Genomic DNA, 49,842 nt, shown 5'->3' with positions numbered 1-49,842 from the left:
AAAAGTTTGCCGACCGACACAACCATATCAACGGCATTGAGAATTTTTGGAATCAGGCGAAACGTGTCTTGCGCAAATACAACGGAATCGACCGAAAATCTTTTCCTCTGTTCTTGAAAGAATGTGAATTTCGTTTTAACTTCGGGACACCAAAGCAGCAGTTAAAAACTTTGCGGCTTTGGTGTGGTGTTTAGGGCTAATCTACTTCAGCCCCTAATATTAAGTTGATTAACTATACAATGCCTGAACCTGTTGAAACCTCCCGAAATGGAGCCGCTATGCCCCGCATCAGTATTCCCCACCCTGAAAAAACCCTTTTCGGCACATCGGTTGCGGTACACATCGGCGACATCAATTACGGCAACCATCTTGCCAACGATGCGGTGCTGCGTATCTGCCACGAATGCCGTATCCGCTGGCTGGCGCAACACGGTTTTACCGAGCTGGACGCAGGCGGAACGGGATTGATTATGACGGATGCCGCCGTGCGCTATCTTGCTCAGGCACGGCACGGCGACATGTTGGATATCGTTATGGACATCTCCGACATAAGCCGAAGCGGTTTTACTTTGCTATATAACATTTCCCGCACGTCCGACCGGCAGGCGGTCGCCGCGGTACAAACAGGCATGGTATGTTTCGATTATGCCACGCAAAAAATAAGCCGCCTGCCGGAAAGCCTGCGGGCGGCGTGCGAGGCCGTCTGAAAACATTCAGACGGCCTCTGACAGATATGGCCCCGCCGACAGGAATCGAACCTGTATTTTACGCTTAGGAGGCATACGTTCTATCCGTTGAACTACGGCGAGCTTTTATCAAAACAATCAAGATACCCTTGCCAATGACTGTTCGGCCAGCGCTCTCATTGCTCGGGTAACTTCATTGTCGGGCAACACATCCAAACATGCTACGGCACTTTTTACCGCCTTCTCAGCCTCACCGGCAGCATAAGGCAACGCTTGGGAATCCATTACATGACGGTAAATTTTATCGAAAGAACCCCTGTCGGCATGTTGCAAAGCCTCTCTCACATCCTGCGCCACTTGCTCGCTGCCCTGCCTCATCAGATAAATTAACGGCAACGTCGGCTTGCCCTCCGCCAAATCATCGCCTACATTCTTACCGATCTCATCGGCGTTACCCGAATAATCCAACACATCATCAATGATTTGAAATGCCGTGCCGACATACATACCGTAATCTTTGAGTGCCTTTTCCTGCTCAGGAGTAGCACCGGCCAATATCGCCCCCACTTGGGCCGCCGCTTCAAACAGTTTGGCCGTTTTATATTGGATAACTTGAACATATTCGGCTTCGGTGATATCGGTGTTGCCGATATTCATCAGCTGCATGACTTCACCTTCTGCGATGATGTTGGTTGCATCCGCCATCACTTCTAAAATTCTCATACTGCCCGAACCGACCATCAGCTGAAATGCACGGGTATAAAGAAAGTCGCCAACCAAAACAGCCGCCGCGTTGCCGAACAGATTATTGGCCGTTTCCCGACCTCTGCGCAATTCGCTTTCATCCACAACGTCATCATGCAGCAATGTCGACGTATGGATAAACTCAACCATCGCAGCCAACGAATACAGCTTGGGGTCGTCATATCCCAACGCCTTCCCTGCCAAAATGGTAATAATCGGTCTCAAACGCTTTCCGCCCGCGCTGATAATATAAGTACCTATTTGCGAAATTAACGCAACTTCAGACTGCACAGCCCGGTTAACAACTACGTTTACCTTCTCAAGATCGTCGTTCAGATGGCGTTGGAAATACGGCAGATTATTTAACATGATGAAATGGCTTCAGTATAAAACTTGGAAACAAGCTGAGAAATATTTACGACGCGCGATTATAGCAGCAAAGCAAGCCCGCTGCACCGACATTCGGCTCCGCTTACTTTTTCCAAACAAATAAACTTTGACAAAACAGCAAAATATCATTAACATGGCGAATTTCGCGCATGGTGCGCGGAAGTTTAATAAACCCTTATGGAGTTGAGTATGTACGCGGTCGTAAAAACCGGCGGTAAACAATACAAAGTTACCGTTGGCCAAAAATTGAAAGTAGAACAGATACCTGCCGAACTCGACAGCCAAATCGAACTGAACGAAGTTTTGATGATTGCTGACGGCGAATCTGTAAAAGTGGGCGCACCCTTCATCGAAGGTGCAAAAGTGACAGCCAAAGTGGTTGCTCACGGTCGTGGCGAAAAAGTGCGTATTTTCAAAATGCGCCGTCGCAAACACTACCAAAAACGCCAAGGTCATCGCCAAAATTTCACCCAAATCGAAATCGTGGCAATTGCTTAATTAATCAGGAGTAAAGAAAATGGCAACCAAAAAAGCTGGTGGTAGCTCTAAAAACGGTCGCGATTCAGAAGCCAAACGCCTGGGTGTAAAAGCTTACGGCAATGAACTGATTCCTGCCGGTTCTATCATTGTGCGTCAACGCGGCACCAAATTCCACGCCGGAGAAAACGTAGGCATGGGTAAAGACCATACCTTGTTCGCCAAAGTCGATGGTTATGTGGAATTCAAAACCAAAGGCGCGTTGAACCGCAAAACCGTTAGCGTTCGCCCTTACACCGGTGCTGACGAATAAGCTGGCGCAACTTAATTGATTAAGTTAAACCGCACAAAGAGAATTTGTTTTTCTCGGTGTGCGGTTTTTCATTTCCGGATATATAGTCTATCAACTTGTTTTTAATACAAGGCAGCAAGCCGCCGGCAATACAGCATTACGGAAGCGATTCTATTACCCTTCAGCGGCTTACACATCGCTCTTTGAGCTAAGGCACAGCAATGCCGTAGTATAAAGTTAAGTTGACTGACTATACATATTCCTTTCACACAACAAATTCTCATGCGTGCCGCCAAAAGGCTTGCGAAGCGGTTTTAGCCTCATAAGCCTTCTTCACGGCACACCCTAAAAGGTGATGGATCAAGAACAGATTTTGAATCGAAAACGTAGCTCCCACGCCATCCGACACTATGCTTTAACCCGACCGGCCTGAATACTGCAATCAGATTCGGTTTATCCGTTATAATTCGTCTAAGGCCGTCTGAAAACAACTATAGCCAATCAACTTAACTTTATACTACGGCATTGCTGCAACTTGTATTAACAATATGCTGATTGACTGTATACAGCATCCTTACAACCGGCAAACATACGTTTTCGATATCTGCTGCAACGGCTTATACCGACCGCTTTGCATTTTTCAACCACCCTTAGCTCCGTTTTATTGACTGCTTTAATGCCAAAGGAACAGCCATGACCACCAACTGCGATATTATCATTGTCGGCGCCGGGCCTGCCGGACTGAGTTTCGCCCGTGCGCTTGCCGATAGCGGATTGAGTATTACCCTTATCGAAAAAAGCACGCTCGAAACCCTGCAAAACCCGCCTTATGACGGCCGTGAAATCGCGCTGACCCATTTATCAAGAGAAATCATGCAGCGTTTGGGCACATGGCAGCGTATTCCTGAGAACGAAATCTACCCTTTACGCGATGCCAAAGTATTGAACGGGCATTCAGAATACCAACTTCACTTCCCCCAACCGTCACACGCCAGAGGCGAACCTACCGATCGTCTCGGTTATCTGATTTCCAATCACAACATCCGCAAAGCATCTTATGAAGCCGTGGCGGAAGCGGATAATGTTGAATTTATCTGCGGCATGGGCGTAAAGGAAGTGAGAACGTCAACAGAGCAGGCAGAAGTTACTTTAGAGAACGGTAGCGTGTTAACCGCCAAACTGCTGATTGCCGCCGACAGCCGGTTTTCGCAAACCCGCCGACAGTTGGGTATTGCATCCGATATGCACGATTACGGCCGCACCATGTTTTTATGCCGTATGAAACATACTCTTTCCAACCGGCATACAGCCTTTGAGTGCTTCCACTACGGCCGAACCATCGCCCTGCTTCCGCTGGAAGAACACCTGACCAACACTGTGATTACCGTAGATAGCGACCGCGTTTCCTCGATTCAAAATCTGTCTCCCGAAGCATTGGCTGCCAGCATCAAACAACAGCTTGGCGGTCGTTTGGGCGACATGGAATTGGTGAGCTCCATTCATTCTTACCCGCTGGTAGGTATGTTGGCAGAACGTTTTTACGGCACACGCAGTGCATTGATAGGCGATGCGGCGGTCGGTATGCACCCTGTTACGGCGCACGGCTTTAACTTGGGTTTATCCAGTGCCGATATTTTGTCCGCCTTAATCAACGAGGCCGTGCAACAAGGGCGCGATTTTGCCTCTTCTTCGCTGCTTGCCCGCTACGACAGCAAACATTCTCTGCACGCCCGCCCGCTCTATTACGGCACCAATATGCTGCTGAAACTGTTTACCAACGAAACTCCGCCTGCCAAACTGTTACGCGGATTGGTGCTTCGAGTCAGCAACAATCTGCCGCCGCTTAAAAAACTGATTACCCAGCAGCTTACCGGATAAATCGGGCATCAATACCTCAGAGGCCGGAGCCTTTGCGCCCCGAACGCGGATGCAGTTCAAAGCGTAGCAGCGCAACCGATACAGACATAATCATAGATGTCAGGCGGCGCGAGCGAGCTGCGCCCAACGCAGAAATGCACCGCAGATAGGGATTTGCAGAGGTCTCTATTTAATATTTTCCTGTCCCTCCGCATCTTGGCTCACTTCATCCCCTTTTTGCGGCCATGATTCTTGAGCTAAGGCCGGGGGATCAATAACGGGAATGTCGCTGACAGGGGTCTGTTCTTCCAAAGCAATATCGGCATCGTTATTTTTGCCTGCCCCCTCTATTTCGCCCATCACCGAAGGGGGAGGAACGGCAAAATCCGGCGTATCGCCTTCTTGATGATCCGAGTGGCTGAGATAGGCTAAAGTTACGGCTGCACCGCTGCGTTTGTTTAACTGTTCTTGCAGGGTTTTCTTATCCATCAGGCTGTGCGCGCTTTTGCTGAAATGCTGAATCACTTTTTGATAACTCCGGTTTAAATCATCAACGGCAGCAGCAGTTTCAATGAAATGCTCGTCTACTTTTTGGCGGTATTGTCCGAATTCTTGCATCAGCGTTTCTCTGTCTTGCCTGTTTTGGTTCACTTTAGACCGAAGAATCAGCCACATAATGAGCAAACCGCAAACAAGCCCTGCCAAAGCAGCCAATACCAGTTGGGCTTCCCAAGGTAGCGTAGTATTCATGTTTTTTCCTCTTAAATGGATGGATAAGGCGCAGCAACGGCGTGGCAGAAATAAGTTTATGTGCCATACATTAATCTTATCAATGAAATCGCTTTGTAAACAATGGAATTTTCCGTACATGCAAAAAGATTGGCGCACGGCACCTACATGCAGACACCATTGGCATTAAGAATATATTGAACGTTGCGCTCAGCGGCACCAACCAACTCAATTCACATACTCAGGATCAGGCATGGTTGTTAAAAAAACGGTTGAAGTTGCTTGGCGGTTAGGCATATCGGCCGCATTGTTGGCTTATACTTTGAGCGGCTGTGCGCTAAAACGGCATTTTGAAAAAAGTGACGCCTGCAATCCACCCCAATTGGCGTGGTCGGAACTGAAACAGGCATGTGTGATTCCTGCGGCCGCGGCAGACATTACAATCAACCGCTTGGGTGGTCATGCGCCTGCATATGCGGTTTTCTCTCAAGACCGTTCACATGTGGAAATGTTTGCCGACGATATGCCCGCAGGCACGATTCTTGAAGCAGTAAAAGGCGGTTATGTTTCACCCGATGGTAAAATCCGATTGCTTCGGAGAGATACTCAATGGAAGCTTGTGCGATAATGTGAAACTGTGTTTTCAGACGGCCTACACAGTATTAGGCCGTCTGAAAACGCGGTTTGGTAAGACTTTTTCCGTTTTAACCACAACTGGAATACGCCGCTCTCAGGTAAAATAAGCGCTTTATTTGCCGCCAACCGCAGCAACCAACAGCGGAGCAGCATCGGCCATAGTGTTACAGGCAGCTGTGCCATTACCTTAACCGATCAGGTAATGCGGATTTTTATATCAACAAACCCAGTGTAAAGAACAAATCATGCTAACCGTTTACAACACCCTCACCCGCCAAAAAGAAGAATTTATCCCCATCGACCCTAAAAACGTGCGCATGTACGTCTGCGGCATGACTGTTTACGACTACTGCCACTTGGGGCACGCCCGCGTGATGGTGGTGTTCGACATGATTGCTCGTTGGTTGCGCGCACAGGGCTATCCGTTGACTTATGTGCGTAACATCACCGACATCGACGATAAAATCATTGCCCGCGCCGCGGAAAACGGCGAAACCATCGGCGAGCTGACCGAACGTTTTATCCGAGCCATGAATGAAGATGCGGCGGCTTTAGGCGTGATCCGCCCCGATGTGGAGCCGAAAGCTACCGAGCATGTGCAACAGATGTTGGGCATGATTCAACGCCTGATCGACAACGGCAAGGCTTATGCCGCCGATAACGGCGACGTATACTACGCCGTGCGCGAATTTGCCGCATACGGCCAGCTTTCCGGCAAGTCGCTGGACGATTTGCGCGCGGGTGAGCGCGTGGAAGTGGACGGTTTCAAACGCGACCCGTTGGACTTCGTTTTGTGGAAAGCCGCCAAGCCCGGCGAACCGGCGTGGGAAAGCCCGTGGGGGCAGGGCCGCCCGGGTTGGCATATCGAATGCTCGGCCATGAGCGAAGAGTTGTTCGGCGACACTTTCGATATTCACGGCGGCGGTGCAGACTTGCAATTCCCGCATCATGAAAACGAAATCGCCCAAAGCTGCGGCGCGCACGGCGGTAGTTGCGGCCACAACCGTTCGGGCGGCAAAGCGATTGAAAGTCATGTGAAATATTGGCTGCACAATGGTTTTATCCGCGTCGATAACGAAAAAATGTCCAAATCGCTGGGCAACTTCTTTACCATCCGCGAAGTGTTGGAAAAATACGATGCCGAAGTGGTGCGCTTCTTTATTTTGCGTGCGCACTACCGCAGCCCGCTGAACTATTCCGATGCCCATTTGGACGATGCCAAAGGCGCGCTCACCCGTTTGTACACTGCTTTGAAAAACACGCCGCCTGCTGAGTTTGCAGTCAGCGAAAACGCCAACGACTACACCCGCCGTTTCTTCGCCGCCATGAACGACGATTTCGGCACCGTAGAAGCGATGGCCGTATTGTTTGAATTGGTCAGTGAAATTAACAAAACCAGCAGCAGCGAACTGGCGGGTTGCCTGAAAGCGCTTGGCGGCATCATCGGTTTGCTGCAACGTGATCCGTTGGAGTTTTTACAGAATAGAATAATTACTCTTAAGTTTACCGATCGCTATGATATTAATCATGATCTCTCCAACGAAGAAATCGAAAGCCTGATTGCACAGCGCAAACAAGCGCGTGCGGAGAAAAACTGGGCGGAATCAGACCGCATCCGCGATTTGCTCAATGCCGAAAACATCATTCTTGAAGACGGCGCGGGCGGCACGACTTGGCGGCGTGGTTGATTGAAACACAGAGTTTGCTGAATCATTAACTGATTGAAGCTGAAAGGCCGTCTGAAATGTTCAGACGGCCTGATTTTTATCTGCTCCATTGAATAAATTGATTGTGATTATCATTTGTTTCTTTGTGTGCGATAATGCGCTTATTGTTTCCGAAGTAAGCACGTCAGCAAAGGAGAAAAGTGATGACTACCCGTACCGAACACGACACTATGGGCAATGTGGAAGTGCCTGCCGAGGCCTATTGGGGCGCGCAGACCCAACGCAGCCGCGACAATTTCAAAATAGGTGGCGAAACCTTGCCCGAGCCTTTAATCAACGCGATGGCGCTCGTGAAAAAAGCAGCGGCTTACACCAACGCCTCACTCGGCCGCATTCAGCAGGAGCAGGCCGATTTGATTGTGAAGGCGGCGGATGATGTGTTGGCAGGCAAGCTGGCAGGGCAGTTTCCTTTGGTGGTGTGGCAAACCGGTTCGGGCACGCAGTCCAATATGAACATGAACGAAGTGCTGGCCAACCGCGCCAATGAAATCGCCGGCACGGGATTGGCGGCGTATCAGCCCGTGCATCCCAACGATCATGTGAACCATGCACAATCGACCAACGATTCATTTCCCACGGCGATTCACGTTGCGGCGGCGATTGAAATCAACCGCTTGCTGATTCCGGCGGTTAAAGCGCTGCGCGACACTTTGGACGCGAAAGCCAAGGCGTTTGCATCTATCGTTAAGATTGGCCGAACCCATTTGCAGGATGCGACACCGTTGACGCTGGGGCAGGAGTTTTCCGGCTACGTCAGTCAGTTGGATCACGGTTTAGGCCGTCTGAATGATGCTTTGAAAGGTTTGTACGAACTGCCTTTGGGCGGTACGGCGGTGGGCACGGGTTTGAACAGCCACCCCGATTATACGGTGAAGGCGGCGGAAAAGCTGGCCGAACTTTCCGGCTTGCCGTTTGTGACTGCGCCGAACAAGTTTGAAGCGCTGGCCGGGCGCGATGCTTGTGTGTATGCTTCCGGCGCGTTGAAAACGTTGGCGGCGAGCCTGAACAAAATCGCCAACGACATCCGCTGGCTGGCAAGCGGCCCGCGCTGCGGTTTGGGCGAGATTAAGATTCCCGAAAACGAGCCGGGTTCGTCCATTATGCCGGGCAAGGTCAATCCCACTCAGTGCGAGGCGATGACGATGGTGTGCTGCCAAGTGTTCGGCAACGATGTGGCGGTCGGCATGGCGGGCGCGTCGGGTAATTTTGAATTAAACGTTTACATGCCGGTGATCGGTTACAACCTGCTGCAATCGGTGCGCCTGCTCGGCGATGCCTGCAACAGTTTCAACGAACATTGTGCCGTCGGCATCGAACCCGTGCCGGAAAAAATCGATTATTTCCTGCATCACTCTTTGATGCTGGTAACGGCGCTGAACCGCAAAATAGGCTATGAAAATGCGGCGAAAGTGGCGAAAACGGCTTATAAAAACGACAAGTCTTTGCGTGAAACCGCGATTGATTTGGGGTTGCTCAGCGGAGAAGAGTTTGACGAGCTGGTGAAACCGGAAGATATGGTGGCGCCGCGTTAAGTTTTAAAAGTGTGTGAAGCTGGCAAGATGTAGCCAATTCACTATTGAGGCCGTCTGAATTTTTCAGACGGCCTCATGGTTTTTAAAGCATCTTGATGATCAACCGTTTTTCTCGATAGGCGCGTTGTGTTCTTTCCACGCCGCAAAACCGCCGTCGATGTGCGAAACGTTGGTCATGCCCATATCTTGCAGGGTTTTGGTGGCTAAGGCGCTGCGCCAGCCGGCACCGCAAAATAAGATGAACTCGGTATCTTCGTTGGCAAAAATCGGTTTGTGGTAGGGCGATTCGGGGTCAGCCCAAAATTCGAGCATCCCGCGCGGCGCATGAAACGCATTGGGTACTCTGCCGCTGTGTTCGAGTTCGCGGATGTCGCGGATGTCGATTAAGGTGGCTTTTCCCGATTCGGCACGGCGGCGGGCTTCTTCAACGCTGTGCGTGGTGATTTGGCTCATGGCTTCGTTAACCAGCGCTTTGAATCCTTTTGTAATCGGCATGATTTTCTCCTGTGTAGTGTTTCCATCACATCAGGCCGTCTGAAACGGAATTTTGCCCGTTTACGATACGGACGGCGAACGGTGCGCGACGGCTTGATAAGCGCAGTCTAAGGGATATCGGCGCAACAGAAAACCGCAGCGTGTTTATCTTGGGACATTCCGTTTTTAGACGGCCTGAATGCGGCGAGGCTCAATGCGGTTTTTGAGTGACCGGCACGCAGCCCCAGCCGTCGTAGCAGCCGTTGTTTTTCTCAGCCAACACCATCAGCTCGTGCACATATTCGTCAATTTCGTCGGGCAGGGTGTTGTTGTAACGGCTGATGTTGAGTTGGTGGGGATATTCGCCGCCGTCTGAAACATGCTCGAGGGCAAGCATGGTGTAGCCGAGACCTTCAGCCTCGGAAGCAGCCGCTTTTGCATCGTCGGCGGTGGGGAAGTGGAGCCAATGGTCAACGGCGCGCTCGACTTCGTGGAGGTTGCCTTGCTGCTCGAGTTGCGTCCAGATTTTTCTGTTGACGATGAATTGGTATTCGTAGGCGTCGGGATAGAGAAAGCGCAAGTAGGCTTCCCATTCGGGGTCTGCCTCGCTGTGGTAGCTGTATTCGTAGCCGTTGTATGACTTCATTATGCCGTCGATAATTTTGTCGTAGTCTTGTGTGTCGGGAGAGTAGAAAATCAGGCTGAATTGGCCGTGGCCGGTTACGGAGCCGACCATAACTGCGCCCCGCGCTACCAAGGCGTCGGTGATATCGTCTTCGATTTTGCAGATCGCGGGGTATTCTTCCGGTGCGGTTAAGCCGTGTTCATTGGGCTGGCGGAGTTTGAGCGTGATCCAAGTGCGTTGATCCATTCCGGCCAGAGGAGCAAGGTCGTGCAAGGCTAAATTCAGGCGGTTGCTGGCGGGCAGATTGTCATCGGTTTGATAGAGGTAAGAACCCCAGTCTTCCGGCAGCTTGGGTGCGGAACGGGCGGGCGTGGAAGTGTCGGATAGTAATTGTTTAAACCATTTCATAATCATTGTGTTACTCCTTGTGTAGGGGGCGGCTGTTTTTAGGTATGCCGAGACCTTTGCAACCCCCCCGTCTGCGGCGCATTTCTGCGTTGTGCGCTGCCCGCCCGTTTGCCTATCGTGTGATGTGTCTGCACCCGCTGTGCTGCTAAGCCTTGAACTGCATCCACATCTGAGGGTTTTGCAAAGGTCTCATGCCGTTTTAATTGGAAAGTTTCTGAAGACTTCGTGTAATAAGAAAACAGGCCGTCTGAAAAGTTTCAGACGGCCTGTATTGTTAAGTTGGGCTGCGATTAGGCTTCAATCGGAATAATGCCGATTTTCGCCTGCCATTGCTTCGGCGCGATGGCGTGTACGGATTTGCCGCTGCTGTCCACCGCCACGGTTACGGGCATGTCTTTCACTTCAAACTCGTAAATCGCTTCCATACCCAAGTCTTCAAAGGCCACGACTTTGGCTTCTTTAATGGCTTTGGCCACCAAGTAGGCCGAACCGCCCACGGCCATCAGATAAACGGCTTGGTTGTCGGCAATGGCTTCACAGGCCGCTGCGCCGCGTTCGGATTTGCCGATCATGCCGAGCAGGCCGGTTTGTTCGAGCATTTGGCGGGTAAATTTATCCATGCGGGTGGCGGTGGTGGGGCCTGCGGGGCCGACTACTTCGTCGCGCACGGGGTCAACCGGGCCGACGTAGTAAATCAGTTTGTTGGTAAAGTCGACCGGCAGTTTTTCACCTTTGTTGAGCATATCGACCATGCGTTTGTGGGCGGCATCGCGACCGGTATAGATTTTACCGTTCAAAAGCAACACATCACCCATTTTCCAAGTGGCCACTTCTTCTTTGGTGATGTTGTTCACATCCACGCGCTTGCCGTTGTCGGGGCTGTATGTGATATCCGGCCAATCATCGAGCGAAGGCGGGGTCAGCACGGCGGGGCCGGAGCCGTCCAATTCAAATTCCACATGACGGGTGGCGGCGCAGTTGGGAATCATGGCTACGGGTTTGGACGCGGCGTGGGTGGGGTAATCCAAGATTTTTACGTCGAGAACAGTGGTCAGGCCGCCCAAGCCTTGTGCGCCGATGCCCAGCGCGTTCACTTTTTCAAACAACTCCAAACGCAGGGCTTCGGTGGTGGAAAGTTCCGCGCCCGAAGCGGCTTTTTCCTGTAATTCGTGAATATCGACGTGGCTCATCAGCGATTCTTTCGCCAACAAAGCCGCTTTTTCGGGCGTGCCGCCGATGCCGATGCCCAAGATGCCGGGCGGACACCAACCTGCCCCCATTGTGGGGATGGTTTTCAGCACCCAATCGACAATCGAATCGGAAGGGTTGAGCATGGCGAGCTTGGATTTGTTTTCCGAACCGCCGCCTTTGGCCGCGCAGGTTACTTCCACTTTATCGCCCGCTACGATTTCCATGTGGATCACCGCCGGCGTGTTGTCTTTGGTGTTTTGGCGTTTGCCCGCAGGGTCGGCCAAAACCGAAGCGCGCAAAGTGTTGTCGGGGTGGGTGTAGGCGCGGCGTACGCCTTCGTTGACCATTTCCTGCACGCTCATTTGTGCGTCCCATTGCACGTTCATGCCGATTTTCAGGAATACGGTGGCAATGCCGGTATCTTGGCAGATGGGGCGGTGGCCTTCGGCACACATGCGGCTGTTGACCAAAATCTGTGTCATTGCGTCTTTGGCGGCGGGGTTTTCTTCTTTCTGCCACGCTTTATATAAGGCTTGGATGTAATCGACGGGGTGGTAGTAGCTGATGAATTGGAAGGCATCGGCAATGCTTTGAATGAAATCTTCTTGTTTGATGATGGCCATGAAGAGTGTTCCTTTGGAGTGGTTTGATGGTTTGAAACACCGGCCGAACCATACCGGTGAAAGTTGATTTTCAGCTTTTAAAGGCTTGCGGCATCGTTACTTTCACACACAGATACGGCAAGGCCGCAGTATGACATCGAACGGCTTGCTGTATTGTTTGAGACGGCTTGGCGGGTTTCGGTTTGTGTTGTTGTACAGGCCTTTTCAGACGGCCTTTGGGTAAAGAATACAGGGTTATATTGTTAATTTGCGTTAATTTTAAAAAGAGCAGAATGAGAAACACGGCGTTTGAACGCGGGCATGTTGACAAAACCGGATGGGCAGATGCAGGCAGAGCGGCCTGTCAGCCCATCCGGTAGGATGTGTGCGGATACCTGTTTACTTATATAGGGTATCGGTTTGAGTTGAGCGGTAAAAGCAAAGCCTACCGGCACATCAGATCATAAAGCCCATACTTTGATCCATTTCGCCCGCCGGATTATTAACTGCTTTGCCGGTAGGTTTGGCCGGAACGCCCACTACGGTGGTGTGCGGTGCCACATCTGCCACCACCACGCTGCCGGCACCGATTTTGGCACTTTCCCCGATGCGGATATTGCCCAAAATAGAAGCATTGGCACCGATCATCACGCCGTCGCCCACTTTCGGATGGCGGTCTCCGCTTTCTTTGCCCGAACCGCCGAGCGTTACGCCGTGCAGAATAGAAATATTGTTGCCCAGCACCGCCGTTTCGCCGGCAACAAAACCTGTTGCATGGTCGAGCATCAAACCGTGGCCGAAACGGGCGGCAGGGTGTATATCGACTCCGAACACTTCAGACGAACGGTTCTGCAGAAAATAAGCCAACGTTTTGCGTCCGTGTTCATACAGCCAATGGTTGATGCGGTGCGCCTGTATGGCATGAAAACCTTTGAAATAAAGCAGGGGCAGCGAATATTCGTCGCAGGCGGGGTCGCGTTCGTAGCAGGCCAATAGGTCAAGCTTTACCGCTTCGATAATATCGGTATCGCAGCATAAAGCCTGTTGATACATTTCAAACAGCGCGCGGGCATCCATAATCGGGCTGGAAAGTTTGCTTGATAAATGGTAAGCCAACACAGAATCGAGCGAAGTGTTGCGCAGCACGGTTTGATGGAGAAAGCTGGCCAGCAGCGGTTCGGCAGCAACGGCTTCTTCGGTTTCAAGGCGGATAGCCTGCCATAAATCGAAATCGGGAGTATTGAGGTGGTCTTTTTTCATGATGGGCCGTCTGAAAACGTAGGTGGGATGTTTGTTATATATTAAGTGTGGTATTTTTGGCAAGAAATGAGTTTCTATTTTTAAGGAATGCAATACAACATCAAAAATGGTTAAATAAGTGATAATCTCTGTTTTAATAGGCTTTTCAGAAGAATCGGAGACTATCGGAAAGCATGATTTTATGATATGCAACTAAACAAAACTTAAAGATATTCGGTTGTTTTTTTATATAAGCGGTTGATAAGCTCAATTTTAGCCGATATGATGAGAATCCTTATCATCTCAAGAAAGGATTTTATGTATTATGGCAAGCTTCACATCTAGAGGAAAAAACAACAATAACTCAACTATTGCACTTTCAGGTTTGGTAATGCTGGCATTATCCGCATGCGGAGGTGGCGGCAGCGGTCAACCTTCAACCCAATCTACTGTTACCACTACTACAAGCTCTGTTACCCGAACGGCCGTTGATGCACAACCGATTGCCGTGAGTGCCAATAATGCAGGCGGCAAGGCCGCCCAAAGCAACGGCGCGTTCCGCTCTGCCGCCCCTGCCCCGTTGAAACCCTACACCGTAACCATCAACGGCCACACCCATGTGGGCGGCAAAAAAATCGTGTTGGACGATTTTGCCCTGTCTGCATTGAACAGCGTTCCGACTGCAAACGGCGGAAGCATCAGAGCCTACCGCCAAAAGCATTCCATTATTGCCGGTTACTTAGGCCCGAAACGCAAAATTGCCAAAGATGACAACGGCAAAGACATTATCCTGCAAGACCCGATGCGGATCGGCTTGGTTACCGGCGATATCACCCAAACCCTGCCTGAAACCGGCAAATACACTTACACCGGCCAAGCATTCAGCGATTCGGGTACAGGCCGTCTGAATTATCAGGTTGACTTCAACTCAGGCAAAGGCAGCGGCAGCGTAACCGGCATTGAGGAAACCGGTAAGATTACTTTGAAAGAAGCCGACATTAAAAATGTGGTTCAGCTTAACACTTTGGGCGACCGTGCGGTCGGCAAAGGTATTGAAGGTTCGGTACAAACCGAGAAAAAAGGCCACGGCGATTACACCCTCACCTTCTTCGGCCCCAACGCGGAAGAAATCGGCGGCATGATTTACCATTCCGGCGGTGAAATCGGCATAGGCGGTTCGAGAAAATAACGGCCGATTTGACGGCGAAAACATTTAAAATGTATTGCCACGCAAACTGAAGGCCACCTGAAATATCCTATCAAAAAATCGGCAGCATACTATTGGGTATGCTGCCGATTTTGTTCACTCATATTCAAACAATTGTTTTTAAAATAATTTAATTGTCAATCGATTGGATTCTCATATTTTGCAAATTAGATTTATATCAAATTATATTCAAAAAGCATGGTTGGAAATTGCATCCCATACCCTCTATGTAATAATATTTCAGAAAATTGTTTAAAATTTAACTTTCGTTGTAATAATGATTCGCAGCTTAAATAAAATCATCCAATCATCGGTTTCAATGGCATTCTTGGGCATCACCAGTTGGGCAACAGCGTATTGTTACGGTTGGGGTCAGGCACTTTTTTACGGCTACCCTTGGTGGCATGTGTCAAAAGGGCCTGACAACGTAGCCCGCAGTTTGTTTTATGTGTGCATCACTTCGATTATTTTGGCCATCGGTTACGGCCTAGGCTATGTGCTGCTCCGCGCAGTAAAGCAAAGCCGTTGGTTTGAAAATATCGGTTTTCTCAGAATTTTCATATTGTTGAGTGTATTATTCTTTCCTATCGTTATCGGTTTTTATCTGTTTGCCGGTTACATGCCGGTAAAGGTTTTATGGATTTACTTAGGCGTATCTTTAATGTTCTCTGCGGTTTTCCACCGCATAGGCAACCGTATCCGCATAGATATGTCGCTGATTCGGCACAAAGAGCATTACTCGCCGTTTTTTACGGTATTTATTTTTCTCTATTTTACGGTGCTTGCTTTCTCCATCGGATACACCCGGCCTTATTTCCGCACCACCTACGACAAAATGATGTATGAAAACAAGCCGTACTATATTTTGGCCAGCAGCAGCGATGTTTATATCATGGGCGAAAAAATCTGCAACAACCACGAATTTGTATTTTTCAACCACACCACTCTGAAAGGTTACAAAATCAACGTAGTGGAAATGCCGAAATACTTTGCCAACGATTTTGATTTGTAGAAATCATCTTTCCGGCCGCGCAATACCCCAAAGCCCGCCCCGCCCCCTCAAAAGACGTGCCGGTTGAAAATCCTTTATAATCTCTTTTTTTTTCAAACAAACTCTAAGTAGCAAAGGCCGTCTGAAAACATGACCCAAAATGCAAACCATCTGTGCTGGCTCGATATGGAAATGACCGGGTTGAACCCGGATACCGACAAAATCATCGAAGTGGCGATGATTATTACCGACCAAGATTTGAACGTGCTGGCGCAATCGGAAGTGTATGCCATCCACCAAAGCGACGATATTTTGAACAATATGGACGAATGGAATACCGCCACCCATGCCCGCACCGGCTTAACACAGCGGGTTCGCGAATCGACATATACCGAGGCCGAAGTGGAACAAAAACTGTTGGACTTTATGGCCGGTTGGATTCCCGAAAAAACCACACCGATGTGCGGCAACACCATTCATCAAGACCGCCGTTTTATGGTGCGTTATATGCCCAAACTTGAAGCTTATTTCCATTACCGCAATTTAGATGTATCTACCCTGAAAGAACTGGCGCGCCGCTGGAATCCGCCCGTTTATAAAGGCATAGTGAAAAAAGGCTCGCATCAGGCTTTGGACGATATTCTGGAAAGTATTGAAGAAATGCGTTATTACCGCGACACATTCATCAAACTGCCGCAACATTAAGCCCCATTTGGAAAACAGCCTCAGGCCATCCGGTGCCTGAGGCTGTTTGTGTACCGCACTCCGCATAAAATCCAATCATGCGCAAGCAAGCTAAACGAGTCTGCCCGCAAATTCTTTCCTTCTCTTCCAAAACGCGCGGCCTGCTTTGGGTTTGATATTCAAACAGCCCCCGTCGTCGCCATCGGTAACGATACTCAAGCCTTTCAGACGGCCTGTTTCAAGTGCCTGCCATAACGGGGCAAACCAATTGTTTTCCCATTTCTCCAAAATGTCTTTATAAGCCCATACATCGGAAGTGTGTCGGGTTACAACCAAATCGTCTAAAAATATCAGGCCGTCTGAAAAGGAACGCCCATGTTCCTGTAGCACATTTTGCCAAGCCGCAAAATCATACGGGGCATCCGCTTTTTCCCCCACATAAAACTGCGCCCACGGGCTGTCGCACGCCAACAGCGGCAAAGACGTTTGGCTGCCGGCCACGTCCTGCCACAGCCATAAGCCATTAACATTGGGGGCTTTTGCAGCAGTACGCGCGGCGTTGAGCGGATGGCTGTACAACCACATCTGGATTTCGGTTTGTTTTTGCAGCCAAATACCACTGTCCGGCCCTTCCGCCCGCACCGTGCCGTCTACCTGCCCGAGCACATCGAACACAGGCGCAGCCTGCCAACGCGGAGAAGAAGGCAAGGTAAGCAGCCATAAATCGGGGCGCACCACATAAAAACACCAGCCGTCTTGCTCTAAAAAATCATTCAGGCCGGCACACCATTCAGCGGCCTCTTCCGCCCGGATTTGAATGTCGGCACCGCCGAGCATATCCATTTGGTGCATGCCCATCTGCTGCCACACAGGGCTGGCGAACACGGCGGCCTGATGTTGCGGAATATTCAAATATTGCTTGGCCGCATCGAGCAGACTGCCGTTCCACAGATAGCGTGCATAAAATTCAGACGGCCTCGACGGTGTTGCAATATAACGACCGAAACGCAGCATTTTATTGAGTGAAGGCAAATACAGTGGCGGAATGTTTTCCGAAGTGTTGAAATTTAAAGCAGGGAGGGCTAAGGTTAAATACATGGGAGTAAATATGTTCAGGTAATCAAACCGTGCATATTTTACGCTATTGCGCGTATTTTTCACGCAGCAAAACACCTGCTTAAAGCAGGCGCACAGGTTTTATGGTAAACTTCAACATGAAAAGAAGCGTATAAAATCCTTGTGAAAATCAAAGCAATAGCACAAAAAACGGATTTATCCGCATACAGATAAGCATTTAAGAGGCCGAATATGACAAAGCCCTTGAGTAATTTTTTAAAGGCACCCGCCCAAAATAACGACCACGGCACTTTATCGGTCGTTACCCCCGAAAGCGAAGCACACACCGCCGACAGCAGCATCGTACACACGGAAACCGAACGTATTGCACCGGATTCAGCGGTGCTTTCTGCCGAACCGATGATGACGACTCCTCTCGAAGTGAAATCCGTGCCGGTTGAGCCGGTGATGGTAAGGCCGGAGCAGCTCCAATTCGATACGGCTCCACCGGCATCGTCTTCGGAGAACATTCAGACGGCAGAAGCTGTTGAAGAAACTGCCGGAAACATTCAGCAAACGCCTGCTGCCGAATCTTCAGAAGTACCCCAATTGGTGGCCACCGCCAGAGTAGCCGCGGCCAAATCACTAGCAATGGGTTTCAAACCGGCAATCAATGTCAAACCTTCTGCATTTATCAAACAGCAACAGCCTGCCGACAACACAACGGCTGTTGTTCGCAACGAATTGCCTGCCGCAGAAACGGTTGAACAAAAGACCCAACAGCCGTTATCGCCGGTCATTGCTGCCGAAAGGCCGTCTGAAAACATCACTGTTGCCTCAGCATCATCCGACGTTTCCGCTGTTTCCGCAAACGCGGCCAACAAAGCGGCAGAGCAAAAATCGGCACAACAGGCTGTTGTCGCGGAACTGCCTGATACACCGGCAACCGCACAAACCGAATCTGCACCCGAATCCGTTGCACCCGTGGCCGCATCTATTGCCGCGCCACCGGCAAAAGGAAAAATGTCAGCGTTTAAGTCCGCGGTCAAACGGATACGCGCCGCCGTATCCGCCCTTCCCGCATTGCCTGCTGTGGCGGCGGCAGGACGCTTTTGGCAAAACAAACCTGTCCGCTGGTCTATTTTAGGCGTATTGCTGCCCGTATCCGGCATGGTTGCCGCTTATGCGGTAAACGAACCCCAACCTGAAAAAGAGTTGTACCGTGCCGAACGTGTGATGGAAGAGTTACCGCCCGTTTATGTGGAAAGCGGCGTAGTAAACGGCAGCTACTGGGCGCAAGAAGCGGTACAGCCGGGCGATTCGCTTACCGACGTACTGTTCCGAATCGGCGTATCGGAAGAAAATATCCGCCAAGTGTTGGTGCACAGCTCCATCGACCGCGATTTAATCCAACTCCGTGCCGGCCAGTCGGTTAACGTGCGCTTTGATGCGTCGGGCGACGTAACCGATGTGCAGTTCTTCAACGACGACGACAACGGTTTCCGCGATTTGGTGGCGATTGAAAAAGTGAACGGCAAATGGGGCACTTCTACTTCCGCCATTGATATGGAAACCATGCCTACTCTACGTTCGGTGCAGGTGCGGACTTCCGCCCGCGGTGCGCTTGCCCAAGCCGGCGTGCCGGTAGAGATACGCGAATCGCTCAGCGAAATTTTCAACGATGTGGTGAATGTTGAAGAGTTGGGCGAAGGCGATTCCATCCGCCTGCTGTACAACAGCATGTATTTCCGTGGCCAGGAAATGGCCACCGGCGATATTTTGGCGGCCGAAGTGGTAAAAGACGGCAAAACCTATCAGGCTTATTACTATAGCCAAGGCAAAGGCGATGAAGAAAGCGGCAGCTACTACGACCAGCACGGCAAAGCGCTGCATCTGACCGACGGTTTTAATGTGAAACCGGTGGAATATACGCGGATTTCTTCGCCATACGGCATGCGTGTCCACCCTGTTTTGCACACCGTAAAAATGCACACCGGCATCGACTATGCCGCCGCCACCGGCACACCCATCCGCGCAACTGCCGACGGTACGCTGACCTTCAAAGGCTGGAAAGGCGGCTATGGCAATACGGTGGTGCTGACGCACAGCAACGGCATTGAAACTCTGTATGCCCATATGAGCGCGTTCTCTCCCGCACAAGGCAAAGTGAAGGCGGGCGAAGTCATCGGCTACGTGGGCAGCACCGGACGTTCAACCGGCCCGCATCTGCACTATGAAGTGCGTAAAAACGGCCAGCATATGAACCCGACGGCAATTGCTTTGCCCACGCCTAAGTTAACGCCGACCAATATGGCTGAGTTCCGCAAACAGCAGGAAACCCATTCTGCTACGTTGGCCGCCGTGCGTAATCTGCCGGTATCTGTTACGCAGCTCGATTAAGCTTTTCATTGCAGTATCCAAACACCCAAACGACGCTCATCGTGCGGGTGTTTTATTGTATACGTAACGTGCTGATAAACGTGTATAGTCAATCAACTTAATTTCCACTACGGCATTGCTATACCTTGTATTAAGAATGAGTTGGTTGACTATATAAATAACAAAACGGCAATGGGCAAATTCCAAACAGAATGGCAACAATCCGCACACGGAAAAACGGTTTTTCTGTATGATGCGATTTTTACCGTTTTTTTACTTTTTGTTGCGGCTTTATAAACCGGATTAACATTATGTCAGACATTCAACACAATACTCAGGTAAAACGCCGTCTGAAAACGCGGCATTTATCGATGATCGCCATCGGTGGCTGTATCGGTACGGGGCTGTTTATGGCCAGCGGCACCGCCATCAGTTCCGCAGGCCCCGGCGGCGCACTGTTGGCCTATGCAGCCATCGGCCTGATGGTTTATTTCTTAATGACGTCGCTGGGCGAAATGGCAACCTATCTGCCTACCTCCGGCTCTTTCAGCACCTACGCCACCCGCTTTGTCGACCCCTCTTTGGGCTTCGCATTGGGTTGGAACTACTGGTTTAACTGGGTCATTACCGTTGCCGCCGACGTGGTGATTGCTGCGGTTGTGATTACCTATTGGGAACCGATGCGGTTTATGGAGCCGTGGGCGTGGAGCCTGCTGTTTTTTGCGGTGATTTTCCTGCTCAACACGCTTTCCGTCCGCGCATACGGCGAATCGGAATATTGGTTTGCGCTGATTAAAGTCGTCACCGTTATCGTGTTTCTGGCCGTTGGTTTGCTCACCATTCTCGGCATCCTCGGCGGAGAATTTGTCGGCCTAAGCAATATGACCGTAGGCGATGCGCCGTTTTTAGGCGACGGCGTAGCCGGACAATTTCTGACCATGCTCGGCGTATTCCTGATTGCGGGCTTCTCATTTCAAGGCACCGAATTGATCGGCATTACCGCCGGTGAATCCGAAAACCCCGAAGAAAGCATTCCCAAAGCTGTCAAACAAGTGTTTTGGCGCATTCTGATTTTCTACATTTTGGCTATTTTGGTTATCGGCCTGCTGATTCCCTACACCAGTCCGCAATTATTGGGCGCGGACGTGAACGAAATCGCCAAATCGCCGTTTACGCTTGTATTCGAACGCGCAGGCTTGGCTTTTGCCGCCGCCGTCATGAACGCGGTGATTCTGACTTCGATTTTGTCGGCAGGCAATTCAGGCATGTATGCTTCCACCCGCATGCTGTATGCCATGGCCAAAGACGGCTTGGCCTATAAAGCTTTTGCCCGCACCAACATCAGCGGCGTACCGGTTTTATCGCTGCTGGCTACCGGAGCGGTGGTTTTGCTCGTCTTTATGTTGCAGTTGACCAGCGACAAAACATACCAATACATCCTTGCCGCTTCAGGGCTAACCGGTTTTATCGCATGGCTGGGCATCGCCGTGAGCCATTACCGCTTCCGCCGCGCCTATGTGGCTCAAGGCAAAGATTTGAACGCACTGGTATACCGCGCCAAATGGTTCCCTTTCGGCCCCTTGCTTGCTTTGGCCTTGTGCGTGTTGGTGATTATCGGCCAAGATACCGAACTGGTTCTCAAAGGCAGCTTGGATTGGGACCGCATCATCATTACCTATATGGGACTGCCGGTATTTTTAGGCTTCTATTTCTACCACAAGCTGCGCTATAAAACCCGCAAAGTACCCTTGAAAGAAGTAGACTTGAGCCAAGATGCCCATTAACGGTTAACCAGGCTCCAATACGGAACAGGCCGTCTGAAACACTGCCCGCAGCAGTTTTCAGACGGCCTGATTCACTATACAATGAACGTAACCCCATACTTTAAGGAGCAGCAAAATGATCGGTAAGAAACTGTTTGAAGAAGTGTCTGCCAAATTGAGCGAAACCATCGCCAACAGCCCGGCCAAAGACGTTGAAAAAAACGTGAAAGCACTTTTAGGCAGCGCATTCAACCGCATGGACTTGGTTACGCGGGAAGAATTCGATATCCAACAGCAAGTTTTGATTAAAACCCGCACCAAACTGGCCGAACTGGAAGCACGTTTGGCCAAGCTTGAAGGCGAGCAACCGCTCCAACAAGTCGAAACCACCGGCGAAGTGCCTGAACAAGTTGAATAAGGCCGTCTGAAACAGATGTCGCTTGCCCTTGTTTACAGCCGTGCACTAAACGGCATGAATGCACCGTTGGTTGAGGTGGAAGCCCACCTTGCCAACGGTTTACCCGCTTTTAATATCGTCGGCCTGCCCGACACCGAAGTCAAAGAAAGCCGCGACCGTGTTCGCGCCGCCATCATACAAAGCGGATTTGACTTTCCCGCCAAAAAAATCACCGTCAACCTTGCTCCGGCCGATCTACCCAAAGAATCAGGGCGCTTCGATTTACCCATCGCTCTGGGCATTCTTGCCGCTTCCGGCCAAATTTCCGCCGAACAGCTGCACCGCTACGAATTTGCGGGAGAATTGGCGCTTTCCGGCACTTTACGCCCCGTGCGCGGTGCTTTAGCAATGGCATGGCAGGGAATGCAGGCCGGAAGAGCATTTGTGCTGCCGTCTGAAAACGCCAAGCAAGCCGCAGTAATGAAAGACATTACCGTTTACGGTGCCGACAATCTCTGCAAGGTGGCCGCCCATCTCAACGCTGTTGAGCCGCTTGCCCAAACAGTTTACGATATATCCAACAGGCCGTCTGAATATCACAACCTGCCGGACTTGAAAGACGTCAAAGGCCAACATACCGCCCGTTTGGCTTTGGAAATTGCCGCAGCAGGCGGACACAGCCTGTTAATGATGGGGCCGCCCGGCACCGGCAAATCCATGCTGGCACAACGCCTGCCGGGTATTTTGCCACCGCTGACTGACGAAGAATTGATCGAAGTATGGTCGTTGCGCTCTCTCCTGCCCAATCACAGACAGGAATTAGGCTACGGCGTGCCCGTACAGGCTCCTCATCATACTTCCAGCCAAGTGGCCATAGTAGGCGGAAATTCGGGCCCCGGAGAAATTTCCTTAGCCCATCGGGGAATTTTATTTTTAGACGAGCTTCCCGAGTTTGACCGTAAAGTTTTAGAAGTTTTACGGGAGCCTCTTGAGAATGGCGAAATCCATATTTCCCGAGCTTCTCATAAAGCAGTGTATCCCGCCAAATTCCAACTGGTTGCCGCAATGAACCCATGTCCGTGCGGCTATCTCGGCCATCCGGTCAAACCGTGCCGCTGCACGCCGGAAAGTATTGCGCGTTACCGTGGAAAAATCTCAGGGCCTTTGTTGGATCGCATTGATTTAACCATTGAAGTACCGGCACTTTCTTCCGCCGAACTGATGCAGCAGGAACCGGGCGAGAGCAGTGCAGAAGTTCGACAACGGGTTCAAGCCGCAAGAGAACGCCAATATCAACGGCAAGGCAAGATTAACGCAGCGTTGAGCGTTACGGAACTGGATAACGCAGCAATGGTCTCTAAGGAGGCCGCGGAAACTTTAGGCAGTTTATTGGAAAAGCTGTCACTCTCTGCCCGCAGTTACCACCGCATTATGCGGGTAGCACGAACATTGGCAGACTTAAACAGCGACCAAACCGTAACCAAACAGCATGTGTTACGCGCAGTAAGTTTTCGTCGCGCTTTGTAAGCTTTTTGCTTTAAATATAATTATGTTGCTAAAATGCGCCGTCTGAAAACAGGTCTCGGTTCTTTTTCAGACGGCCTCATGAATAGAATAAAGATAAGGTATTTAGGTGTTTTATGAATATAAAAAAACCATATGGTAAAGGCCTCTCAGGTTTTATGTTGGGTTTGCTGTTGGCAACAGTAATTATTGCTGCCATTGTATTCTTTATCAATAAAAGCAATGAGAAAGCTTTTAAACAAGAAACACCCAAAGAGTTGCCCAAACCGGAAATTCTCACGCCTAAAAGCAGTGATACTGCCGTTTCCCCTACTCATTCGGTAAGCGAGCCTGTAATGCAAAGCTCCGAGCCTGTTGATACGGCAGCATCTCAAGAAGTTTTGCATCCTGAAGCAAAAGAAGTCTCCGCTCCCGCCTCTTCGCAACCTGAGATAAAAACCGAAATTAAAGAAGAGCAGAAACCTCAAACCGCGGCAGTAACACCGGCTAAACCAAAAGCCGAACCTAAGCCTGTTCAAGAACCTAAAAAACACGAACAGAAAAAAGCGGATATAAAACAACCGGAGAAAAAAGAACAACCTCAAAAAATTACCAAACCTTCTCCTGAACAAATTCTGGAAAGCGGCAGTATCGAAAAAGCACGTGAAAAAGCACGCGCCGAAGCAGCGAAAAAAGATGCCGGTAAAAAATCAGAAACACGCCAATCCGACCGTGCAGAAACCGGTCGCACCGTACTGCAAATGGGTTCTTTCAATAATCGTGAAAGTGCTGAAACTCACCGCGCCAAGCTTGCCATGATGGGGGTTTCAAGCAGCGTGGTAGAAAGCGAAGCAAACGGCAAACGTGTTTACCGTGTCCAAAGCGGTAAAATGAACAAAGAAACTGCCAGCCGCACCCAACAAACCTTGAAACAACACGGTGTAGATAGTTTTGCCCGTACTGTAAAATAAAATTTTAGGAAAGCACATGAAACTTAAAACCACATTACTGACTGCTCTGGCTTCATTAGCATTGGCTGCGAACGCTTATTCGGCAACCGAAGGAACGGACTATACAGTATTGCCCCAACCCATTCCCCAAATACAACCCGACAAAATCGAAGTTTTGGAATTTTTCGGCTATTTCTGCGTACATTGCTACCATCTCGACCCTATTCTGTTGAAACACAGCAAAACCTTTCCTTCCGACACCTATCTGCGAAACGAACATGTCGTATGGCAACCGGAACATTTAGGCTTTGCACGGGTCGCCGCTGCCGTTAACAGTTCCGGTTTAAAATACCAAGCCAATCCGGAAGTATTTAAAGCTGTTTACGAACAACGCATCAATTTGGCCGACACCAACACTTTTAAACAATGGGCAGAAAATCAAAAAGGGTTTGATGGTAAAAAATTGATCGCAGCTTATGATTCATTTAGCAATTCTGCACAAGCCAAAAAAATGGAAGAGCTGACAAACACCTATCAAATCAGCGGCACACCCACCGTTATTGTCGGCGGTAAATACCAAGTTAAATTTACCGGAGATTGGAATGCCGGCATGAAAACCATCGACGAGCTTGTCGCTAAAGTTCGCAGCGAGCGAGGCATGAAAACCCCTTCCAAAGCCAAACCAACAGCCCTTAATGCCCCTGCTTTAAAAAGCAAGGGCGCAATGATCGCCAAGGCTGCTAATAAATAAGCGCAGACATCACAATCCGGGCAGCTCTAAACGGGCTGCCTTAACTATTTAAAAGGCCGTCTGAATATATTATGGATATTTTATTACTGTTAAAAGCCCTCATCTTGGGCATTATTGAAGGGCTTACGGAATTTCTACCTATCTCCAGCACCGGTCACCTGATCGTAGTAGGAGATTTGATTAATTTCCACAGTAATGGAAAAGTTTTTGAAATTGCCATTCAGCTCGGAGCTGTTTTGGCTGTGATCTTTGAATACCGCCAGCGTTTCTCGCATGTTATTACGCATGTCGGACGCGATAAAACTGTTAACCGATTTGTTATCAATTTAGGCATTGCATTCATTCCGGCAGCAGTAGTAGGATTGATTTTCAGCAAACACATCAAAACATTTCTATTTAATCCGATTACCGTAGCAACGGCTTTAGTTGTCGGCGGCTTCATCATATTATGGATAGAACGTCGGCAAACGACAGTTAAGCCTAAAGTAAATAATGTTGACGAGATGCGTATCCGTGATGCCTTAGTGGTAGGTTTGGCGCAAATCTGCGCGCTTGTACCAGGAACTTCTCGCTCCGGCAGTACAATCATGGGAGGCATGTTATGGGGGCTAGAGCGTAAAGTAGCAACAGAATTTTCGTTTTTTCTCGCCGTTCCAGTCATGATCGCGGCCACAACTTATGATGTTCTGAAACATTACAAGTTATTTAGCGCACAAGATATAGGCTTAATCGCAATAGGCTTCATCTCAGCCTTTGCCGCAGGCTTACTAGCTGTTAAAGCTTTATTAAAATTCGTTGCAACAAAAAATTATGTGCCATTTGCTTACTACCGTATCATTTTTGGTGGTTTAATTTTGTTGACTTGGAAAATGGGCTGGGTCAGCTGGACTGAAATGTAAGCAATATAAATAAGCAGAGACCTTTGCAAAATAGCCCCTTTGTCCAATAGCCGAAACCTAAATACAGGATTTCGGCTGTTTTTCATCCTAAATTACCCTTTATTCTCCTCAGATACCCGATAATCGGGCATCTGAACCGCCTTTCAGACGGCAACGGGCGCACGTAGCCTGTTGGCTGCTTTCAACAGGTTTAAACACATCGCCTTCAGGTGGCTTTGTGCACTCACTTTGCTCAGACCAAAATAGGCTACCCGGGCATAGCGGAATTTACGGTGCAGCGTACCAAAGCTTTGTTCGACAACATGTCGGGTTTTCGATAAGTGTCGGTTACGCTTGGTTTGCGCTTCCGTCAGCGCCCGGTTGCGGTGGGATTTGCACATGATGCCGTCCCGCATCTGACGTTCTTCCAGATGTTGCCGGTTTTCCATGCTGTCATAGCCTTTAATCGACCGTCTTTCTTCACCCAACGGGCATCGCTGTCTTTACTCGGTGCGGTTTGGCTGTTGACACGCCCTTCGTCATCCACTTCTATGGCCTTGACGCTGTTTGCCCCGCCGGCCGTCTGAATGATGGTGGCGTCAACGATAGCGGCGGATGCTTTCTCTACTTTTAAGCCCTGGTCAGTCAGTTGGCGGTTAATCAGATCAAGTAATTCGGCCAAGGTGTTGTCTTGCGCCAGCCGGTTGCGGCAACGGCATAAGGTGCTGTGATCGGGGATGCTCAGTTCGTCAAAATGGCAAAACAGATGGAAATCGATGCGGGTAATAAGGCTGTGTTCGAGTTCGGGATCGGAAAGGCCGTGCCATTGGCCGAGTAGAACGGCTTTGAACATGGATAGCAGGGGATAGGCGGGACGGCAGTGGTGGTCTCGAAGGTAACGGGTTCTTTGATGGTTGAGGTAATGCTCGATCGGTTACCAATCAATCACCTGCTCCAGCTTCAACAGGGGGAAGCGGTCGATGTGTTTGGCAATCATGGCTTGGGCGGTTTGCTGAAAGAAGGTGCTCATGAGAAATCCCCTAAATGTCTTGGTGGAGAATTTAGGGGATTTGGGGGAATTTTGTAAAAGACTCAGCAAAGAACCCGTTTCCATGTAGCACATCCACAGCATTAGTCTTATCGTGTCCCTGCCAATTATATATAATAATATAGTCAATCAACTTAACTTTTACTACAGCGTTGCTGCCTTGTTTTAAAAATAAGTTGATTGAATATATAGATATAACGCAGTGATAATAAAAAAGATCTATATCCTTTAATGTAGGATACAGATCTTAAGAATTAAAATTAAACTATCTTATTTTGTCAATATACCTTCATTAATAACGAATCTATACAGATTTAGGAATATTGCAATAGTTTAAATTGGGGTAAAAGTATTTCCCTAGGCTATTACTCTGCTTCACCTTCAGTTTTTTCAACCAGCTCAACTAAAGCTAAAGGTGCATTATCGCCTTTTCGAAAACCATACTTCAAAATGCGTACGTAACCACCATTACGACTAGCAAAACGAGGTCCTAAATCTTCGAATAATTTAACAACGATATCACGATCGCGAGTTCGATTGAAGGCCAAACGTCGATTAGCCAATGAGGGTTTTTTCCCCAAAGTAATTAACGGTTCTACCACACGACGCAATTCTTTCGCTTTAGGTAAAGTAGTTACGATAGTTTCATGGCTTAATAAAGAGTTTGCCATATTGCGCAACATTGCAGCACGATGGCTGCTAGTGCGATTTAATTTACGGTTGCCATTACGATGACGCATGTCATAATCCTTTAATATTCAAACTTACGGCTTTTCCAAACCCACCGGGGGCCAAGCTTCTAATTTGGAACCTAAAGTCAAACCTTTAGAGGCTAATACTTCTTTAATCTCATTCAAAGATTTACGGCCTAAATTGGGTGTTTTAAGAAGCTCGGTTTCAGTACGCTGAATCAAATCACCAATATAATAAATATCTTCAGCTTTCAGGCAGTTAGCTGAGCGAACAGTTAATTCTAGATCATCTACAGGACGCAATAATACAGGATCAATAGGAGGTGCTTTTTCCTCAACCTCTTCTATCGGTGTACCTTGCAAATCTGCAAAAATAGACATCTGATCAATTAAAATACGTGCCGCACTACGCACAGCTTCTTCAGGATCAATAGAACCGTCAGTTTCAATATCTAGAACCAAACGATCTAAATCTGTGCGTTGTTCTACTCGAGCAGGTTCAACTTCAAAGCTAACACGACTGATGGGCGAAAAGCTCGCATCCAATTGAATTGCACCAATTTGTTTACTTTCATCGCGCAAAATACGACGTCCAGATACAGATTGATAACCACGCCCCTGTTCTACTTTAATTTCCATTTCAATCTGACCGTTATCAGACAAATGACAAATTACATGTTCAGGATTAATGATTTCAACATCATGTGGCAAGTCAATATCCCTTGCCAACACTAAACCTGCTCCAGATTTCTTCAAGGATAATTGAACAGAGTTTCTACCGTGTAATTTAAATATTACACCTTTGAGATTCAACAGAATATCGACTACATCTTCTTGAACCCCATCAACAGTAGAATACTCATGCAATACACCAGAAATAATTACTTCAGTAGGTGCAAAACCATTCATGGATGACAGTAAGATACGACGCAAAGCATTACCAAGAGTGTGACCGAAACCACGCTCAAATGGCTGCATAGATACTTTAGCGCGAGTCGCAGATAAAGTATCCACATCAATTTGACGAGGTTTCAAAAATTCGGAAGTGCCATTTTGCATTTAACTGTCCCTCACTGAGCTAGCATTATTTAGAATAGAATTCTACCACCAGCTGTTCATTAATATCGCCAGTTAATTCTGAGCGATCAGGCATATTTTTAAATACACCTTCCATTTTATTCACATCAACTGAAACCCAGCTTGGCAATCCAATCTGAGTAGCCAAACCCAAAGCTTCTTGAATACGAACTTGCTTTTTAGCTTTTTCGCGAACGCTAACAACATCACCAGCTTTAACTTGATAAGATGGGATATTGACAACCTGACCATTAACTACAATCGCTTTGTGTGAAACAAGTTGACGGGCTTCTGCACGAGTAGAGCCAAAACCCATTCTATATACAACATTATCCAAGCGAGACTCTAAAAGTTGCAAAAGCAATTCACCTGTAGAACCTTTGCGTCGCGCGGCTTCTGCAAAATAACGTCGGAATTGACGTTCCAAAACCCCATAGATTCGACGAATTTTTTGTTTTTCACGTAATTGCAAACCGTAATCTGATAAGCGGGGCTTTTTTGCACCATGCTGACCAGGAGCAGAATCCATTTTACATTTAGATTCTAAAGAACGTCTTGCGCTTTTCAGGAATAAATCGGTTCCTTCTCTACGCGCCAATTTACATTTAGGGCCAATATAACGTGCCATATATCAATCACTCCAATAATCTTAAATACGACGTTTTTTAGGCGGACGGCAACCGTTATGAGGCAACGGGGTAACGTCAGTAATACTGGTAATTTTAAAACCAAGAGCGTTGAGCGCACGAACTGAAGATTCACGACCTGGACCAGGACCTTTAATGCGAACCTCTAAATTTTTAACGCCATACTCTTGGGCAACTTTACCAGCGGCCTCTGCTGCTACTTGAGCAGCAAAAGGTGTACTTTTACGTGAACCTTTAAAACCAGCTCCGCCAGAGGTAGCCCAAGATAACGCATTTCCTTGGCGATCGGTAATAGTAATGATGGTATTGTTAAAAGATGCATGTACATGCACAATACCTTCACTTACGGTTTTACGTATTTTTTTACGTACACGTGAAGCTGTGTTTGCTTTAGCCATTAATTAAAATCCTCAAAAATTATTTTTTACCGGCAATTGCTTTACGCGGACCTTTACGGGTACGGGCATTTGTACGAGTACGCTGCCCACGACAAGGCAAACCACGACGATGTCTGAAGCCACGGTAGCAGCCCATATCCATCAAGCGCTTGATACTCATTGTCACTTCACGACGCAAATCGCCTTCTACCTCAAACTTAGAAACTTGCTCACGCAATGCTTCTAATTGTGACTCATCCAAATCTTTCACTTTGGTGCTAGGTGTAATATTAGCAGCTTCGCAAATTAATTTAGCACGAGTAGAGCCTATACCGTAAATAGCCTGAAGGCCAATTACGATATGAGCATGGTTAGGGATGTTCACCCCTGCAATACGAGCCATATCATTTCCTTTAAGGGCAAAATTTTGTCACTATACCACAAAATCATTTTCAAGTAAAAAATACTCAGCCTTGACGTTGTTTGTGACGGGGATCAGTACAAATTACACGCACTACACGATTACGACGAATAATTTTGCAGTTACGGCAAATTTTCTTTACAGAAGGTTGTACACGCATTTTATTTCCTTTCTTTATCTAGCTCGAAACACTATACGTGCACGAGTCAAATCATATGGAGTAAGCTCAACAGTAACTTTATCACCAGGAGAAATACGAATATAATGCATTCGCATTTTTCCAGAGATATGTCCTAGAACAACATGATCATTCTCTAGTTTTACTTTGAAAGTCGCATTAGGTAAAGTTTCTAGGATTTCACCTTGCATTTGTATAGTGTCTTCTTTAGCCATAATTCATAATTTTCAATTACTTGATAATGATTTCATATCAGTATTCTTAATTAAATGCTCATATTGGTGAGTCATCCTATATGATGCAATTTGGGTATAAAAATCCATCGTAACGACTACAAGAATCAGCAATGAAGTTCCACCCAAATAGAAAGGTACATTTAAAGCTGTTGTTAAAAATTCAGGAATTAAACAAATAACAGTAATGTATAAAGCACCAAAAAAAGTCAAACGTAATACAATTTTTTCCAAATATTTAGATGTTTGTTCACCAGGTCTAATGCCTGGAACAAATGCACCACTTTTTTTCAGATTATCAGCCATTTCTTTAGGACTAAATACTAAAGCTGTATAAAAATAGCAAAAGAATATAATTGTACTAGCAAATAACAAAATATAAATCGGTTGCCCATGTTGTAACAATGCTGCTAATTTACTTAACCAACCACTCGAACCAACAGAACCAAACCAACCCACCAATGTTGAAGGAAACAGTATGATACTCGATGCAAAAATAGGAGGAATAACTCCTACCATATTCAACTTAAATGGCATATGAGTAGTTTGTCCTTGAAAGATTCTATTACCTATTTGACGTTTGGCATACTGAATCGGTATTTTACGCTGAGCACTTTCAAAGTATACAACAATATAAACCAATAATAATGAGCCTAGTGCAATGGCTATTGCCATTAATATACTCATTGAACCTTGACTAGTTAATGTTAATAGCTGAGAAATTGCCGATGGCATTCCCGAAACAATACCAGCGGTAATTATTAAAGATATACCATTACCAATTCCTCTTTCAGTCATCTGCTCCCCTAACCACATCAAGAACATTGTTCCCGTTACTAAGCATATGACAGTTGAAATATAAAATTCAATTTGAGAAACTACTACCACATCTTGCTGATAAACAAAGGTTGCAACACCAAAACTTTGAAGAAGAGCCAAGACAACGGTGCCATAACGAGTGTACTTAGTAATGGTTTTTCTTCCTGCCTCTCCTTCTTTTTTTAACGCTTTGAGAGTTGGAAGAATTTCTGATGCCAATTGAACAATAATTGACGCAGAAATATAAGGCATGATCCCGATAGCAAAAATACTAAAGCGCTCCAGCGAACCTCCTGAGAACATATTTAACATGCCCAAGATGCCGCTGCTTGCGCTTTCATATAACTTAGCTAAAGCAACTGCATCAACACCTGGCACGGGTATATGAGCACCAATACGAAATACAATTAATGCCCCAAGCAAAAATAATAACCGCTGCTTAAGATCACCGTACTTTTTCAGTACCAATGAAGATAGTTGATTAGCCACTTAAATCCAAGCCTTATTCTTCAATTTTTCCACCAGCAGCTTCAATTGCCGCTTTTGCACCTGCTGTAGCTTTAACACCTTTTAAAACAATTGCTTTTTGAATTTCACCAGAGGCAATCACTTTAACGCCTTGAGCACGTGAATCAACCAAGCGAACCTGTTTTAAAGTTAACAAATCAATTACATCAACTGCAATCAACGATAACTCATTCAAAGTTACTTCTGCATTTTTAGCCGTTGATGAAGATTTAAAGCCACGCTTAGGCAGACGTCGCTGTAAAGGCATTTGTCCACCTTCAAAGCCTACTTTATGGAAACCGCCAGAACGGCTTTTTTGACCTTTATGGCCACGCCCACCAGTTTTGCCTAAACCACTACCAATACCACGACCAACACGCCGTTTAGAATGAGTTGAGCCTTCAGCAGGTTGAATAGTATTTAAAAACATTATTAAGACTCCACTTTTAATAGATAGCCGATCTTATTAATCATGCCACGATTTTCAGGAGTATCCAAAACCTCAACAGTATGTTCGCGATGCCGCAAGCCTAATCCGCGCGCACAAGCACGATGAGACTGGATAGTACCGATTAAACTTTTTGCCAAAGTTACTCTAATTTTTTTTTGCTCAGTCATTACCATTGACTCCTAAAATATCTTCAACAGTCAATCCACGTTTAGCAGCAATATCAGCAGGAGTGTATAACTTCGATAAGCCATCTAAAGTAGCACGCACAATATTATAAGGATTTGTAGAACCGTGCACTTTTGCAGAAATGTTATGAATACCCATCGCATCGAATACTAAACGCATCGGACCACCAGCCTTAACACCACTACCTTCTTTAGCAGGTTGCATAAATACACGAGTTGCGCCGTGTTTACCGATTACTTCATGATGAATTGTACCGTTTTTTAATGGTATCTTAATCATCGAACGACGAGCTTGATCCATCGCTTTTTGCACGGCCACGGGAACTTCTTTTGATTTTCCTTTACCCATGCCGATACGACCATCTCCGTCACCAACCACTGTTAAAGCCGAAAAAGCCATAATGCGTCCGCCTTTAACTACTTTTGTTACACGATTTACAGCCACCATTTTCTCAATTAAGCCGTCACCGCGCTCTTCAATTTCATGTTTTGCCATTTGAAATCTCCAAATCTTTTAGAAGCTTAAGCCATTTTCACGCGCAGCCTCAGCCAAAGCCTTCACGCGGCCATGATATTGAAAACCAGAACGATCAAAAGCAACTTTATCAACACCAACAGCTTTAGCCTTTTCAGCAATTCGCTTACCTACAATCGCAGCTGCCTCAATATTACCACCTGACTTTAGGTTATTACGTACTTCAGCCTCCAAAGTTGAAGCTTGAGCCAAAACTTTATCACCTTCGGCACTAATAACTTGTGCATAAATATGGCTGTTTGAGCGAAATACGCACAATCTAACCATTTTTAAATCTGCAATACGAGCACGAGTTTTACGAGCACGACGCAGTCGGGTTACATGTTTATTCATTAGGAAAACCTCAATTATTTTTTCTTGGCTTCTTTCATTACTACTACTTCCCCAACATAGCGAACGCCTTTACCTTTATAAGGTTCAGGTAAACGATATGAGCGAATTTCCGCAGCAACTTGACCAACAACTTGTTTATCCGCACCAGTCAAAACAATCTCTGTTTGACTTGGCGTTTGCACTGAAACACCCTCAGGCATTTCATGAACAACAGGATGAGAAAAACCTAAAGAAAGATTCAACACATTACCTTGAGCTTGGGCTCGATAGCCCACGCCAATAAGTTGCAATTTCTTCTCAAAGCCTTCAGAAACACCTTTAACCATATTATTGACTAAAGCACGAACGGTACCAGACATAGCATTTGCCTGCTTAGTATTGTTCTTTGCGGTAAAAGTTAATTCACCTTCGTTTAGTTCAATTGAAACATCAGCAGATAAAGGTAAAGATAACTCACCGTTTTTACCTTTAACTACAATGGAATCTGTTCCAAATTTTACTTCAACCCCAGCAGGAACAGTCACTGGATTTTTAGCTACACGTGACATCTTAAAATCTCCCACCTAGGCAACAATACACAATAACTCACCACCGACACCTTCCGAGCGAGCTTTACGATCTGTCATTATACCCTTAGAAGTGCTTACAATAGCCACACCCAAGCCATTCATTACATTTGGAATTTCATTAGAGGCTTTATAAATACGCAAGCCAGGACGTGATACACGTTTAATTTGCTCAATAACAGGGCGACCTGCGTAATATTTCAATTGAATTTCCAAAACAGGTTTCAAGTCATTCGAAACTGAAAAATCTTCAATGTAACCCTCTTCTTTCAATACTTTAGCAATGGCGCATTTCAATTTAGAAGAAGGCATAGAAACGGCAACTTTGTTTGCACGCTGTGCATTTCGGATACGAGTCAACATATCGGAAATAGGATCATGCATACTCATAATTATTACTCCTATTACCAGCTAGCTTTAACAACACCCGGAATCTCGCCACGCATAGCAATTTCACGGATTTTAATACGACCCAAACCAAACTTACGGAAGGTACCACGAGGGCGCCCTGTAAGAGCACAGCGACGACGCTGACGTACAGGTGCAGCATTACGAGGAATGGCTTGAAGTTTCAAACGAGCTTCAAAACGTTCTTCATCCGAAGCATTTGAATCATTAATAATAGCAAAAATAGCCTCACGCTTAGCGGCATATTTTTTCGCCAGAGCAACGCGTTTTAATTCGCGATTGATAAGTGCTTTTTTAGCCATGAATTATCCTTTAAACGGAAACTTAAACAATGATAACAAAGCTTTTGCTTCTTCATCAGTCTTAGCAGTTGTTGTAATAGTAATGTTCAAACCACGCAAAGCATCAATTTTGTCATATTCAATTTCCGGGAAAATGATTTGCTCACGCACACCCATATTATAGTTACCACTCCCATCAAAAGATTTACCGCTAACTCCACGGAAATCACGCACACGAGGCAAGGCAATAGTAACCAAGCGATCCAAAAATTCAAACATCTGGTCACGACGCAAAGTAACTTTACAACCTACCGGATAGTTATCACGAATCTTAAAACCCGCAATTGATTTACGAGCAACAGTCACTACTGGTTTTTGACCAGCAATTTTTTCCAAATCGGCAACAGCATGCTCCATAACTTTTTTATCAGCAACAGCTTCACCAACACCCATATTCAATGTAATTTTCTCAATACGAGGCACTTCCATAATTGACTTATAACCAAATTGCTTCATCAATTCCGGCACCACAGTACTGCTATAAAACTCTCTCAAACGAGCCATGTTATCTCCTTATGCCCCAATGATAGAGCCATTAGATTTGAAGAAGCGGACACGCTTTACTTTGCCATCACTCTCAACCAACTTAATACCAACACGGTCAGCTTTATTTGTTTCAGGATTAAGAATAGCAATATTAGAAATAGCTAAAGGCATGTTTTTTACAACAATACCACCCTCAATACCGCGCATAGGATTTGGCTTCTGATGACGTTTAACAACATTAATACCTTCAACAATAACCTTGTCGCCTAAAACCTTTACCACTTGACCTTGTTTACCTTTATCTTTACCAGCAATCACAATTACTTGGTCACCTTTAATAATTTTGTTCATCGCCGTTATTCCTTATAATACCTCAGGTGCCAATGAAACAATTTTCATAAAGCGCTCCGTACGCAGCTCACGAGTAACCGGGCCAAAAATACGAGTACCTAAAGGCTCAAGCTTATTATTCAATAAAACAGCCGCATTATTATCAAATTTAATCAGTGCACCATCAGGACGACGCACGCCTTTTGCAGTGCGAACCACAACAGCATTAAATACATCACCCTTTTTCACACGACCACGCGGAGCCGCATCCTTAACTGCAACTTTAATAATGTCGCCAACCGAAGCATAACGACGCTTAGACCCACCCAACACTTTAATGCACATTACACGGCGCGCACCAGAGTTATCAGCCACATCTAAAATGGTCTGCATTTGAATCATTTTATTACCTTTTAAAAAACCAACTTAATTTACCTTTTTCAGCTAGTTTTGCAACATGAAATTTACAACACTTAACTGAAACCTATATTAGGTTCTAGCAAACCAGTCTTGGATCCCGAAGGGAGAAAGTTCTCAAAGAGAAACTGAAAATAAGAAACGAAGTTTACATGCAAATTGCTATTGATGCAAGACTTCGTTTCCATTTTAAAGCATTACTGTTTTAAATTTTAAACAGAGCGCGCTTTTTCCAACAACTCTTTAACAACCCAAGATTTAGTTTTTGACAGAGGACGACTTTCTTCAATCACAACAACATCTCCAATGCCATATTGATTTTGCTCGTCATGAGCATGAATCTTGGTAGAACGGCGGATAATTTTACCATATAAGGGGTGCTTTACTTTTCGCTCCACCAAAACGGTTACTGTTTTATCCATTTTGTCGCTAACCACTTTGCCTTGCAAAGTACGAACATTTTTTGATTCGCTCATTACTTAGCACCTTTTTCAGTTAAAATGGTTTTAATACGGGCAATTTCGCGACGTACTCTTTTTAATTCACTCGGCTTACCTAATTGACCAGTAGCATTTTGCATGCGCAGGCCAAACTGGGTTTTTAGCAAACCAAGCAAATCTGCGTTTAATTGCTCAACCGATTTGTCTTTTAGTTCATTCGCTTTCATTATTGACCTACCTGTCTTACTACGAATACTGTCGGAATCGGCAGTTTAGCAGAGGCCAACTCAAATGCTTCACGAGCCAAAGCCTCAGGAACACCATCCATTTCGTACAACATTTTACCTGGTTGAATTTCGGCAACGTAGTACTCAGGAGAACCTTTACCGCCACCCATACGAACTTCTGCAGGCTTAGATGTAATCGGTTTATCAGGAAACACTCGAATCCAAATACGACCACCACGTTTAATGTGACGGGTCATTGTACGACGTGCAGCCTCAATTTGGCGGGCAGTCAAACGACCACGGCCAACCGCTTTTAAGCCAAACTCACCGAAGCTTACTTTATTTCCTCGAGTAGCAATACCGGTGTTACGACCTTTATGCTGTTTTCGATATTTAAGTCTAGTTGGCTGCAGCATGACGGCCTCCTACCTTTCTTTGTCTTTTTTCTTGCTCAGGTTTCGCTTGGGAAACTTTTTCGTTACCTTCGCCTGTATAAACCCAAACTTTCAAACCTAAAACACCATAGGTTGTATGAGCTTCACTGGTCGCATAATCAACATTTGCACGCAAAGTATGCAAAGGCACCCGACCTTCACGATACCATTCACTACGAGCAATATCAGCACCATTCAAGCGGCCAGATGTCATAATTTTGATACCTTTAGCTCCAACACGCATTGCATTTTGCATTGCACGCTTCATAGCACGGCGGAACTGAACACGCTTTTCAAGCTGTTGTGCGATACCATCAGCAATAATTTGAGCATCCAATTCAGGTTTACGAATTTCTTCGATATTTACATGAACGGGCACACCCATTAATTTTTGCAAATCACGTTTCAGAACTTCGATATCTTCACCTTTTCTACCAATTACAACACCAGGACGAGCCGAGTGAATAGTAATACGGGCAGATTTTGCAGGACGCTCAATTACAACGCGACCTACCGAAGCATTTGCCAAGCGCTTACGCAAATACTCGCGAACATCGATATCTTGTTTTAAAACAGTAGGAAAATCACTACTTTTAGCAAACCATTTTGAAGACCAGTCTTTAGTTACCGCCAAGCGAAAGCCGGTAGGATTAATCTTTTGTCCCATAGCTTTTCCTTAATTACCTACTGTCACATTGATGTGACAAGTTTGTTTTTCAATGCGGTTACCACGACCTTTGGCACGTGCTTGAAAACGTTTCAAGCTTGGACCTTTGTCAACAAAAATGGTTACCACTTTTAACTCGTCAATATCAGCACCTTCATTGTGTTCTGCATTTGCAATTGCAGATTCCAGTACTTTCTTAACAAGTTCAGCACCTTTTTTAGGGCTAAATGCCAAGATATTTAAAGCTTGGGCAACGTCTTTACCACGAATCAAATCTGCAACTAAACGAGCCTTTTGTGCAGAAATGCGGGCGTTTTTATGTTGTGCACTTACTCTCATGATTCACCTTATTTCTTTTTAGCCTTTTTATCAGCCAAATGGCCTTTAAAGGTACGGGTCAATGAGAACTCACCTAATTTATGACCAACCATATTGTCACTGATGAAAACAGGAACATGAGTACGTCCGTTATGAACAGCGATAGTTAAACCGATAAAATCAGGCAAAATAGTAGAACGACGCGACCAAGTCTTAATTGGACGCTTATCATTACTTGCACGAGCCGCATCTACTTTTTTCAGCAAATGCAGGTCTACATATGGACCTTTTTTCAATGAACGAGCCATATTAATTAACCTTTATTTGAGTAACGGCGGCGAACAATCATATTGTCCGTGCGTTTATTGTTACGAGTACGGTAGCCTTTAGAAGGTGTACCCCATGGGCTCACAGGTTCACGAGCCTCACCGGTACGTCCCTCACCACCACCATGCGGGTGATCTACAGGGTTCATTACCACACCGCGAACTGTCGGACGAATACCGCGCCAACGATTGGCACCAGCCTTACCGATTTTCTTCAGACTTTGCTCTTCATTACCGACTTCACCAATGGTAGCACGACAATCTACATGAATCTTGCGAACCTCGCCTGAACGCAAACGTACTTGAGCATAAATTCCTTCTTTAGCCAACAACACAGCAGATGCACCGGCAGAGCGGGCAATCTGTGCGCCTTTACCGGGCTTCATTTCAACGCAGTGAATTGTGGTACCCACAGGAATATTACGGATCGGCAAAGTATTACCTACCTTGATTGCAGACTCCGCACCAGATACCAATACAGCACCGGCTTTAATACCTCGAGGAGCAATAATGTAGCGACGCTCACCGTCTGCATAGCACAACAATGCAATATGTGCAGTGCGGTTCGGATCGTATTCAATACGCTCAACCTTAGCAGGAATGCCGTCTTTATTACGTTTAAAATCTACAATACGGTAATGGTGTTTATGTCCACCACCTTTATGGCGAGTGGTAATATGACCATTATTGTTACGACCGGCTGTAGAGTTTTTCTTTTCAAGCAGTGCAGCGTACGGAGCACCTTTATGCAAACCTTCAGTGGTTACACGAACCATGCCGCGGCGACCAGCAGAGGTTGGCTTCATTTTTACAATAGCCATGTTACTTATTCCTTATCTGCAGCTGCAGCAGCGGCTTCCAAATCCAATTCCTGCCCGGCAGCCAAGCTTACATAAGCTTTTTTAACATCGCTGCGGCGACCCAAGGTGCGGCCAAAGCGCTTGGTTTTACCTTTAGAGGTAACGGTAGTCACAGAAGCAACTTCCACACCAAACAAAAACTCCACAGCGGCTTTAATTTCCTGTTTAGTTGCATTCGGCAACACTTTAAAAGTCATCTGATTACGCTTTTCTGCCAGCAGATTGCTTTTTTCAGAAACAACAGGAGCCAAAATCACTTGTGTTAAACGTTGTTGATTCATACCCATTGCTCCTCTAACTGCGCTATTGCTTCTTTAGTAATCACTACTTTTTTATAACGCAGCAGGCTATAAGGATCAATTTGCTGAGCTTCCAAAACCAGCACATTAGGCAGGTTACGTGAAGCTAAATAAACATTTTCATCCAGCTGCTTAGTTACAAATAAAACCTGTTCCAAACCCAAGTTTTTCACTTGCTCAGCAAACTCTTTGGTTTTTGGTGTTTGGGCATTGAGCGACTCAATAACAAACAAACGCTCGTCCCGAACCAATTGAGACAAAATGGTTGCCATACCGGCACGGTACATTTTGCGGTTTACTTTTTGAGTAAAATTCTCATTCGGTTTATTAGGGAATGCGCGGCCACCTTTTCTCCACAAAGGAGAAGAAGTCATGCCTGAACGTGCACGACCGGTACCTTTTTGACGCCAAGGCTTTTTAGTTGAGTGACTAACCTCGGCACGAGTTTTTTGAGCACGGTTACCAGAGCGGGCATTCGCCAAAAAAGCAGTAACAAGCTGATGCACCAATGACTCATTGTACTCACGGGCAAACAGAGCATCAGAAACAGCCAAGCTGCCTGCAACCTGCCCTTTAGCATCAATTACTTTTAATTCCATTACGCACCTACTTTCACGCTGGGACGTACAACAACATCACTGTTTACCGCACCGGGAACAGCACCCTTAACCAGCAACAGCTGACGCTCCACATCCACACGGACTACTTCCAAGTTTTGAACGGTAGATTTCGTATTGCCGTATTGACCAGCCATACGTTTACCGGGGAACACTCGACCGGGGTCTTGAGCCATACCGATAGAACCGGGAACACGGTGCGAACGGGAGTTACCGTGAGAAGTACGCTGCGCTCCAAAATTGTGGCGCTTGATGGTACCTGAGAAGCCTTTACCTTTTGAGGTACCGGTTACATCAACCAGCTGACCTGCTTGAAACATATCAACAGTGATTTGATCGCCGGCCTTCAGCTCACCTAATTTTTCTTCAGACAAAGCAAACTCAATCAAACCTCGACCTGCTTCCACACCTGCTTTGGCAAAGTGGCCGGCTTCGGCTTTATTGGTACGATTGGCTTTTTTCTGACCAAAGGTAACCTGTACGGCAGTGTAGCCGTCGGCATCTTTGGATTTTACTTGAGTGACGCGGTTAGCAGACATATCCAACACGGTTACAGGAACAGATGCACCCTGCTCATTAAACACGCGTGTCATACCCACTTTGCGCCCAACCAGACCTAACGTCATGATTATTTTCCTTTTTAATTTAAAGGGGCTAATTACGATTGATTAGCCATTGCACAAAATACATACTTGGCAAAATGCCAAGCATCGCACTATACCATGACGTGTTTAGAAATTTCAAGGAAAATTTATTTAAGCGTAAATACTTATGTTTATTCGACACACTCAAACTGTTCAAAACTATTCAAACGAAGTATTCACGCGAACTTACTAAGGCTTTTTTCAACTAAGCATGTGACAACGATGTTTGACAATGCATGGAATCAACACATGCAAAAATTTAAAACAAAACCATTACGCTTATGAGATTTTCGGTGGTTTGAACACTTAAGAACCCACACCTCAATCCATGTTGACTTAAATCAGCAATCTGCTATTCAAACACCCTTAGAATAATTTGAGACAAATTTTACAAAAACAAATTAAACGAAACTTCAAATCAACAAATTTCTTATCTTCCAAACTTTTAAATACAAGGATTTAAATATGGAAAATTGGACCCAAACTTTAGGCACGGGCGAGTTGCTCGGCATTGCGGCCGGGGCTATTCTGCTGATTTTGGTGCTGATCATCAAATTCCGCGTGCACGCCCTGTTGACTTTAATGATCGTCAGCCTGCTTACCGCGATTGCTACCGGCCTGCCGATGGGCAGTATCGTAGGCGACGTATTGGTAAAAAGTTTCGGCGGCACGCTCGGAAATGTGGCTTTGCTGGTGGGTCTGGGCGCGATGCTCGGCCGTTTAGTGGAAACATCGGGCGGAGCGCAATCGTTGGCCGATGCTTTAGTGCGGGCGTTCGGCGAGAAACGTGCGCCTTTTGCCTTAGGCGTGGCTTCCTTGATTTTCGGTTTTCCGATTTTCTTTGATGCCGGTTTGGTGGTAATGCTGCCGATTGTGTTTGCCACCGCCCGCCGCATGAAAGCACCGGTTCTGCCCTACGGCTTGGCTTCCATCGGCGCGTTTTCGGTGATGCACGTGTTTCTGCCGCCGCATCCGGGTCCGATTGCCGCATCCGAATTTTACGGTGCCAGCATCGGCCACGTGTTGTTGTTGGGTTTGCCGTTGGCATTTATCACCTGGTATTTCAGCGGTTATTTGTTAGGTCAGTTTCTCGGCCGCCGCATTCATGTGCCGGTGCCGGACTTGCTCAGCGGCGGCAAACAGGATGACGACGAGCCTAAAACACCAGCCAAAGCCGGCACGGTTATCGGGATTATGCTGATTCCTATGCTGTTGATTTTCCTTAACACCGGCTTGGCTACACTGACTGCGGAGAAGGTGGTGGACGGCAGCGCAGAATGGGTAAAAACCCTGCGCATGATCGGTTCGACACCGGTAGCTTTGTTGATTTCGGTATTGATTGCCATGTTCGTGCTGGGGCGTAAACGCAGCGAAAAAGCGACGGCACTCGAAAAAACCATCGACGGCGCACTCGGCCCCGTTTGCTCGGTGATTCTGATTACCGGTGCGGGCGGCATGTTCGGCGGCGTGCTGCGTTCTTCCGGCATCGGACAGGCTTTGGCCGACAGCATGGGGCAACTGGGTATTCCCGTACTGCTGGGCTGCTTCTTGGTGGCATTGGCTCTGCGTATCGCTCAGGGTTCGGCAACCGTGGCTTTAACCACTGCCGCCGCGCTGATGGCACCGGCCGTTGCCGCAGCCGGTTTCAGCGATTGGCAGCTTGCCGCCATCGTATTGGCTACTGCCGCCGGTTCAGTGGGCGTGAGCCACTTTAACGATTCCGGTTTCTGGCTGGTGGGCCGCCTGCTGGATATGGACGTGCCCACAACCCTGAAAACATGGACGGTCAACCAAACCCTGATTGCCATTATCGGCTTTGCTTTGTCGGCTTTGGCATTCAGCGTGTTGTAATAATAAAGGAGTGTCGAGATGAGCAAACCTACCGTGCATTTTGTGGTGATGGGCGTGAGCGGCTGCGGCAAAACCACCGCTGCGGTTGCCCTGCAACAACATTACCGATGCCCTTATGCCGAAGGCGACGATTTCCATTCGCAAGCCAACCGCGACAAAATGGGTTCGGGCATTCCGTTAACCGATGAAGACCGTTACCCGTGGCTGCGCAACCTGCGCGATTGGATGAGCAGCCAAGCGCAAAGCAGCGAAGCAGTAAGCGTAGTCACATGCTCGGCGTTAAAGCGTGAATACCGCGACATCCTGCGTGAAGCCGAAGGTAAAGTGGTGTTTATTCATCTGGCTCCACCCCACGATGTCAACTTGGAGCGCATGATGGCGCGTAAAGGCCATTATATGAAAGCAGATATGCTGGCCTCTCAACTTGAAATTTTGGAAGATCTGCAAGCCGATGAAGAAGGTGTGCGTATTGACAGCGCCGGCAGCGCGGAAGATGTTCAGGCCGAAATCATCAGCTGGATAAAAGCGCAAAATTTTGTATAACTTCTTTCCAGCCCGGAACAGAAAGCCGGAGGCCGTCTGAATATTTTTCAGACGGCCTCCGGCTTTCTTACACAATACGGCTTACATAAACACACCAACAGCCGAAGTAACCAATACGATAATTCCGCCCACAAAAGGCATCATGATTTTACCCAGCAGCCCCGTCATCAACAGAATCAAAATAATCCATGTACCGTAAGGTTCGATCTTATGAAACTGCATCGAAGCTCGGGCAGGCAGGAAGCTGTCGACAAAGCGTCCGCCATCCAGCGGCAGAATCGGAATCATATTCAGCACAAACAGAACGGCATTGATCATCACGCCGTATTTGGCCATTTCGCCCAAAGGATACTGAAACGACTCAGGCACATGCGGCGCCAACACCATTGCCAGCCCCCAGCCGAAAGCCATCACCAAATTAGACAGCGGCCCGGCAATCGCCACCATCCGCAAACCCATGCGCATGTTACGGAAATTACGCGGCACAATGGGAACCGGCTTGGCCCAACCGAATAAAAACGGGGTAAACATAAACATCAGCAAAGGCACCACGATTGTGCCGACAGGGTCGATATGCGCTACCGGATTAAGTGTAAGCCTGCCCAACTGTTCCGCCGTTCGGTCTCCCCAGTAGCGTGCAGCATACGCGTGTGCGGCTTCGTGCACCGTAATCGCCAGCAGCACCGGCAACAAGGCGAGTAAAAAGATACTTAAATCGAAATTTTGAAACATAATTTTTAATTTTCCTTTTTGTGTGTGATGCCGTCTGAAAACCTCCAGCCTTACACCTTTGCCGAATCTTATTTTCAGACGGCCCGAACGGTTACGGCCGGCAGTTGGCCACCTTCTGCCAACAACACCTGTGAATTGTTGAGCGGATAAAGCGGCAGATGTGCATACTTCTCTCTGATGGCTTGCGTGGCTTCTACAAAAGGCTCTTCGCCGTCATGAGGCACGATGCAGACATCCAACACGCCCAACCCTTGCCGAGTATCGTATTCCGCCCTGCCGACTTCATCCATTTCATGCACATAAGACAGATTTTCGGCCACAATCATGCTGCCCGCCGATTCGCCGATATACGGTTTGCCGGAAGCGATTTCCTCCGCCAATACCTTATCTGCCTGCTTTTGCCGCAATTGTGCCAGCAAATAAAAAGTATTGCCGCCGCTCACATAAATATAGTCGCTACGGTGAAGTTTGCGGGCGATTTCTTCGGCACTCAACGCCGCCACATCAACCATATCGATTTCCACACCCCACGAATGCCAAATGCGGCGCGCCTCTTCAACATAAAAATCTACGGCTTCCACATCCGCCGCAGTAGCGATAAAACCTACTCTTCTGCCCTGCATCGGCTCGCCGAGAAACGGCGGCAACAACGATGCGGTTTGTGCAAAATAAGCAGTTAAAAACAGTTTCATCATGCCCCTCTTAATAAATAATATGCTTTCAGGCGGGCAGGCAATGCCATTTATTTTCAGACGGCCTTATCGTTGTCAAAGCAAGACTTCCGGCATTTCGACCCAAGCAACCGTTACAACAACGCATTTAACAGGCTCTTACAAACCAAACAAAGCCTTATCGCCTTTGCCTTCCCGAATCAGCTCCACTCCGTCGGTCATGTCGATTACCGTAGTCGGATCGGTGCCGCACCAACCGCCGTCGATCACCAAATCTACCGTGTGCTCCAAACGGTCGCGGATTTCATACGGGTCGGTTAGCGGTTCGTCGTCTTCCGGCAACATCAGGGTACAACTTAATAACGGCTCGCCCAATTCGGCCAGCAACGCCAAAGCGATTTTGTTGTCGGGCACACGCAGGCCGATGGTTTTACGCTTGGGGTGCAGCGTGCGGTTAGGCACTTCTTTGGTGGCCTGCAAAATAAAGGTATAACTGCCCGGCGTGGCCGCTTTCAACTGGCGGAACTGGCTGTTATCAACTTTGGCATAAGTGCCCAGTTCGCTTAAGTCGGCACACATCAAAGTAAGGTGGTGTTTCTGATCGATTTTACGGATATTCAACACCCGCTCCATTGCTTCTTTATCACCCAAATGGCAACCCAGCGCATAACAGGAATCGGTAGGATAAGCGATAACGCCGCCTTTTCTAATAATCTCCACCGCCTGTTTAATCAAACGCTCTTGCGGATTATCGGGGTGGATAGCGAAAAATTGTGCCATATTGCGTTCCTTGCTTATTTATCGGTATCAAATGTTTTAGAAACAGAATTATATAATGAATAAGGCCGTCTGAACCTATTCAGACGGCCTCCCTAATCCATCAACCGGTATTAACGGTGGCGCGGTTTACAGCTCTTGAAAAGAATGTCCTGACCGGGCGAAGTAATCATGATCGAATTACGGCGGTGGTTGGAACGATCCAAATAACCGGTGCTCAACTTGAAGTTGTTTTCATCGCCGAACACAGTATCAACATTGTCTGAAGCATTCAGGTTAATCGGCATATAGCGGGTTTTGCCGTTCATGTAGGCAGAAGCGTAAACAGGCAGGTTTTGCTTGTTGAAACCGTAAGTTACTTTTACTTTTTTACCTTGTTGGCAAGTATAGCTCACAGAAGATTTGCGTACGGCCTGACCGGCATCCGCATGAGCAACACCGGCAACCAATGTAGCTGCTACCAATAACGCAGTAGATAAGATTTTCATATGCTTTTCTTTCATCAAAATTAAGATATTCGGCATACTCTGCACATTCCCGGCAACGGGGCAGCGAATGCATGCGGCGGATTATAGGTTTGTTCGGTTTTATGAAAAGACAGCCAAATGTAATTTTGAGTAAGACAAAATCAACCCATTGATATACATAAATTTATTTAAATATTTGCACGAATAATAAGCCGTTTTTGCTGTTGCACACCGGCATCACCGCCACATTTCCGCACCATTTTCACACCGTTTCCGGCCGGGCAGCCTTGCATCAACAGCAACTCTTACCGCTTATTGAAACGCCCTAAACTCTTCCCATACCGGCCGGCAGATATCCGGCAACTCGGGGCATGCACCAAATATCCCGCCGCTGTAATCGTTTAAGCGGTGGAAATCGCTGCCTGCGCTTGCCAGCAAGCCGTAGCGTTGCGCCAAGAGAGCATAGTTCAAACGGTCGTTTTTATCGCAATTGCCGCTGTGCACTTCAATGCCCTGCCCGCCCAAAGCTTTAAATTCCTCAAACAAATTGCGCTTGGCCGTGGCTGAAAAACCATAGCGCATCGGATGGGCAATCACCGCAATACCGCCTGCGCCGTTAATCACGCTCACACAATCTGCCAACGTTGCCCACTCATGCGGAACGGAAGCAGGTTTGCCGTCGCCCAAATACTTGGTAAACGCCTGCTGCTTGTTGCGCACATGGCCTTCGCTAATCAGAAATTCGGCAACATGCGTGCGGCTGACCATTTCAGGGTTTGCCGCCAAAGCCAATGCCCCTTCATACGCACCGCTTATGCCCTTCTTTTCCAACTTCGCAGCAATCGCTTCCAAGCGTTTCAGACGGCCTGTGCGCACTTTGGCCAACAGACTTTGCAACGCCTCGTTGTGTTCATCGAAATTCAGCCCGACGATATGTATCGTGCGCTTGCGCCACGTTACCGAAACCTCCACCCCATTAATAAAACGCATGCCGAGCTTTTCCGCTTCGGCACGCGCTTCCGCCAGCCCTCCGGTATGGTCGTGGTCGGTAAGCGACAACATCGTGCAGCCGTTGGCATGCGCCAAACGCGCAACCTCGGCCGGGCTTAACAGGCCGTCTGAAATATGGGAATGACAATGAAGGTCTATCATGATTGGAGATTTAATGTGCGCAAAGATAAAGATGGCGCGCATCTTAGCATAAATGCTTGGGTAAGCAATTTTTGTGATACAGCATTTACATGCCATCATTATTATCTAAGCAATTGTGGGCAGGATTCCCAAATCCTTTATTTATATACTGCCACGATGATTAAGCCTTCTCACACGCCAACCGTTTCGTCGGATACAAGTATCCGACCTACAGTTGCTTGGCAAACGGTTTTTCAGACGGCCTACCCAATTCGAGGGGAGGATTACATATCCGCCCGCCGTAAACAATCAGAAGCATAGTTAATCAAAATGCATCTAATGAAACAAAAGCTTTGAACTCAGCTTGCTGATCTAAAATAACTGTCCAATCTTTATTTTTTTGGCTGGTAAACGGCAAATAATATAATTGCTCCACAGGTAAGCCTATGCCCTTTACTTGCTTATTCAAATCTTGGTTATTCGGATAACGCTTCATTAAAGTAGAAAGGGGCTGCATTTTTTTCCTGATTTTGTTCCGCTCATGCACATCATCAGGCAGCCACCAATCGGGCCGCGCACTGGGTTCTATTCCTTGCAACGACATTTCCAGACTAACTAATTGTTCCTCGCTGCTGTTGGGTGCGCGCACGCCTACTCTGCGCACACCACTCCACGGTAAACTTTGTAAACCTTCAGGTGCTTTTTCGAGCAACTGTTTGTCTATTTCTGCAGCACTAACAACAGTAAACCTGTCTGTTTCGAATGCCACAATCACAGGACGAGCCGCCGCAACGGCAAACAACCCGTAAATGAGCGCACCAAGCTGTATTACACCGACCAAACTTAAATCCACAACGGTTTCACGTTTTGATTTTTTCGGATTAGCCAAAATCAATGTAAGCAAAGGCCCGCACACCACATCGACCGCCACCAGCAGGCCATACAGATTCAACCCGCCAACCAAAACCCCATAAGGCGATGGATACCAAACTTTAAATACTATCCAAGCTGTTACGGCAGCAATCAGCAAACTGATCAAAAGATGATAACCTGCCACTTTTAAAGCAAAACGCCAACGACTGATATGTGTATTTTTCATATTTTTTGTTTATATTCATTAAGCGAAATAAAATTTCAATCAAGATAAAATATATTCATTTCATAATTTTAGCGGCATTCAGCAGGAGCAAATTTGGACGGCAGCGTACCTGTTTGAATCGGCAGAAAACCGTGTTCATCGGCATTTAAATGAGTATCGGAAGCACAAGCCCACACAATGATGCCCATATTGGCAGCAGCAAACGCCTGCGGGAGCGTATCAAACCCAGCTGCACCCGTTTTTTTAACCAGGGGGGTAAATACCAAAGTATTGGCATTGGCATTCAACCCCACCGCCGATGCATTGTAGCTTATCGTAATCACACCGCTAACAGGGTCTGCCTGAATAGAATCCACATATTTACTGTTCGCCCCCGTGTTTCCGTTGCGCGTGTTCATTTCAGTAATGGTGGCATTTAAATAAGTTGCCGATGTCCGCCCGTCGATCACAATTTCGCTTTTAAACGGTGCGATCATTCCGATGCCCTCGGCAATACGGGTTCTAATCACAAAATCCTGATAGGCAGGCAGAGCCAATGCGGCTAAAACCCCGATAATGGCTACCACTACCATAAGTTCAATCAGCGTAAATCCTTTAACAAACCCTTTGTTGAAAAATTTCATAGCTTCCCCGAAAGTTATGCAAAACCAAAGATATTAGTTCTTTTAAAAGATATTATTTTTATGATAAAAAACACCCGCCGCAGCGGGTGTTGGATTCAGATTGGTATTAACGACATTGGGCAGGTGCATATTTAGCTTGCAGCGTGGCAGCAGTTGTAGTAATCCCATTAGCAGCAGCAGTTGCAGTGGTATTGGAAGAGCAACCCCAGTCCAATGCACCAGTACGTCCAGCTGCAATGGCTGCCGCCAAAGATTCTCCTGCACCATTTGCTTGCCCACTACGAACCCAAGGAGTCAAAGTAATAGTATTTTCAGCAGCTGCCACACCAGTAGCAGCAGCATCATAGGTAATGGTAATCAAACCACTATCAGCAGTCATCAAAACAGAATCTACATACTTAGAATTTGCACCAGTATTATTTGCTTGTGCATTCCAAGTAGCAACTACACGGTTCAAATCTGCTGCCGCTGCAGAACCTTCAGTAGCAATCATTTGCTTGGCAGCTTCAGCCAAGCTCAAACCTTCAGTCACGCGGGTACGAACAGTGTAATCTTGGTAAGCCGGCAGGGCAATCGCTGCCAAAATACCGATAATCGCTACAACGATCATCAACTCGATCAAAGTAAAACCTTTTTGCATTGCTTTCATGTTTAAAACTCCAGTTTGAAAAATTAAAAAATGAGTAACGTGTTTATATATAGTTATGTAACCGTAATGTGTTTGGCACGGTGTGTTCGCCGTGTTACTGCTTTGCTGCCACTACGAAATAAGAAGGATACGTTTTTCTGCTGCGGCGTCTGCCGTTTGCAGATGTTATGTATTAAGCAAAGTTTGTGCCAAATTTGATAATTTTTGAAAATTAAATTATATATCATTGATATTAATATATTTTAATT

The 49,842-nt window shown here is 47.1% G+C and carries 62 protein-coding genes, 1 tRNA gene and 3 pseudogenes; 21 read left to right on the top strand and 45 right to left on the bottom strand.

Features of this window, described 5'->3' with window-relative positions:
• Positions 1-194, top strand: a pseudogene (locus AKG43_RS12325) (IS1595 family transposase); the annotation flags it as partial.
• A gap of 84 nt (positions 195-278) precedes the next feature.
• The gene (locus AKG43_RS07375; RefSeq protein ID WP_054599922.1) at positions 279-707 is read left to right on the top strand and encodes a thioesterase family protein; all 429 of its coding nucleotides are present in this window, start codon (positions 279-281) and stop codon (positions 705-707) included.
• Between the two features lie 27 nt (positions 708-734).
• Here the strand turns inward: AKG43_RS07375 and AKG43_RS07370 are convergent.
• Positions 735-809: transfer RNA gene (locus AKG43_RS07370), tRNA-Arg, on the bottom strand.
• Between the two features lie 15 nt (positions 810-824).
• The gene (locus AKG43_RS07365; protein ID WP_054599921.1) at positions 825-1,799 is read right to left on the bottom strand and encodes a polyprenyl synthetase family protein; all 975 of its coding nucleotides are present in this window, start codon (positions 1,797-1,799) and stop codon (positions 825-827) included.
• A 210-nt stretch (positions 1,800-2,009) separates the two neighbouring features.
• Here AKG43_RS07365 and rplU point away from each other — a divergent pair, with 210 nt between their 5' ends.
• The 3 genes from rplU (at position 2,010) to ubiM (ending at position 4,467) form a co-directional block, all read left to right on the top strand.
• Entirely contained in the window at positions 2,010-2,318 is a 309-nt protein-coding gene (gene rplU, locus AKG43_RS07360; RefSeq protein WP_095197892.1) for a 50S ribosomal protein L21, read from the top strand.
• Between the two features lie 19 nt (positions 2,319-2,337).
• Complete coding sequence (gene rpmA, locus AKG43_RS07355; RefSeq protein WP_004284028.1) at positions 2,338-2,610, top strand: 50S ribosomal protein L27; 273 nt, start codon at positions 2,338-2,340, stop codon at positions 2,608-2,610.
• A gap of 672 nt (positions 2,611-3,282) precedes the next feature.
• A complete protein-coding gene (ubiM, locus tag AKG43_RS07350) occupies positions 3,283-4,467 on the top strand; it encodes a 5-demethoxyubiquinol-8 5-hydroxylase UbiM (RefSeq protein ID WP_054599919.1) in 1,185 nt (394 codons plus the stop codon).
• Positions 4,468-4,632: 165 nt separating this feature from the next.
• Here the strand turns inward: ubiM and AKG43_RS07345 are convergent, their stop codons facing one another.
• The gene (locus AKG43_RS07345) at positions 4,633-5,196 is read right to left on the bottom strand and encodes a YhcB family protein (protein WP_054599918.1); all 564 of its coding nucleotides are present in this window, start codon (positions 5,194-5,196) and stop codon (positions 4,633-4,635) included.
• Positions 5,197-5,428: 232 nt separating this feature from the next.
• Here AKG43_RS07345 and AKG43_RS07340 point away from each other — a divergent pair, with 232 nt between their 5' ends.
• From AKG43_RS07340 to fumC, 3 genes are all read left to right on the top strand, one after another.
• Positions 5,429-5,803, top strand: a complete 375-nt coding sequence (locus AKG43_RS07340; RefSeq protein ID WP_054599917.1) for a hypothetical protein — start codon at positions 5,429-5,431, stop codon at positions 5,801-5,803.
• Between the two features lie 253 nt (positions 5,804-6,056).
• On the top strand, positions 6,057-7,499 hold the full coding sequence (cysS, locus tag AKG43_RS07335) for a cysteine--tRNA ligase (protein ID WP_054599916.1): 1,443 nt from the start codon (positions 6,057-6,059) through the stop codon (positions 7,497-7,499).
• Between the two features lie 182 nt (positions 7,500-7,681).
• Positions 7,682-9,070 carry a class II fumarate hydratase gene (gene fumC, locus AKG43_RS07330; protein ID WP_054599915.1) on the top strand — a complete coding sequence of 463 codons (1,389 nt, stop codon included), beginning with the start codon at positions 7,682-7,684 and terminating at the stop codon, positions 9,068-9,070.
• Between the two features lie 99 nt (positions 9,071-9,169).
• On the opposite strand, the gene AKG43_RS07325 is transcribed toward fumC, so the two are convergent.
• Together AKG43_RS07325 and AKG43_RS07320 are read right to left on the bottom strand one after the other, a co-directional pair.
• Positions 9,170-9,565, bottom strand: coding sequence for a rhodanese-like domain-containing protein (locus AKG43_RS07325; RefSeq protein WP_054599914.1), 396 nt, complete (start codon positions 9,563-9,565; stop codon positions 9,170-9,172).
• Positions 9,566-9,755: 190 nt separating this feature from the next.
• The gene (locus tag AKG43_RS07320; RefSeq protein ID WP_054599913.1) at positions 9,756-10,583 is read right to left on the bottom strand and encodes a DUF695 domain-containing protein; all 828 of its coding nucleotides are present in this window, start codon (positions 10,581-10,583) and stop codon (positions 9,756-9,758) included.
• A 50-nt stretch (positions 10,584-10,633) separates the two neighbouring features.
• Here AKG43_RS07320 and AKG43_RS13315 point away from each other — a divergent pair.
• Positions 10,634-10,773 (top strand): annotated as a pseudogene (locus AKG43_RS13315) (lipoprotein signal peptidase); the annotation flags it as partial.
• A 94-nt stretch (positions 10,774-10,867) separates the two neighbouring features.
• On the opposite strand, the gene AKG43_RS07315 reads toward AKG43_RS13315, so the two are convergent.
• A complete protein-coding gene (locus AKG43_RS07315) occupies positions 10,868-12,391 on the bottom strand; it encodes a fumarate hydratase (RefSeq protein WP_054599912.1) in 1,524 nt (507 codons plus the stop codon).
• 435 nt (positions 12,392-12,826) lie between these two features.
• On the bottom strand, positions 12,827-13,630 hold the full coding sequence (cysE, locus tag AKG43_RS07310) for a serine O-acetyltransferase (protein WP_054599911.1): 804 nt from the start codon (positions 13,628-13,630) through the stop codon (positions 12,827-12,829).
• 304 nt (positions 13,631-13,934) lie between these two features.
• On the opposite strand from cysE, the gene AKG43_RS07305 reads away from it, so the two are divergent.
• From AKG43_RS07305 to orn, 3 genes are all read left to right on the top strand, one after another.
• Entirely contained in the window at positions 13,935-14,798 is an 864-nt protein-coding gene (locus AKG43_RS07305; protein ID WP_082403015.1) for a Slam-dependent surface lipoprotein, read from the top strand.
• A 295-nt stretch (positions 14,799-15,093) separates the two neighbouring features.
• Positions 15,094-15,828: a hypothetical protein gene (locus AKG43_RS07300; RefSeq protein ID WP_054599909.1), complete on the top strand. Its 735-nt coding sequence runs from the start codon at positions 15,094-15,096 to the stop codon at positions 15,826-15,828.
• A 129-nt stretch (positions 15,829-15,957) separates the two neighbouring features.
• Positions 15,958-16,512, top strand: coding sequence for an oligoribonuclease (gene orn, locus AKG43_RS07295; protein ID WP_054599908.1), 555 nt, complete (start codon positions 15,958-15,960; stop codon positions 16,510-16,512).
• A gap of 90 nt (positions 16,513-16,602) precedes the next feature.
• Here the strand turns inward: orn and AKG43_RS07290 are convergent, their stop codons facing one another.
• The gene (locus AKG43_RS07290) at positions 16,603-17,589 is read right to left on the bottom strand and encodes a hypothetical protein (RefSeq protein WP_054599927.1); all 987 of its coding nucleotides are present in this window, start codon (positions 17,587-17,589) and stop codon (positions 16,603-16,605) included.
• 1,041 nt (positions 17,590-18,630) lie between these two features.
• Here AKG43_RS07290 and AKG43_RS07285 point away from each other — a divergent pair.
• The 7 genes from AKG43_RS07285 to AKG43_RS07255 all read left to right on the top strand — a co-directional run bounded on the left by AKG43_RS07285 (position 18,631) and on the right by AKG43_RS07255 (position 26,189).
• Positions 18,631-19,947: a M23 family metallopeptidase gene (locus AKG43_RS07285; RefSeq protein ID WP_054599926.1), complete on the top strand. Its 1,317-nt coding sequence runs from the start codon at positions 18,631-18,633 to the stop codon at positions 19,945-19,947.
• Positions 19,948-20,297: 350 nt separating this feature from the next.
• Positions 20,298-21,710 carry an amino acid permease gene (locus AKG43_RS07280; protein WP_342351497.1) on the top strand — a complete coding sequence of 471 codons (1,413 nt, stop codon included), beginning with the start codon at positions 20,298-20,300 and terminating at the stop codon, positions 21,708-21,710.
• A gap of 115 nt (positions 21,711-21,825) precedes the next feature.
• Positions 21,826-22,107, top strand: coding sequence for an accessory factor UbiK family protein (locus AKG43_RS07275; protein WP_054599906.1), 282 nt, complete (start codon positions 21,826-21,828; stop codon positions 22,105-22,107).
• Positions 22,108-22,122: 15 nt separating this feature from the next.
• Positions 22,123-23,613 carry a YifB family Mg chelatase-like AAA ATPase gene (locus tag AKG43_RS07270; RefSeq protein ID WP_054599905.1) on the top strand — a complete coding sequence of 497 codons (1,491 nt, stop codon included), beginning with the start codon at positions 22,123-22,125 and terminating at the stop codon, positions 23,611-23,613.
• Positions 23,614-23,726: 113 nt separating this feature from the next.
• Positions 23,727-24,560, top strand: coding sequence for an SPOR domain-containing protein (locus AKG43_RS07265; protein ID WP_082403014.1), 834 nt, complete (start codon positions 23,727-23,729; stop codon positions 24,558-24,560).
• A 16-nt stretch (positions 24,561-24,576) separates the two neighbouring features.
• Complete coding sequence (locus AKG43_RS07260) at positions 24,577-25,290, top strand: thiol:disulfide interchange protein DsbA/DsbL (protein WP_054599903.1); 714 nt, start codon at positions 24,577-24,579, stop codon at positions 25,288-25,290.
• Between the two features lie 71 nt (positions 25,291-25,361).
• A complete protein-coding gene (locus tag AKG43_RS07255) occupies positions 25,362-26,189 on the top strand; it encodes an undecaprenyl-diphosphate phosphatase (protein WP_054599902.1) in 828 nt (275 codons plus the stop codon).
• 143 nt (positions 26,190-26,332) lie between these two features.
• Here the strand turns inward: AKG43_RS07255 and AKG43_RS12315 are convergent.
• The 29 genes and pseudogenes from AKG43_RS12315 to rplC all read right to left on the bottom strand — a co-directional run bounded on the left by AKG43_RS12315 (position 26,333) and on the right by rplC (position 41,033).
• Positions 26,333-27,198, bottom strand: a pseudogene (locus tag AKG43_RS12315) (transposase).
• A gap of 383 nt (positions 27,199-27,581) precedes the next feature.
• Positions 27,582-27,956 (bottom strand): 50S ribosomal protein L17, encoded by a 375-nt coding sequence (gene rplQ, locus AKG43_RS07235; RefSeq protein ID WP_054599898.1) that lies wholly within the window; start codon positions 27,954-27,956, stop codon positions 27,582-27,584.
• Between the two features lie 24 nt (positions 27,957-27,980).
• Positions 27,981-28,967 (bottom strand): DNA-directed RNA polymerase subunit alpha, encoded by a 987-nt coding sequence (rpoA, locus tag AKG43_RS07230; RefSeq protein WP_054599897.1) that lies wholly within the window; start codon positions 28,965-28,967, stop codon positions 27,981-27,983.
• Positions 28,968-28,992: 25 nt separating this feature from the next.
• On the bottom strand, positions 28,993-29,613 hold the full coding sequence (gene rpsD, locus AKG43_RS07225) for a 30S ribosomal protein S4 (RefSeq protein WP_054599896.1): 621 nt from the start codon (positions 29,611-29,613) through the stop codon (positions 28,993-28,995).
• A 21-nt stretch (positions 29,614-29,634) separates the two neighbouring features.
• On the bottom strand, positions 29,635-30,030 hold the full coding sequence (rpsK, locus tag AKG43_RS07220; RefSeq protein WP_054599895.1) for a 30S ribosomal protein S11: 396 nt from the start codon (positions 30,028-30,030) through the stop codon (positions 29,635-29,637).
• 19 nt (positions 30,031-30,049) lie between these two features.
• On the bottom strand, positions 30,050-30,412 hold the full coding sequence (gene rpsM / locus AKG43_RS07215) for a 30S ribosomal protein S13 (RefSeq protein WP_054599894.1): 363 nt from the start codon (positions 30,410-30,412) through the stop codon (positions 30,050-30,052).
• 64 nt (positions 30,413-30,476) lie between these two features.
• Entirely contained in the window at positions 30,477-30,590 is a 114-nt protein-coding gene (rpmJ, locus tag AKG43_RS12310) for a 50S ribosomal protein L36 (protein ID WP_003697674.1), read from the bottom strand.
• A gap of 14 nt (positions 30,591-30,604) precedes the next feature.
• Positions 30,605-30,823, bottom strand: coding sequence for a translation initiation factor IF-1 (gene infA, locus AKG43_RS12305; protein WP_003684714.1), 219 nt, complete (start codon positions 30,821-30,823; stop codon positions 30,605-30,607).
• 12 nt (positions 30,824-30,835) lie between these two features.
• A complete protein-coding gene (gene secY, locus AKG43_RS07210; RefSeq protein WP_054599893.1) occupies positions 30,836-32,149 on the bottom strand; it encodes a preprotein translocase subunit SecY in 1,314 nt (437 codons plus the stop codon).
• Positions 32,150-32,162: 13 nt separating this feature from the next.
• Positions 32,163-32,597: a 50S ribosomal protein L15 gene (gene rplO, locus AKG43_RS07205; RefSeq protein WP_054599892.1), complete on the bottom strand. Its 435-nt coding sequence runs from the start codon at positions 32,595-32,597 to the stop codon at positions 32,163-32,165.
• Positions 32,598-32,599: 2 nt separating this feature from the next.
• Complete coding sequence (gene rpmD, locus AKG43_RS07200; RefSeq protein WP_054599891.1) at positions 32,600-32,785, bottom strand: 50S ribosomal protein L30; 186 nt, start codon at positions 32,783-32,785, stop codon at positions 32,600-32,602.
• Positions 32,778-33,299, bottom strand: coding sequence for a 30S ribosomal protein S5 (gene rpsE, locus AKG43_RS07195; RefSeq protein ID WP_054599890.1), 522 nt, complete (start codon positions 33,297-33,299; stop codon positions 32,778-32,780). Before rpsE ends, rpmD begins: the two co-directional genes overlap by 8 nt.
• A gap of 18 nt (positions 33,300-33,317) precedes the next feature.
• Positions 33,318-33,671 carry a 50S ribosomal protein L18 gene (gene rplR / locus AKG43_RS07190; protein ID WP_054599889.1) on the bottom strand — a complete coding sequence of 118 codons (354 nt, stop codon included), beginning with the start codon at positions 33,669-33,671 and terminating at the stop codon, positions 33,318-33,320.
• 14 nt (positions 33,672-33,685) lie between these two features.
• Positions 33,686-34,219, bottom strand: a complete 534-nt coding sequence (gene rplF, locus AKG43_RS07185; protein WP_054599925.1) for a 50S ribosomal protein L6 — start codon at positions 34,217-34,219, stop codon at positions 33,686-33,688.
• 15 nt (positions 34,220-34,234) lie between these two features.
• Positions 34,235-34,627 (bottom strand): 30S ribosomal protein S8, encoded by a 393-nt coding sequence (gene rpsH / locus AKG43_RS07180; RefSeq protein ID WP_054599888.1) that lies wholly within the window; start codon positions 34,625-34,627, stop codon positions 34,235-34,237.
• 14 nt (positions 34,628-34,641) lie between these two features.
• On the bottom strand, positions 34,642-34,947 hold the full coding sequence (rpsN, locus tag AKG43_RS07175) for a 30S ribosomal protein S14 (RefSeq protein WP_054599887.1): 306 nt from the start codon (positions 34,945-34,947) through the stop codon (positions 34,642-34,644).
• Positions 34,948-34,950: 3 nt separating this feature from the next.
• Entirely contained in the window at positions 34,951-35,490 is a 540-nt protein-coding gene (gene rplE / locus AKG43_RS07170) for a 50S ribosomal protein L5 (protein WP_054599886.1), read from the bottom strand.
• A 9-nt stretch (positions 35,491-35,499) separates the two neighbouring features.
• Entirely contained in the window at positions 35,500-35,823 is a 324-nt protein-coding gene (gene rplX, locus AKG43_RS07165; protein WP_054599885.1) for a 50S ribosomal protein L24, read from the bottom strand.
• A gap of 12 nt (positions 35,824-35,835) precedes the next feature.
• Positions 35,836-36,204 carry a 50S ribosomal protein L14 gene (rplN, locus tag AKG43_RS07160; RefSeq protein WP_054599884.1) on the bottom strand — a complete coding sequence of 123 codons (369 nt, stop codon included), beginning with the start codon at positions 36,202-36,204 and terminating at the stop codon, positions 35,836-35,838.
• A gap of 227 nt (positions 36,205-36,431) precedes the next feature.
• Positions 36,432-36,695: a 30S ribosomal protein S17 gene (gene rpsQ, locus AKG43_RS07155; protein ID WP_054599883.1), complete on the bottom strand. Its 264-nt coding sequence runs from the start codon at positions 36,693-36,695 to the stop codon at positions 36,432-36,434.
• Positions 36,695-36,886 carry a 50S ribosomal protein L29 gene (gene rpmC, locus AKG43_RS07150; RefSeq protein ID WP_054599882.1) on the bottom strand — a complete coding sequence of 64 codons (192 nt, stop codon included), beginning with the start codon at positions 36,884-36,886 and terminating at the stop codon, positions 36,695-36,697. Before rpmC ends, rpsQ begins: the two co-directional genes overlap by 1 nt.
• Positions 36,886-37,302 carry a 50S ribosomal protein L16 gene (rplP, locus tag AKG43_RS07145; protein ID WP_054599881.1) on the bottom strand — a complete coding sequence of 139 codons (417 nt, stop codon included), beginning with the start codon at positions 37,300-37,302 and terminating at the stop codon, positions 36,886-36,888. Before rplP ends, rpmC begins: the two co-directional genes overlap by 1 nt.
• Positions 37,286-37,987 (bottom strand): 30S ribosomal protein S3, encoded by a 702-nt coding sequence (gene rpsC / locus AKG43_RS07140; RefSeq protein WP_054599880.1) that lies wholly within the window; start codon positions 37,985-37,987, stop codon positions 37,286-37,288. The genes rplP and rpsC overlap by 17 nt, the downstream gene beginning before the upstream one ends.
• 9 nt (positions 37,988-37,996) lie before the next feature.
• A complete protein-coding gene (gene rplV, locus AKG43_RS07135; RefSeq protein ID WP_054599879.1) occupies positions 37,997-38,326 on the bottom strand; it encodes a 50S ribosomal protein L22 in 330 nt (109 codons plus the stop codon).
• Between the two features lie 8 nt (positions 38,327-38,334).
• Positions 38,335-38,613: a 30S ribosomal protein S19 gene (gene rpsS / locus AKG43_RS07130; protein ID WP_002215422.1), complete on the bottom strand. Its 279-nt coding sequence runs from the start codon at positions 38,611-38,613 to the stop codon at positions 38,335-38,337.
• A gap of 5 nt (positions 38,614-38,618) precedes the next feature.
• Complete coding sequence (gene rplB, locus AKG43_RS07125; protein WP_054599878.1) at positions 38,619-39,452, bottom strand: 50S ribosomal protein L2; 834 nt, start codon at positions 39,450-39,452, stop codon at positions 38,619-38,621.
• Positions 39,453-39,457: 5 nt separating this feature from the next.
• On the bottom strand, positions 39,458-39,772 hold the full coding sequence (rplW, locus tag AKG43_RS07120) for a 50S ribosomal protein L23 (protein ID WP_197273132.1): 315 nt from the start codon (positions 39,770-39,772) through the stop codon (positions 39,458-39,460).
• On the bottom strand, positions 39,769-40,389 hold the full coding sequence (gene rplD / locus AKG43_RS07115; RefSeq protein WP_054599876.1) for a 50S ribosomal protein L4: 621 nt from the start codon (positions 40,387-40,389) through the stop codon (positions 39,769-39,771). Before rplD ends, rplW begins: the two co-directional genes overlap by 4 nt.
• The gene (gene rplC / locus AKG43_RS07110) at positions 40,389-41,033 is read right to left on the bottom strand and encodes a 50S ribosomal protein L3 (RefSeq protein WP_054599875.1); all 645 of its coding nucleotides are present in this window, start codon (positions 41,031-41,033) and stop codon (positions 40,389-40,391) included. The genes rplD and rplC overlap by 1 nt, the downstream gene beginning before the upstream one ends.
• A 483-nt stretch (positions 41,034-41,516) precedes the next feature.
• Here rplC and AKG43_RS07105 point away from each other — a divergent pair, with 483 nt between their 5' ends.
• Positions 41,517-42,902: a GntP family permease gene (locus AKG43_RS07105; protein WP_054599874.1), complete on the top strand. Its 1,386-nt coding sequence runs from the start codon at positions 41,517-41,519 to the stop codon at positions 42,900-42,902.
• A gap of 18 nt (positions 42,903-42,920) precedes the next feature.
• Positions 42,921-43,445: a gluconokinase gene (locus AKG43_RS07100; RefSeq protein WP_054599873.1), complete on the top strand. Its 525-nt coding sequence runs from the start codon at positions 42,921-42,923 to the stop codon at positions 43,443-43,445.
• Between the two features lie 81 nt (positions 43,446-43,526).
• On the opposite strand, the gene AKG43_RS07095 is transcribed toward AKG43_RS07100, so the two are convergent.
• The 8 genes from AKG43_RS07095 to AKG43_RS07060 form a co-directional block, all read right to left on the bottom strand.
• A complete protein-coding gene (locus tag AKG43_RS07095; protein ID WP_054599872.1) occupies positions 43,527-44,177 on the bottom strand; it encodes a site-2 protease family protein in 651 nt (216 codons plus the stop codon).
• A gap of 74 nt (positions 44,178-44,251) precedes the next feature.
• Complete coding sequence (locus AKG43_RS07090; protein WP_231718128.1) at positions 44,252-44,872, bottom strand: Type 1 glutamine amidotransferase-like domain-containing protein; 621 nt, start codon at positions 44,870-44,872, stop codon at positions 44,252-44,254.
• A 135-nt stretch (positions 44,873-45,007) separates the two neighbouring features.
• Positions 45,008-45,628 (bottom strand): L-threonylcarbamoyladenylate synthase, encoded by a 621-nt coding sequence (locus tag AKG43_RS07085; protein ID WP_054599871.1) that lies wholly within the window; start codon positions 45,626-45,628, stop codon positions 45,008-45,010.
• 110 nt (positions 45,629-45,738) lie between these two features.
• The gene (locus tag AKG43_RS07080) at positions 45,739-46,113 is read right to left on the bottom strand and encodes a hypothetical protein (RefSeq protein ID WP_054599870.1); all 375 of its coding nucleotides are present in this window, start codon (positions 46,111-46,113) and stop codon (positions 45,739-45,741) included.
• Between the two features lie 291 nt (positions 46,114-46,404).
• On the bottom strand, positions 46,405-47,244 hold the full coding sequence (locus AKG43_RS07075) for a PHP domain-containing protein (RefSeq protein ID WP_054599923.1): 840 nt from the start codon (positions 47,242-47,244) through the stop codon (positions 46,405-46,407).
• 304 nt (positions 47,245-47,548) lie between these two features.
• Complete coding sequence (locus tag AKG43_RS07070; RefSeq protein ID WP_054599869.1) at positions 47,549-48,322, bottom strand: hypothetical protein; 774 nt, start codon at positions 48,320-48,322, stop codon at positions 47,549-47,551.
• A 68-nt stretch (positions 48,323-48,390) separates the two neighbouring features.
• Complete coding sequence (locus tag AKG43_RS07065) at positions 48,391-48,945, bottom strand: pilin (protein ID WP_054599868.1); 555 nt, start codon at positions 48,943-48,945, stop codon at positions 48,391-48,393.
• A 106-nt stretch (positions 48,946-49,051) separates the two neighbouring features.
• On the bottom strand, positions 49,052-49,594 hold the full coding sequence (locus tag AKG43_RS07060; protein ID WP_054599867.1) for a prepilin-type N-terminal cleavage/methylation domain-containing protein: 543 nt from the start codon (positions 49,592-49,594) through the stop codon (positions 49,052-49,054).
• Positions 49,595-49,842: the final 248 nt, after the last annotated feature.

This window comes from Neisseria sp. 74A18, from assembly GCF_001308005.1.
GTDB classification, from domain to species: Bacteria; Pseudomonadota; Gammaproteobacteria; order Burkholderiales; family Neisseriaceae; genus Neisseria; species Neisseria dumasiana.
This window is presented reverse-complemented; position numbering and strand designations above follow the sequence as displayed.

What these genes read in the sequence shown, in the direction of transcription:
- AKG43_RS07375 (WP_054599922.1), top strand. Translation starts at nt 279, where the DNA reads ATGCCCCGCATCAGTATTCCCCACCCTGAAAAAACCCTTTTCGGCACA.
- AKG43_RS07365 (WP_054599921.1), bottom strand. Translation starts at nt 1,799, where the DNA reads ATGTTAAATAATCTGCCGTATTTCCAACGCCATCTGAACGACGATCTT.
- rplU (WP_095197892.1), top strand. Translation starts at nt 2,010, where the DNA reads ATGTACGCGGTCGTAAAAACCGGCGGTAAACAATACAAAGTTACCGTT.
- rpmA (WP_004284028.1), top strand. Translation starts at nt 2,338, where the DNA reads ATGGCAACCAAAAAAGCTGGTGGTAGCTCTAAAAACGGTCGCGATTCA.
- ubiM (WP_054599919.1), top strand. Translation starts at nt 3,283, where the DNA reads ATGACCACCAACTGCGATATTATCATTGTCGGCGCCGGGCCTGCCGGA.
- AKG43_RS07345 (WP_054599918.1), bottom strand. Translation starts at nt 5,196, where the DNA reads ATGAATACTACGCTACCTTGGGAAGCCCAACTGGTATTGGCTGCTTTG.
- AKG43_RS07340 (WP_054599917.1), top strand. Translation starts at nt 5,429, where the DNA reads ATGGTTGTTAAAAAAACGGTTGAAGTTGCTTGGCGGTTAGGCATATCG.
- cysS (WP_054599916.1), top strand. Translation starts at nt 6,057, where the DNA reads ATGCTAACCGTTTACAACACCCTCACCCGCCAAAAAGAAGAATTTATC.
- fumC (WP_054599915.1), top strand. Translation starts at nt 7,682, where the DNA reads ATGACTACCCGTACCGAACACGACACTATGGGCAATGTGGAAGTGCCT.
- AKG43_RS07325 (WP_054599914.1), bottom strand. Translation starts at nt 9,565, where the DNA reads ATGCCGATTACAAAAGGATTCAAAGCGCTGGTTAACGAAGCCATGAGC.
- AKG43_RS07320 (WP_054599913.1), bottom strand. Translation starts at nt 10,583, where the DNA reads ATGATTATGAAATGGTTTAAACAATTACTATCCGACACTTCCACGCCC.
- AKG43_RS07315 (WP_054599912.1), bottom strand. Translation starts at nt 12,391, where the DNA reads ATGGCCATCATCAAACAAGAAGATTTCATTCAAAGCATTGCCGATGCC.
- cysE (WP_054599911.1), bottom strand. Translation starts at nt 13,630, where the DNA reads ATGAAAAAAGACCACCTCAATACTCCCGATTTCGATTTATGGCAGGCT.
- AKG43_RS07305 (WP_082403015.1), top strand. Translation starts at nt 13,935, where the DNA reads ATGGCAAGCTTCACATCTAGAGGAAAAAACAACAATAACTCAACTATT.
- AKG43_RS07300 (WP_054599909.1), top strand. Translation starts at nt 15,094, where the DNA reads ATGATTCGCAGCTTAAATAAAATCATCCAATCATCGGTTTCAATGGCA.
- orn (WP_054599908.1), top strand. Translation starts at nt 15,958, where the DNA reads ATGACCCAAAATGCAAACCATCTGTGCTGGCTCGATATGGAAATGACC.
- AKG43_RS07290 (WP_054599927.1), bottom strand. Translation starts at nt 17,589, where the DNA reads ATGTATTTAACCTTAGCCCTCCCTGCTTTAAATTTCAACACTTCGGAA.
- AKG43_RS07280 (WP_342351497.1), top strand. Translation starts at nt 20,298, where the DNA reads ATGATCGCCATCGGTGGCTGTATCGGTACGGGGCTGTTTATGGCCAGC.
- AKG43_RS07275 (WP_054599906.1), top strand. Translation starts at nt 21,826, where the DNA reads ATGATCGGTAAGAAACTGTTTGAAGAAGTGTCTGCCAAATTGAGCGAA.
- AKG43_RS07270 (WP_054599905.1), top strand. Translation starts at nt 22,123, where the DNA reads ATGTCGCTTGCCCTTGTTTACAGCCGTGCACTAAACGGCATGAATGCA.
- AKG43_RS07265 (WP_082403014.1), top strand. Translation starts at nt 23,727, where the DNA reads ATGAATATAAAAAAACCATATGGTAAAGGCCTCTCAGGTTTTATGTTG.
- AKG43_RS07260 (WP_054599903.1), top strand. Translation starts at nt 24,577, where the DNA reads ATGAAACTTAAAACCACATTACTGACTGCTCTGGCTTCATTAGCATTG.
- AKG43_RS07255 (WP_054599902.1), top strand. Translation starts at nt 25,362, where the DNA reads ATGGATATTTTATTACTGTTAAAAGCCCTCATCTTGGGCATTATTGAA.
- rplQ (WP_054599898.1), bottom strand. Translation starts at nt 27,956, where the DNA reads ATGCGTCATCGTAATGGCAACCGTAAATTAAATCGCACTAGCAGCCAT.
- rpoA (WP_054599897.1), bottom strand. Translation starts at nt 28,967, where the DNA reads ATGCAAAATGGCACTTCCGAATTTTTGAAACCTCGTCAAATTGATGTG.
- rpsD (WP_054599896.1), bottom strand. Translation starts at nt 29,613, where the DNA reads ATGGCACGTTATATTGGCCCTAAATGTAAATTGGCGCGTAGAGAAGGA.
- rpsK (WP_054599895.1), bottom strand. Translation starts at nt 30,030, where the DNA reads ATGGCTAAAGCAAACACAGCTTCACGTGTACGTAAAAAAATACGTAAA.
- rpsM (WP_054599894.1), bottom strand. Translation starts at nt 30,412, where the DNA reads ATGGCTCGTATTGCAGGGGTGAACATCCCTAACCATGCTCATATCGTA.
- rpmJ (WP_003697674.1), bottom strand. Translation starts at nt 30,590, where the DNA reads ATGCGTGTACAACCTTCTGTAAAGAAAATTTGCCGTAACTGCAAAATT.
- infA (WP_003684714.1), bottom strand. Translation starts at nt 30,823, where the DNA reads ATGGCTAAAGAAGACACTATACAAATGCAAGGTGAAATCCTAGAAACT.
- rplO (WP_054599892.1), bottom strand. Translation starts at nt 32,597, where the DNA reads ATGTTTTTAAATACTATTCAACCTGCTGAAGGCTCAACTCATTCTAAA.
- rpmD (WP_054599891.1), bottom strand. Translation starts at nt 32,785, where the DNA reads ATGACTGAGCAAAAAAAAATTAGAGTAACTTTGGCAAAAAGTTTAATC.
- rpsE (WP_054599890.1), bottom strand. Translation starts at nt 33,299, where the DNA reads ATGGCAAAACATGAAATTGAAGAGCGCGGTGACGGCTTAATTGAGAAA.
- rplR (WP_054599889.1), bottom strand. Translation starts at nt 33,671, where the DNA reads ATGAATAAACATGTAACCCGACTGCGTCGTGCTCGTAAAACTCGTGCT.
- rplF (WP_054599925.1), bottom strand. Translation starts at nt 34,219, where the DNA reads ATGTCACGTGTAGCTAAAAATCCAGTGACTGTTCCTGCTGGGGTTGAA.
- rpsH (WP_054599888.1), bottom strand. Translation starts at nt 34,627, where the DNA reads ATGAGTATGCATGATCCTATTTCCGATATGTTGACTCGTATCCGAAAT.
- rpsN (WP_054599887.1), bottom strand. Translation starts at nt 34,947, where the DNA reads ATGGCTAAAAAAGCACTTATCAATCGCGAATTAAAACGCGTTGCTCTG.
- rplE (WP_054599886.1), bottom strand. Translation starts at nt 35,490, where the DNA reads ATGGCTCGTTTGAGAGAGTTTTATAGCAGTACTGTGGTGCCGGAATTG.
- rplX (WP_054599885.1), bottom strand. Translation starts at nt 35,823, where the DNA reads ATGAACAAAATTATTAAAGGTGACCAAGTAATTGTGATTGCTGGTAAA.
- rplN (WP_054599884.1), bottom strand. Translation starts at nt 36,204, where the DNA reads ATGATTCAAATGCAGACCATTTTAGATGTGGCTGATAACTCTGGTGCG.
- rpsQ (WP_054599883.1), bottom strand. Translation starts at nt 36,695, where the DNA reads ATGAGCGAATCAAAAAATGTTCGTACTTTGCAAGGCAAAGTGGTTAGC.
- rpmC (WP_054599882.1), bottom strand. Translation starts at nt 36,886, where the DNA reads ATGAAAGCGAATGAACTAAAAGACAAATCGGTTGAGCAATTAAACGCA.
- rplP (WP_054599881.1), bottom strand. Translation starts at nt 37,302, where the DNA reads ATGCTGCAGCCAACTAGACTTAAATATCGAAAACAGCATAAAGGTCGT.
- rpsC (WP_054599880.1), bottom strand. Translation starts at nt 37,987, where the DNA reads ATGGGACAAAAGATTAATCCTACCGGCTTTCGCTTGGCGGTAACTAAA.
- rplV (WP_054599879.1), bottom strand. Translation starts at nt 38,326, where the DNA reads ATGAGAGTAAGTGCACAACATAAAAACGCCCGCATTTCTGCACAAAAG.
- rpsS (WP_002215422.1), bottom strand. Translation starts at nt 38,613, where the DNA reads ATGGCTCGTTCATTGAAAAAAGGTCCATATGTAGACCTGCATTTGCTG.
- rplB (WP_054599878.1), bottom strand. Translation starts at nt 39,452, where the DNA reads ATGGCTATTGTAAAAATGAAGCCAACCTCTGCTGGTCGCCGCGGCATG.
- rplW (WP_197273132.1), bottom strand. Translation starts at nt 39,772, where the DNA reads ATGAATCAACAACGTTTAACACAAGTGATTTTGGCTCCTGTTGTTTCT.
- rplD (WP_054599876.1), bottom strand. Translation starts at nt 40,389, where the DNA reads ATGGAATTAAAAGTAATTGATGCTAAAGGGCAGGTTGCAGGCAGCTTG.
- rplC (WP_054599875.1), bottom strand. Translation starts at nt 41,033, where the DNA reads ATGACGTTAGGTCTGGTTGGGCGCAAAGTGGGTATGACACGCGTGTTT.
- AKG43_RS07105 (WP_054599874.1), top strand. Translation starts at nt 41,517, where the DNA reads ATGGAAAATTGGACCCAAACTTTAGGCACGGGCGAGTTGCTCGGCATT.
- AKG43_RS07100 (WP_054599873.1), top strand. Translation starts at nt 42,921, where the DNA reads ATGAGCAAACCTACCGTGCATTTTGTGGTGATGGGCGTGAGCGGCTGC.
- AKG43_RS07095 (WP_054599872.1), bottom strand. Translation starts at nt 44,177, where the DNA reads ATGTTTCAAAATTTCGATTTAAGTATCTTTTTACTCGCCTTGTTGCCG.
- AKG43_RS07090 (WP_231718128.1), bottom strand. Translation starts at nt 44,872, where the DNA reads ATGATGAAACTGTTTTTAACTGCTTATTTTGCACAAACCGCATCGTTG.
- AKG43_RS07085 (WP_054599871.1), bottom strand. Translation starts at nt 45,628, where the DNA reads ATGGCACAATTTTTCGCTATCCACCCCGATAATCCGCAAGAGCGTTTG.
- AKG43_RS07080 (WP_054599870.1), bottom strand. Translation starts at nt 46,113, where the DNA reads ATGAAAATCTTATCTACTGCGTTATTGGTAGCAGCTACATTGGTTGCC.
- AKG43_RS07075 (WP_054599923.1), bottom strand. Translation starts at nt 47,244, where the DNA reads ATGATAGACCTTCATTGTCATTCCCATATTTCAGACGGCCTGTTAAGC.
- AKG43_RS07070 (WP_054599869.1), bottom strand. Translation starts at nt 48,322, where the DNA reads ATGAAAAATACACATATCAGTCGTTGGCGTTTTGCTTTAAAAGTGGCA.
- AKG43_RS07065 (WP_054599868.1), bottom strand. Translation starts at nt 48,945, where the DNA reads ATGAAATTTTTCAACAAAGGGTTTGTTAAAGGATTTACGCTGATTGAA.
- AKG43_RS07060 (WP_054599867.1), bottom strand. Translation starts at nt 49,594, where the DNA reads ATGAAAGCAATGCAAAAAGGTTTTACTTTGATCGAGTTGATGATCGTT.